The organism is Alistipes sp. D31t1_170403_E11 (genome assembly GCF_015553985.1).
Classification (GTDB): Bacteria; Bacteroidota; Bacteroidia; order Bacteroidales; family Rikenellaceae; genus Alistipes; species Alistipes montrealensis.
On the sequence record NZ_JADNHQ010000006.1, the window covers coordinates 57,672 to 115,342 of the forward strand.

Annotated in this window: 47 protein-coding genes (2 of these 47 cut by a window edge); 15 read left to right on the plus strand and 32 right to left on the minus strand. The window is 58.8% G+C overall.

Features of this window, described 5'->3' with window-relative positions; genetic code table 11:
* From I2E69_RS12275 to I2E69_RS12295, 5 genes are all read right to left on the minus strand, one after another.
* Window positions 1-1,103, minus strand: partial view of a RagB/SusD family nutrient uptake outer membrane protein gene (locus I2E69_RS12275; RefSeq protein ID WP_195461524.1) — the 5' portion only. The gene continues 577 nt to the left of window position 1, outside the view; 1,103 of the gene's 1,680 nt are visible here — the first part of the coding sequence; it begins with the start codon at window positions 1,101-1,103; the stop codon falls past the left edge of the window.
* Window positions 1,104-1,115: 12 nt separating this feature from the next.
* Complete coding sequence (locus tag I2E69_RS12280) at window positions 1,116-4,436, minus strand: SusC/RagA family TonB-linked outer membrane protein (protein ID WP_195461525.1); 3,321 nt, start codon at window positions 4,434-4,436, stop codon at window positions 1,116-1,118.
* Between the two features lie 89 nt (window positions 4,437-4,525).
* A complete protein-coding gene (locus tag I2E69_RS12285; RefSeq protein WP_195461526.1) occupies window positions 4,526-5,602 on the minus strand; it encodes a BACON domain-containing protein in 1,077 nt (358 codons plus the stop codon).
* Window positions 5,603-5,765: 163 nt separating this feature from the next.
* The gene (locus tag I2E69_RS12290; protein ID WP_195461527.1) at window positions 5,766-9,860 is read right to left on the minus strand and encodes a hybrid sensor histidine kinase/response regulator transcription factor; all 4,095 of its coding nucleotides are present in this window, start codon (window positions 9,858-9,860) and stop codon (window positions 5,766-5,768) included.
* A 230-nt stretch (window positions 9,861-10,090) separates the two neighbouring features.
* The gene (locus I2E69_RS12295; RefSeq protein ID WP_195461528.1) at window positions 10,091-10,744 is read right to left on the minus strand and encodes a rubrerythrin family protein; all 654 of its coding nucleotides are present in this window, start codon (window positions 10,742-10,744) and stop codon (window positions 10,091-10,093) included.
* Between the two features lie 171 nt (window positions 10,745-10,915).
* On the opposite strand from I2E69_RS12295, the gene I2E69_RS12300 reads away from it, so the two are divergent.
* Window positions 10,916-11,386, plus strand: a complete 471-nt coding sequence (locus tag I2E69_RS12300; protein WP_195461529.1) for a hypothetical protein — start codon at window positions 10,916-10,918, stop codon at window positions 11,384-11,386.
* Window positions 11,387-11,436: 50 nt separating this feature from the next.
* Here the strand turns inward: I2E69_RS12300 and I2E69_RS12305 are convergent, their stop codons facing one another.
* From I2E69_RS12305 to I2E69_RS12335, 7 genes are all read right to left on the minus strand, one after another.
* Window positions 11,437-12,669, minus strand: a complete 1,233-nt coding sequence (locus I2E69_RS12305) for a phosphatase PAP2 family protein (RefSeq protein WP_195461530.1) — start codon at window positions 12,667-12,669, stop codon at window positions 11,437-11,439.
* 12 nt (window positions 12,670-12,681) lie between these two features.
* Window positions 12,682-15,255 (minus strand): calcium-translocating P-type ATPase, PMCA-type, encoded by a 2,574-nt coding sequence (locus tag I2E69_RS12310; protein WP_195461531.1) that lies wholly within the window; start codon window positions 15,253-15,255, stop codon window positions 12,682-12,684.
* Between the two features lie 9 nt (window positions 15,256-15,264).
* Window positions 15,265-16,707 (minus strand): rod shape-determining protein RodA, encoded by a 1,443-nt coding sequence (gene rodA / locus I2E69_RS12315; protein ID WP_195461532.1) that lies wholly within the window; start codon window positions 16,705-16,707, stop codon window positions 15,265-15,267.
* Window positions 16,697-18,523, minus strand: a complete 1,827-nt coding sequence (locus I2E69_RS12320) for a peptidoglycan D,D-transpeptidase FtsI family protein (protein ID WP_195461533.1) — start codon at window positions 18,521-18,523, stop codon at window positions 16,697-16,699. The genes rodA and I2E69_RS12320 overlap by 11 nt, the downstream gene beginning before the upstream one ends.
* Window positions 18,520-19,038: a rod shape-determining protein MreD gene (locus I2E69_RS12325; protein ID WP_195461534.1), complete on the minus strand. Its 519-nt coding sequence runs from the start codon at window positions 19,036-19,038 to the stop codon at window positions 18,520-18,522. Before I2E69_RS12325 ends, I2E69_RS12320 begins: the two co-directional genes overlap by 4 nt.
* The gene (mreC, locus tag I2E69_RS12330) at window positions 19,039-19,893 is read right to left on the minus strand and encodes a rod shape-determining protein MreC (RefSeq protein ID WP_195461535.1); all 855 of its coding nucleotides are present in this window, start codon (window positions 19,891-19,893) and stop codon (window positions 19,039-19,041) included.
* A gap of 88 nt (window positions 19,894-19,981) precedes the next feature.
* Complete coding sequence (locus I2E69_RS12335; protein WP_195461536.1) at window positions 19,982-21,001, minus strand: rod shape-determining protein; 1,020 nt, start codon at window positions 20,999-21,001, stop codon at window positions 19,982-19,984.
* Between the two features lie 185 nt (window positions 21,002-21,186).
* On the opposite strand from I2E69_RS12335, the gene I2E69_RS12340 reads away from it, so the two are divergent.
* Both I2E69_RS12340 and I2E69_RS12345 read left to right on the plus strand, forming a co-directional pair.
* Entirely contained in the window at window positions 21,187-22,194 is a 1,008-nt protein-coding gene (locus tag I2E69_RS12340) for an NAD(P)H-dependent glycerol-3-phosphate dehydrogenase (RefSeq protein ID WP_195461537.1), read from the plus strand.
* A 7-nt stretch (window positions 22,195-22,201) separates the two neighbouring features.
* Window positions 22,202-23,533 carry a glucose-6-phosphate isomerase gene (locus I2E69_RS12345; RefSeq protein ID WP_195461538.1) on the plus strand — a complete coding sequence of 444 codons (1,332 nt, stop codon included), beginning with the start codon at window positions 22,202-22,204 and terminating at the stop codon, window positions 23,531-23,533.
* A 509-nt stretch (window positions 23,534-24,042) separates the two neighbouring features.
* On the opposite strand, the gene gdhA is transcribed toward I2E69_RS12345, so the two are convergent.
* Both gdhA and I2E69_RS12355 read right to left on the minus strand, forming a co-directional pair.
* Complete coding sequence (gene gdhA / locus I2E69_RS12350; RefSeq protein WP_195461539.1) at window positions 24,043-25,380, minus strand: NADP-specific glutamate dehydrogenase; 1,338 nt, start codon at window positions 25,378-25,380, stop codon at window positions 24,043-24,045.
* A 111-nt stretch (window positions 25,381-25,491) separates the two neighbouring features.
* Window positions 25,492-28,482 (minus strand): PEP/pyruvate-binding domain-containing protein, encoded by a 2,991-nt coding sequence (locus tag I2E69_RS12355; protein WP_195461540.1) that lies wholly within the window; start codon window positions 28,480-28,482, stop codon window positions 25,492-25,494.
* Window positions 28,483-28,569: 87 nt separating this feature from the next.
* Between I2E69_RS12355 and I2E69_RS12360 the strand changes: the two genes are divergently transcribed.
* Genes I2E69_RS12360 through I2E69_RS12370 form a run of 3 tightly spaced genes read left to right on the plus strand, consistent with a single transcriptional unit; the run spans window position 28,570 to window position 31,883 of the window.
* On the plus strand, window positions 28,570-29,781 hold the full coding sequence (locus I2E69_RS12360; protein ID WP_195461541.1) for a hypothetical protein: 1,212 nt from the start codon (window positions 28,570-28,572) through the stop codon (window positions 29,779-29,781).
* A 14-nt stretch (window positions 29,782-29,795) separates the two neighbouring features.
* The gene (gene gcvT, locus I2E69_RS12365) at window positions 29,796-30,896 is read left to right on the plus strand and encodes a glycine cleavage system aminomethyltransferase GcvT (protein WP_195461542.1); all 1,101 of its coding nucleotides are present in this window, start codon (window positions 29,796-29,798) and stop codon (window positions 30,894-30,896) included.
* Between the two features lie 18 nt (window positions 30,897-30,914).
* Entirely contained in the window at window positions 30,915-31,883 is a 969-nt protein-coding gene (locus I2E69_RS12370; RefSeq protein ID WP_195461543.1) for a dihydroorotate dehydrogenase-like protein, read from the plus strand.
* Between the two features lie 133 nt (window positions 31,884-32,016).
* Here I2E69_RS12370 and I2E69_RS12375 read toward each other — a convergent pair whose 3' ends face one another.
* The 6 genes from I2E69_RS12375 to ftsY all read right to left on the minus strand — a co-directional run bounded on the left by I2E69_RS12375 (window position 32,017) and on the right by ftsY (window position 37,890).
* The gene (locus tag I2E69_RS12375; protein ID WP_195461544.1) at window positions 32,017-32,643 is read right to left on the minus strand and encodes an HD domain-containing protein; all 627 of its coding nucleotides are present in this window, start codon (window positions 32,641-32,643) and stop codon (window positions 32,017-32,019) included.
* A gap of 168 nt (window positions 32,644-32,811) precedes the next feature.
* Window positions 32,812-34,359: a ribonuclease Y gene (rny, locus tag I2E69_RS12380; protein ID WP_195461545.1), complete on the minus strand. Its 1,548-nt coding sequence runs from the start codon at window positions 34,357-34,359 to the stop codon at window positions 32,812-32,814.
* Between the two features lie 354 nt (window positions 34,360-34,713).
* Window positions 34,714-35,013: a cell division protein ZapA gene (locus I2E69_RS12385; RefSeq protein ID WP_195461546.1), complete on the minus strand. Its 300-nt coding sequence runs from the start codon at window positions 35,011-35,013 to the stop codon at window positions 34,714-34,716.
* Window positions 35,014-35,080: 67 nt separating this feature from the next.
* A complete protein-coding gene (locus I2E69_RS12390; protein WP_195461547.1) occupies window positions 35,081-35,401 on the minus strand; it encodes a hypothetical protein in 321 nt (106 codons plus the stop codon).
* A 182-nt stretch (window positions 35,402-35,583) separates the two neighbouring features.
* The gene (gene rimO / locus I2E69_RS12395) at window positions 35,584-36,888 is read right to left on the minus strand and encodes a 30S ribosomal protein S12 methylthiotransferase RimO (RefSeq protein WP_195461548.1); all 1,305 of its coding nucleotides are present in this window, start codon (window positions 36,886-36,888) and stop codon (window positions 35,584-35,586) included.
* Between the two features lie 6 nt (window positions 36,889-36,894).
* Window positions 36,895-37,890 (minus strand): signal recognition particle-docking protein FtsY, encoded by a 996-nt coding sequence (gene ftsY / locus I2E69_RS12400; RefSeq protein WP_195461549.1) that lies wholly within the window; start codon window positions 37,888-37,890, stop codon window positions 36,895-36,897.
* Between the two features lie 167 nt (window positions 37,891-38,057).
* On the opposite strand from ftsY, the gene I2E69_RS12405 reads away from it, so the two are divergent.
* A complete protein-coding gene (locus I2E69_RS12405) occupies window positions 38,058-38,957 on the plus strand; it encodes a hypothetical protein (RefSeq protein WP_229095499.1) in 900 nt (299 codons plus the stop codon).
* A gap of 72 nt (window positions 38,958-39,029) precedes the next feature.
* Here I2E69_RS12405 and I2E69_RS12410 read toward each other — a convergent pair whose 3' ends face one another.
* From I2E69_RS12410 to I2E69_RS12455, 10 genes are all read right to left on the minus strand, one after another.
* Window positions 39,030-40,265 carry a glycosyltransferase family 4 protein gene (locus I2E69_RS12410; protein ID WP_195461551.1) on the minus strand — a complete coding sequence of 412 codons (1,236 nt, stop codon included), beginning with the start codon at window positions 40,263-40,265 and terminating at the stop codon, window positions 39,030-39,032.
* Between the two features lie 7 nt (window positions 40,266-40,272).
* Window positions 40,273-41,478 (minus strand): glycosyltransferase, encoded by a 1,206-nt coding sequence (locus tag I2E69_RS12415; protein ID WP_195461552.1) that lies wholly within the window; start codon window positions 41,476-41,478, stop codon window positions 40,273-40,275.
* 186 nt (window positions 41,479-41,664) lie between these two features.
* A complete protein-coding gene (locus I2E69_RS12420) occupies window positions 41,665-41,823 on the minus strand; it encodes a DUF4295 domain-containing protein (protein WP_195461553.1) in 159 nt (52 codons plus the stop codon).
* A gap of 12 nt (window positions 41,824-41,835) precedes the next feature.
* Window positions 41,836-42,018, minus strand: a complete 183-nt coding sequence (gene rpmG, locus I2E69_RS12425; RefSeq protein WP_015547264.1) for a 50S ribosomal protein L33 — start codon at window positions 42,016-42,018, stop codon at window positions 41,836-41,838.
* A 16-nt stretch (window positions 42,019-42,034) separates the two neighbouring features.
* The gene (gene rpmB / locus I2E69_RS12430; protein ID WP_022062508.1) at window positions 42,035-42,268 is read right to left on the minus strand and encodes a 50S ribosomal protein L28; all 234 of its coding nucleotides are present in this window, start codon (window positions 42,266-42,268) and stop codon (window positions 42,035-42,037) included.
* Between the two features lie 122 nt (window positions 42,269-42,390).
* Window positions 42,391-44,319 (minus strand): sensor histidine kinase, encoded by a 1,929-nt coding sequence (locus tag I2E69_RS12435; protein WP_195461554.1) that lies wholly within the window; start codon window positions 44,317-44,319, stop codon window positions 42,391-42,393.
* A gap of 78 nt (window positions 44,320-44,397) precedes the next feature.
* Complete coding sequence (locus tag I2E69_RS12440; RefSeq protein ID WP_195461555.1) at window positions 44,398-44,949, minus strand: CinA family protein; 552 nt, start codon at window positions 44,947-44,949, stop codon at window positions 44,398-44,400.
* Between the two features lie 10 nt (window positions 44,950-44,959).
* Window positions 44,960-46,201 carry a competence/damage-inducible protein A gene (locus I2E69_RS12445; protein WP_195461556.1) on the minus strand — a complete coding sequence of 414 codons (1,242 nt, stop codon included), beginning with the start codon at window positions 46,199-46,201 and terminating at the stop codon, window positions 44,960-44,962.
* Between the two features lie 10 nt (window positions 46,202-46,211).
* Window positions 46,212-47,363 carry a quinone-dependent dihydroorotate dehydrogenase gene (locus I2E69_RS12450; RefSeq protein ID WP_195461557.1) on the minus strand — a complete coding sequence of 384 codons (1,152 nt, stop codon included), beginning with the start codon at window positions 47,361-47,363 and terminating at the stop codon, window positions 46,212-46,214.
* A gap of 281 nt (window positions 47,364-47,644) precedes the next feature.
* Window positions 47,645-48,640, minus strand: coding sequence for a 4-phosphoerythronate dehydrogenase (locus tag I2E69_RS12455; RefSeq protein WP_195461558.1), 996 nt, complete (start codon window positions 48,638-48,640; stop codon window positions 47,645-47,647).
* Between the two features lie 173 nt (window positions 48,641-48,813).
* Here I2E69_RS12455 and I2E69_RS12460 point away from each other — a divergent pair, with 173 nt between their 5' ends.
* The 4 genes from I2E69_RS12460 (at window position 48,814) to I2E69_RS12475 (ending at window position 53,368) form a co-directional block, all read left to right on the plus strand.
* Window positions 48,814-49,866 carry an agmatinase family protein gene (locus I2E69_RS12460; RefSeq protein ID WP_195461576.1) on the plus strand — a complete coding sequence of 351 codons (1,053 nt, stop codon included), beginning with the start codon at window positions 48,814-48,816 and terminating at the stop codon, window positions 49,864-49,866.
* Complete coding sequence (gene nhaA / locus I2E69_RS12465) at window positions 49,867-51,252, plus strand: Na+/H+ antiporter NhaA (RefSeq protein ID WP_229095500.1); 1,386 nt, start codon at window positions 49,867-49,869, stop codon at window positions 51,250-51,252. It begins immediately after the preceding gene.
* A 52-nt stretch (window positions 51,253-51,304) separates the two neighbouring features.
* Complete coding sequence (locus I2E69_RS12470) at window positions 51,305-52,012, plus strand: FKBP-type peptidyl-prolyl cis-trans isomerase N-terminal domain-containing protein (RefSeq protein WP_195461559.1); 708 nt, start codon at window positions 51,305-51,307, stop codon at window positions 52,010-52,012.
* 243 nt (window positions 52,013-52,255) lie between these two features.
* Window positions 52,256-53,368, plus strand: a complete 1,113-nt coding sequence (locus tag I2E69_RS12475) for an FKBP-type peptidyl-prolyl cis-trans isomerase (protein WP_195461560.1) — start codon at window positions 52,256-52,258, stop codon at window positions 53,366-53,368.
* Window positions 53,369-53,547: 179 nt separating this feature from the next.
* On the opposite strand, the gene I2E69_RS12480 is transcribed toward I2E69_RS12475, so the two are convergent.
* Both I2E69_RS12480 and I2E69_RS12485 read right to left on the minus strand, forming a co-directional pair.
* Entirely contained in the window at window positions 53,548-53,913 is a 366-nt protein-coding gene (locus I2E69_RS12480) for a DUF3127 domain-containing protein (protein ID WP_195461561.1), read from the minus strand.
* Window positions 53,914-53,962: 49 nt separating this feature from the next.
* Window positions 53,963-54,184, minus strand: a complete 222-nt coding sequence (locus I2E69_RS12485) for a hypothetical protein (RefSeq protein ID WP_195461562.1) — start codon at window positions 54,182-54,184, stop codon at window positions 53,963-53,965.
* Here I2E69_RS12485 and I2E69_RS12490 point away from each other — a divergent pair.
* The 4 genes from I2E69_RS12490 to I2E69_RS12505 form a co-directional block, all read left to right on the plus strand.
* Complete coding sequence (locus tag I2E69_RS12490; protein WP_229095501.1) at window positions 54,183-55,058, plus strand: endonuclease/exonuclease/phosphatase family protein; 876 nt, start codon at window positions 54,183-54,185, stop codon at window positions 55,056-55,058. The two genes, I2E69_RS12485 and I2E69_RS12490, sit on opposite strands and share 2 nt — an antisense overlap.
* Before the next feature lie 45 nt (window positions 55,059-55,103).
* Window positions 55,104-56,198, plus strand: coding sequence for an SGNH/GDSL hydrolase family protein (locus tag I2E69_RS12495; protein ID WP_195461563.1), 1,095 nt, complete (start codon window positions 55,104-55,106; stop codon window positions 56,196-56,198).
* Window positions 56,199-56,330: 132 nt separating this feature from the next.
* A complete protein-coding gene (locus I2E69_RS12500) occupies window positions 56,331-56,921 on the plus strand; it encodes an RNA polymerase sigma factor (protein WP_195461564.1) in 591 nt (196 codons plus the stop codon).
* Window positions 56,918-57,671: the 5' portion of a FecR family protein gene (locus I2E69_RS12505; protein WP_195461565.1), read on the plus strand. Its footprint extends 230 nt past the window's final position; 754 of the gene's 984 nt are visible here — the first part of the coding sequence; its start codon is at window positions 56,918-56,920; the stop codon falls past the right edge of the window. Before I2E69_RS12500 ends, I2E69_RS12505 begins: the two co-directional genes overlap by 4 nt.

Sequence of the window (57,671 nt, forward strand, 5' to 3'; positions counted from 1 at the left end):
ACCGGGTCGGTTACCTCCCACTGGTTCGGCCATTTGGGCATGTAGATCTTGTTGTGGTCGTTGCCCTGCCAGATGAAAGGCGGGTGCTGGTAGACCTTTTCGATGCAGTTGTCCTTCCATTGGTCCCACGGACCGCCCATCGGCCGCTTCGCGCGATAGGTCTCCTTCTTGGCGATGCGGTAGTTGTGGGTGAAGCGTGCGCCGGAACTGCTCCAGGCGTTGAAAAGCGATCCGTTGCCGGTCACCATGGGAATCATCAGCAGGTTGAACGAATGTCCGACGCTGATGTAGTCGAGCGTGCGGACCGAGCCGTCCCAGGCCAGTTGCTTGACTGCCGACCAGTCGCGCATCACGGTCGAGGGATCGCTGCCGAGGACCTCGGAAGCATATTTGACCACCTTCCCCCACTTCAGGTAGTAGAGGTTGAACCTGGTGGCGAAAGCATAGGCGGCGCTGCGGTTGAAGTGGTATTTCGGAACCGAGTAGTTGGCATCGTTGATCAGGGGCAGCGCCTCTTCGATGTCGCGGTCGATCTTCTCGTATACTTTTTTGAGATCATCCCGGTGGTAAACCGGGTTAAGCGTCGTTTCGGGAGCCTCCATGTAGGGGATTCCCAGGTATTCGCCGCTCTTCTCGGGATGGTAGGGGAGGCAGTAGAGCATCGTGAGGCAGAAGTGCGAATAGGCCCGGCAGAGCAGGGCTTCGGCTTTGGCCGGAAGCAGTTCTTTGGGCGTACCCTGTTTCTCGATCGCTTCCAAGGCGGTGTTGGCCGCGGCGATCGCGGAGTAATAGGCCTGCCAGGTGTTCTTGTTGCTGTCATTTTCGGCCTCGTTCATGTCCATCCAGTAGCTGTTGTGTTCCAGCAGCCGGCTGGTGTTGGGGTTGCCTGCCCCCATGTCGTCGCAGTTGTCCGATGCGATTTCGCACATGCGGGTGAAACTGCGCGAGGGGTAGGCCGACACGAGCAGCCGGTTGATTTTGTCCGGCGTGTCGAGTTCGGTTCGGTTGTCGGGCAGTTCGTCGAGGAAATCGTTGCAGGCAACGAGTGTGAGCGAACCGATGCCGAGAAACATTATGCGTGATATCAGTTGTTTAATTTTCATGGCGGAGCGGATTTAGAAGCTGACGCGGAGCGTCAGGGTGAACTGTTTGGGCATCGGCACTGCAACGCCGCCTGTGTTGAAGAATTCGGGGTCCTGGCCTTGCAGTTTCTTGTCCGAATAGATCAGGAACGGGTTGGTTGCCTGGAACTTGAGCGACAGACCGCTCATGCGCAGCTTCGAAGTGATCGACTGCGGGAAGTCGTACGAGAGCGAAATCTCCTTCATGCGGATGAAATCGCCCTTGGCGACCCGGACATCGGAATAGTTGTAGGCGCTGTACGCGACGTAGAGGTTGGGGATGTCGTTGTTTTGCCGCGTGCTGGCGATGACCGGAACATTGGTCCGCCGTTCGTCGCCGGGGTTGAGGTAGCGGTTGGCGAATTCCCGGGGCATAGCCGTCAGGTCGGAATAGCTGTTCGAGAAGATCGGATCGAGACGGACGACGTTCCCGAAGGAGTAGGTCATGAAAACATTGAGCGTGAATCCCTTGTACTTGAAGATGTTGCCCAGACTGCCCGTGATGGTGGGATCGACCGGACCTTCGTAGACGAGGTTGCTCATGTTCATCGTTTCCTGGAACTGGATGTTCGTCGAGGTGATGCTGCCGTCGGCAGCGAGGAACGTCGGGATGCCCATCTCGTTAAGACCCTTGAATTTCAGCGAGAAGAGCGAGCCGCGCGGTGTCCCCTCCATCGAGTAGCCCGTGCCGGTGATGTAGTCGATCATGCGCGTCGAGGTTTTGAGTTTGGTAACCTCGTTGTCCATCCAGGCGAAGATGAAGTTGGTCTGCCACTTGAAGTCCTTGCGTTCGATGTTGCGCGTGAAGAGCGAAAGTTCCACGCCCTGCGATTTCATCTCCGCAACGTTGCCCTGCTTGTCCACGGCGCCGCCCAGGCCCATCGTTACGACGTTGCCGATCAGGTCGAAGTTGTTGCGCCGGTAGGCGTCCATCGAAAGGGTGATGCGATCGTCGAGGAATCCCATGTCGAGGCCTACGTTCATCTCGTGTTTCTTTTCATAGGTCAGTTCCGAGTTCTCGGGAGCCGAGATGCTCAGCGCCGGTTCCCGGATTTCGGTCGCTCCGCGCCACGGGTTCAGCGGGTAGATCGTGGCCGTGGAGTTGTTGACCCATGCGGGTCCCCGGTCGGCCGTGAGACTGTAGGAGAGGCGCAAAGCGAGGCTGGAAAAGGCCGGACGAAGCGGTTCGAAGAACGACTCCTGATCGACGCTCCATTTGCCGGCTATGTTCCAGGTCGGCAGCCAGCGCGCCTTGCGCGAGCGGCCCAGCCGGTTGGAACCCTCGTAACGGAGCGTACCGTTGATCGTGTAGCGGTAGTCGTAGGAGTAGGAGAACGTGCCGGCGAAGGCGGCGTTGCGCTCCCGCGTGTTGGACAGGCTGTAATACTGGGTGTTCTCCTCCAACTGCTTCTTGAACAGGTCGAGGATATAGAACGGGGTTTCACCCATGTCGTATTGCAGGCCCCAGCCCTGGAACGAGGTGGCGCGGCGGTCGATGGCGTTGATCTCCACGATGCCGAACAAGTTCAGGATGTGCTTGTCGTCGAACGTGTCGTTGTAGCTGATCGAAGCGCGGAAGTCGCGGCTCTTGGCGCGGAAGTCGCTCCGTTTGTAGATGCCGCCCTGGGGCAGGATCGAGTATTTATCGCGGTTCGGGGCGTCGGGGTTGTCGTAGAGATAAGGGTTGTTGTTCTGGATGATCGAGGTGGCCATCGAGCGGTAGGCCTGCGCCTGGTTCGAACCGTCCTCGATGTGGTGTTCGGTGCTCGAAGCCTGGTACTTGATCGCCCCGAGAGCCGAAACTTCGACTTTCGGCGTGATTTTCCATTTGAGCTCGGCCTGGAATTTCACGTCGCTCACGTTCAGGTCCATGTAGTTCTTCGACAACTCGTCCTTGATGTTGAACGGCGTGTAGTTGCGGGTGTAGAACTCGTCGGGGTCGAGTGTGCGCGACGAACGCAGTGCGTAGGAGTAGGGGTTGATGTCGAAGTCGCGCTTGACGGTCCCGAACACGGCGTCTACCTCCGACGAGAGCGATCCAGGCGCACGCTGTTCGCGGTACGAGGCGTTGCCGATGAGGTTCAGCGTCAGTTTGTCTTTGAGGATGTGCTGCGTGGTGTTGACCAGAAGCGTGTAGCGGTTCACTTTGCTCTGGATGCTCCATCCCGGATCGACCATCGCGCCGACAGAGGCGTAATACGAACCCTTTTCACCGCCCGAGGAGATACTGGCCGAATGGCTGTGCTGGATGCTGTTGCGGAAAAGTTCCTTAAACCAGTCGGTGTTGCGGAATTCGGCCTGCCGCAGGTAGGCGTTGCGCCCTTCGGGGGTGTTCAGCACGGCGAACTGCCCCGTGGCGGGATCGTAGGTGTTGATCAGTTGCGACAACTTGCCGTAGACGCCGCTCTCGGAGCGGTACACGGTGTTGGCGTAGTTGAGCCAGCCTTTGTCGTACATCTCCTGGTAAACGGCCATCTGCTCCTGCGAGTTCATGATGTTGAAGTTCGAGTAGCTGGGCGTCATGCGCATCGTGAATTCGCCGGTGTAGCTGACCTTCGTAACGCCGGGCGTGCCTTTCTTCGTGGTGATGACGATGACGCCGGCCATGGCGCGGGCGCCGTAGATCGAGGTCGCCGAGCCGTCCTTGAGAATCTGGAAACTCTCGATGTCGTCGGCGTTGAGTCCGGCGATGGCCGAGCTGATGAGCGTCGTAGCGTCGCCCGACGACAGGGAGTTGGCGTCGACGTTGATCACGTCCTCCATGATCACGCCGTCGACCACCCACAGCGGCTTGGAGTCGCCGAAGATCGACGTGGCGCCGCGGATGCGGATTTTGGGTGCGGCGCCGAAGGTTCCGGAGACATTCTGCACCGACACGCCGGCCGAGCGGCCTTCAAGACCGCGGCTGATTTCGCTGATGCCGTCCAGTTTGACATCCGAGGCCAGGAGCTGGTCGGTGGCTCCGGTAAAGATACGCTTGTCCATCTTCTGCATACCGGTTACTACGACCGATGCGATCTCCTGCGCGCTCGCTTTGAGCACGAAGTCCATGCGGTCGGCGTCGACCTTCTTCTCGACCGGGTCGTATCCCAGGAAGGATACCCGCAGCACGGCCCCGGCGGGAACATTTTTGAGCGTATAGAGTCCGTCGATCGCTGCCGTGGCGGCATTGTTCGTGCCGACGACCTGGACGACGGCGCCTGTCAGCGGTGTGCCGTCCTCTTCGGATACTTTGCCTGTTACCACGCGGTTCTGCGCCGAGGCCCGGCACATTACCGCTATGGCGAGCAGGATGAGTATGGTCAGTTTTTTCATAGGTCAGTCATTGAGGTTCTTGGTTCCGGTGCACAGGCGGGACCGCGGCCGGCGAAGGTCGCGGCCCGCCCGTTGCATCGGGTGATAGGTTAGTAGTTTTTGGAAAGTTCCAGCGCGTTGGTCAGGCAGAGTTGTCCGGTGAAGCTCCAATATCTGTCGTTGTTCTCCCAGAAGCAGAGCGTTTTGGCCACCTTGCCGTTGCCCTGGCCGTTGTCGCCGAACACGAGTTGGATCGTGCCCGCGCTTTCGTCGAAGACGGGCTCCGCCGCCCAGGCGACCACGCCCGCCTGCGACCAGATGTAGTTGCCCTGGCCGTTCTGCGGCCCGTTGAAATGGAGGGTGTAAAACTTCGTTCCCGAGGAGCCCAGTTCCTGGCCGGTCTGAATGACCACCTTGCCGTCGGCAAACTCCGCCGTGAACGGATAATCCTTGAGTGCGGGATCGTTGATGGTAACCTTGAACGAATATTGATTTTCCCTGACGGCGAACGTGATCGACGAGAGATTCTGGATGCTTCCGGCCAGAATGTCGGTTTTGGTTACGTTCCACGTGCCGAGCAGGAAGTCGTAGGTGCTCTTTTTGGGCTGTATGAGCGTGATGATTACCGGCTCACCCTCCTCGGGCGTGAGCTCCGCGCGGCCCTTCACCTCGACGCGGCTCGACGCTTTGTTCGACGTGAAGCTGATGCTCGTGCCGTCCTCGCTCTTCGAGAACGAGAAGGCCTCGTTCGGGTTCTCGGTAAGTTTTACTTCATAGGTTCCGGAGCAGGTTACCGCTGCGGAAAGCGTGCGGTCCGTGTCGGAGAAGATGAGCGTCGTGGGCGTAACGACGAGTCCCCTGAATTTATCCTGAACGACGCTGATCAGCAGCGGGGCGAGTCCTTCGGCCTTTACGGTGACGGTGGCCGTGCGCTCCCGATCGCCCGTATACGCCAGAACGTTGAGGTTGACGGTCGAACCGATGACTGCGGTGCGGCACCACGTTTCGCTCGATTCCGCGGTTATATTCCTTCCGCCGGCATCCACGACGGCACTGGCGAGGCCGCCCTTGTAGTCGAATTTTTCACGCGTGATACTTCGGAGCGAAACGGACGTGGGATCGTCGTCTTTTTCGCATCCCGTCAGCATGGCCAGGGAAGCCAGCAATAAAAGTAGGTAATGCTTCATAATGGGTAATTTTGGGTTGGTTGGTTGATTCCGCATTGTCGACCCGGCCAGGCGGCCGGACCGGATTCAATGTAAAATTACCGAATCGGGGCTTCTGCGTTGAAAAATATCGTTCACTTTTACGACAAAATCGGCCCGGAGGCTCCGGATGCCGGAAAAGGGCTTATTCTTCCTCCGGCGCCTGTGTTTCAGCTCCCTGTTTTTCGAGGAATTCGGTCGGCAGGATTCCGAACTGCTTGGCGAAGCATTTGGCGAAATAGGACGACGAACTGAAACCGGTGAGGAACCCGATTTCGGTGATGCGGTATCGGCCTTCGATGATCATGTGTTTCGCCTCTTTCAGGCGGATGAGTTTCATGAAGTCGTTCGGCGTCATGCCCGTGACGGCTTTCAGCTTCCGGAAGATCAGCGTGCGGCCCATCGCCAGTTCGCGGGCGAGGAGTCCCACCGACAGGTCCGGGTCCCGCATGTGGGCGATGATCACGTCGCGGCATTTGAGGATGAACTCCTCGTCGAGCCGGTTGTGCTGTGAAACCGGCTCGAACTCGGTCATGAATTTGCCCGCATAGAGACGCCGTATCTCGTCGCGCGTATGGAGCAAACTGGAAATCTGCGCTTTGAGCTGGTCGGGTGAGAAGGGCTTTTCGATATAGGCGTCGGCACCGCATTCGAGTCCCTCGATCTTGGAACTTACACCGGTCCGTGCCGTGAGCAGGATCACGGGAATGTGGCTCGTGGAGATGTCGTTCTTGATCCGCCGGCAGAGTTCGATTCCGTCGATGTCGGCCATCATGATGTCGCTTACGATCAGGTCGGGATCGTTGCTCCGGAGCAGGTTGAGCGCCTGGCTGCCGCTGTTCGTCGAGATGACGAAATAGTCGCTTCCGAGCATTTTGACCAGGAAATCGAGGATGTTGCTGTCGTCATCCACGACCATTACCGTATGGGTCCTGACCGTCGCGTCGGCAGTCTGTTGTACAGCCGCTTCCGGACGGGTCTCTTTTTGCAGCAGCGGTTGCTCGACGGCTTCTGCATTAAGCGGCGTTTTTGCGGGAATCTTCGCCCTTTCGCCCGCAGGTTCGGGGATGAATGCCGTCAGCAGGGCCCCGGGTTTTCCGTCCGGACGTTCCGCCGCGGCGATCGTTCCTCCCATCAGGCGGATAAAGAACCGGCACAGGTGCAGGCCGATTCCGACGCCGGATGCGAATCCGTTGTTCCGGGCCTGGTAGAAGGCGTCGAAAACCTTTTCGCGCTCCTCGGGCGGGATGCCGGGACCGTCGTCCCATACCTCTACCGTGAGACCGTTGTCCCTGCGGCCGATGCGGATGTGGATTTCCCCGTCGGCGAAACGCAGGGCGTTGGACAACAGGTTGCTCACGATCTTGGTCAGCGCCTCCCGGTCGGTGATCTGCATCAAGCGGTCGGGGATCTCCTCGATCAGACGGATGCGCCGTTGCTGTGCTGTGGGTCCGAACATGGCCAACTGCTCCCGGACGAGTTGCCCGACATCGCAGATGTCGTAGCGGAGCTTGTATCTGTTCGAGTCGATCTTCCGGAAATCGAGCAGTTGGTTGACCAGCGAATGGAGCCGGTGGTAATTCTGCTTGATGACGGCCAGATACTCCCCGTCCTCGTCGGAAATCCGTCGCGACTTCATCACCTGCTCCAGCGGACCGATGATCAGGCTTAGCGGGGTGCGGATTTCGTGGGTGATATTGGTGAAAAAACTGATCCGCTGCTCGTAGAGATTCCGTTCGTTTTCGCGTTTGATCTGATCGATCTTCTCCCGCTGCTGCTGTTCGGTGCGCCGCATCAGGTAGCGCAGGCCGGCGGCCGCTGCGAGGAGCGCAAGTACGGCATAGCCTGCCAAAGCGCCTTTCGACCGGAAAAATGACGGCCGGATGCGGATCCTGAGTTTGGTCTCGTCGGGGTTCCATTGCATGTCGCCGTTACCGACCTGTACCCGGAAGCAATACTCCCCGGGGTGCAGGTTGTTGTAGTTGACCGAAGCGTTCCGGCTGTCGGTCATGGACCAGTGGTCGTCGAGTCCGTCGAGCCTGTAACGGTAACGGCAATCTCCCGGGAAGAGGTAGGTCGGTGACACGAAGCGGAACCCTACCGATGTCTGGCGGTGCGACAACGTGATCTTCCGGGTATGTTCGATGGGAACTGAAAGCGGCGATTCATAGTCCTCCGTATGGGTTACGGGTTGGCCGTCTAACGAAAACCGGGTGATTATGGCCGGATAGAGGCTCCAGTCGCCCACGATGTCATGGGGCGGGGTGAACGAACAGATGCCGTCGGTCGTGCCCAGCACGATGCGTCCGTCGGAAGAGAGGATTCCCGAATTGGACATGAATTGTTCGGTGTGGAGCCCGTCGGCGCGCGAATAGCGTTTCAGTTGTCCGGTCTCGGGATAAAAGACGACCAGTCCCCGGTCCGTCGTGATCCAGAGACGGTCGTTTTCGGGGATGATCCGCTGGATGATCTTACTGGGCAGGGGCAGGGTCTCGTAGCGGACGAAGCCGCCGTCTTTTTCGTCGTAACTGCATAGCCCGTAACCGTTGGTTCCGATCCACAGCCGGTTTGTGCGGTCGACGGCGAGCGTGTTGACCGCATTGCGGCTGATGGTCGAGGTATCGTCGGGATCGTACCGGTAGTGCCGCAAGCGATCGGTGCGGGTGTCGTAGGCGTAGAGTCCGTCTTCGTTCGTCGCGATCCAGAGGCGTCCGGCATGGTCCTCCGTGATGTCCGAAATCCGCACGCCGGGCTCGCGCGCCACGAAACGGTCGCCGAGCCGGTCGTAATAATAGAGACCTACCGAGGTCCCGGCCCAGATACGGCCGCTGCTGCTCTGGCAGAGGACGAAGACGCGCGAACTGGGATCCGAGGGGTCGGAAAGATAGGATTTCACTGCTCGGCTTTTCATATCTATGGCTTCGATGCCCCGTTGGAAGGCGGCGATCCAGAGCGTTTGTTCGTCGACGAGCAGTGAAAAGACGTTGTAGATGGCGGTCCCGACGTTTTGGGCCGTGCGGTACGGAACGATCGTGCCGTCGTGCTTGTCGAAGAGCAGGATGCCGTTGTTTTCGGTTCCCAGCAGGTAATGTCCTTCTTTTATTTCGCAGACCGCGCTGACGACCTTGCTCCGGTCGGAGTTGTCGTTCTCGCGCGTAGCGTAGCAGGTAAAGTTGCTACGGGCGGGATGAAACTCTACGCCTTCGTAACACGACCCGAACCAGAAATTTCCTTCGCGGTCGTACAGGAAGGAGAAGACGTTCCAGCATTTGGTGCGCGTGAAGGGCGCTTCGGCCTCTTCCACGGGACGCAACCCCGATTCGGAGACGCGATAGAGCGTGGCCCCGCTGTTTGCGCAGACGAGCAGTTCGCCCGGCGCCCGTTCCTTCAGGTAGTGGATGCGCTGCAGGCGGCGTTCCCCGCTGCGGTCGTCGTAATTGGTGAAACGACCCGTGCTCCGCTCGAAGCGGTCGAGACCGGAACTCACCGTCCCGAGCCACAGCGTGCCGTACGAGTCTTCCGTGATGGCGTCGATCGAGTTGTCCGAGATGCCGTTCCGCCCGTCGGTCTCTTTCCGGTAACGGGTGAAGCGTTCCGTTTGTTTGGAGAATGCGCAAAGCCCTTCGCTGTAGGTTCCGATCCAGATAGTCCCGTCTTTGCTCTCGTAAATGGTCGAAATATAGTCTTGCGCGATGGAAGTGTCGTCATCGGGAAGATGGCGGTAGACTGTGAGCCGGTTCGTTTCGGGGTTCCAGCGGAAAAGCCCCGAATTGACGGTCGCGATCCAGATCTCCCCCCCCCGGTCCTCGATGACTTCGGTCGTCTGTCCCGTAACGGATGTCCCGTCAGCGGTCCTGGCGTCGAAATGCCGGAACCGGTCGGTTGCGGGCGTATAGATGTCCACGCCGTTGTCGAGTGCAAGCCAGATCTGCCCGCGGCTGTCGAGCGTCATCCGGCGGATGTTGTTGCTCGAAATGCTCGACCGGTCGCCGTCGGCATGGGTGTAGCTGCGGAACTCGTGTCCGTCGAAACGGCACAGTCCGTTGTCGGTCCCGAACCAGATGAACCCCACCGAGTCCTGCACGATGCCGTAGACGTGATTGGACGACAGGCCGTCGTCCACCGTATAGTTGCGCAGGTTGTGGTAGACGGTGGCGTTCGCCGATTCGGTACGGCCCGGCAGGAATGAGACGAAGAGCGGAAACAGGAATAAAGCAATGCGACGAAAAGTTCGGTTCATGGCTGATTTGGGTTATTGCAAAAATAACCAATGCCGCGCTTTCTGCAAGATAATATGGTGCGAAATAGGGATAATTCCGTACACGCGGGCGCGTAAGGCCGCTTTTCGCAGCGCTGCGACGCGCAGATCGGGGGCGTGAGCGGCCCGGACGAACCGTTTTGCGGCGCACCCCGAAAGGCCGACGGTGTCTTTCGGGCCGTGCGCTGTTTACGGGGTCAGGGGCGGGCGGGTTATTCGAACCAAACGAACTTTCCGCCGTCCGTCAGGCAGTGGGGACAGTAATAGTCGACGTACTCCGACGAATAGAGGTTGCCGCAGAGCGGGCAGACGGCGAACCGGCATGTGTCCGAATGGTTGGCGGCATGTTGGCGGCAGCGTTCCAGCAGGACGATGTTGTGCCGGTCGCCGGCCGATGCCCAGGCCAGCACCCGCGCCACGTAACGGTTGCCGCGCTCCATCGCACGGCGGATGTCCGCCCCGCGGCGCTCGCCGTAGCTTTTGAACTCGTAATCGATACTCCGGTCGAGGTTGCCGTCGGTCGTACCCCCGAAGATGACGATTTTGCCCGGAGGTGCATAGTGCCCTCCGAGATGTACGATCGCTGTCGCACAGTTGTTTTCCTGCAGGCGCTGGGAGAAGGCCATGGCCCGGAACAGCCGTTCGGCTTCGCGGCGCTCCTCGGCGGCGGCAATGTTTGCAAAATGGTCGTACTGCGCCGATTTGACGTGTTTGCGGCGGCAGCAGGCGTCGAGGTCTGCGAGCGTTTCGGTCCACGGCGAACTTTTCGGTGTCCGGGGTTCGCGCGTTGCCGCGTAGTACAGCCAGACGAGGATGACTGCCGATGCTACGAAGAGCGAAAGTATCAGGCCGAGACGCAGTTTCATAATTTTAATCCGGGGGAAAGCCGTAGTTCGGAACGTGCATTTTTTATGCCAACGGATCGCCGGTTCTATGCCGCCGGGGAATTTTTGCGGCCCGGCTTTGGTTTTCGGATTCCAATTCCTATATTTGTAAATCCGTCCCTGCGGAAAACCAGGAACAGGGCGGCCGTATCTATGAAAATCGGACTGAAAATTTTAACTGTCGTCGTTGTGGCCCTGCTGGCCGGCGGTTGCGGCAGTAGCGATAAAGGCGGTGAGGACGAGTCGAACTACGACGGCTGGGTGCTGACAGAGTGGAAAGGCGGCGATGCCTTGGCCGGCACGGTCTACCTGCAGCTCGGCGAGGACGGGACGTTCACCCTCTACCAGAGCATCAAGACGTTCGGCTACGCTAAATATACCGGGACCTACACCATCAGCGCCGTGCCGGAGGCCGGACAGGTGCTTTCGGGAACGTATACCGACGGAACACCGTTGGACAACACTTATGTGGTCGAAAAAATGACGAAGAAGGAGCTGAGGCTCCGTGCGCAGAAGGACGGTATCGTCTCGGTCTATTCCGGGGTGACGATTCCCGCTTTGGTGAAGGACGGCATTACGGGCAAAAGCCTGCGTATGACCGTGGAGACGAAAGCGTTCCTGTAAACGAACCGGGATAAATAGGAAGGGCGGACCACAGGTCCGCCCTTTTTCGGTTAAAAGACGGCGCAGACCTCCATACTGAAGGTGAGCTTGTGGAGCCGTTGGCGCGACGATGTCACCACGGGCGGCGCCACGTCGTAATCGGTCGTAAACCGCACGCCGAGGTTCTGCGTGGCGAGGTAGGTCGTCGATACTCCTGTTCCGAACGAGAATCCGGCCCGGCCTTCCAACCTTCGGAGGTCCGTGCGGGCCGGTTTGTAAATCTCGCATCCGCCGAGCAGTTTACCGCCCACGAGCCACCGCATCGAGAAGGGGTAGGAGAAATAAGGTCCGGCGTACATCGACGCACACTCCAGGTTGTCGTTCTGGGCTATGCCGTTGACCTTCATGCGCAGGTTGGTGCACGACATGCGCCCGCCGACACCCCAGTAGGGAGATCCGAACCAGGCTCCCTGTACCGAGACGGCCGGACCCGAAAGAAACTGCATGTGCATGTCGGGATAGGGCGTGTAGCTTCCCGGAACGGTCGAGAACCCGAGGCTGAACCCGAGGAACGACGGGCGGCGGTAACGGTCGTAAATGGAATAGGTTTCCGTGACGTTGAGGCCTTTTTCCTTGAAAATCAGGTCTGCAAGGTAATACCCCAACTCCGTGGCAAGGATGCCGATGCCCGCGCCGACCATGATGTCGCTCATCCAGTGGCGGTTGTTGAGCTGGCGGGTGACGCCCGTGACGGTTGCCACGGTGTAGCCGCCGATGCTGTACCACGGGCTGCGGTGGCCGTACTCCTTGTGGAGCATCGTGGCGGTCATGAAGGCTGTGGCTGTATGTCCCGAGGGAAAAGAGTTGCGCGACGACCCGTCGGGGCGCATCACGCGGCAGGAGTATTTGAGCGAGTTGACCCCGATGGTCATCAGTCCTGCCGAAAAGGCATCGGAGACCAGCATGCGGCCCCACGAACTGCGGCTCTTGACCCCGCAGGCCTTCAGGGCGACCATCGCCCCTGCCGGGGCGTACTGGAGCCAGTCGTCGTAGTTCTGGCGGAACGAACGGCTGTAACCGTTGCGCAGGCGCCGGAAATCGGCGTCGTAAGCCTGCATCACCACGCCGCCCACGATCAGCGGCGTGCCGATGAAGAGCATGCGGTAGGCTTTGGTCGAAGTGTGACGGTCGATGCGCTGGCGGAATGCACCGCCGGCGCTCATGTCCGTGCTGTCGGGCAGCTGCGCCCACGCTCCCAGACCCACGAACGAGAGCAGACAGACGGCGGTAAGACGTTTGAGCATGTATGTAATGAACTACCTTTTTCTACGGATTGCACGGATGATTTCGCCACCGATGGCCAGCAGCGAGGTGAAACCGATTACTTCGGCCCATTGCGTCCACGAGAGCGGTTCGGTGCGGAATACCTCGCCTCCGAACTCCACGATCAGCACCTGCCCCACGCCGATGGCCGCAAGGATGAGGAAAAATTCGCGGCAGCCGCCGAGGCATGTGAAGACCGAATGGCGTGTCTCGAATCCTTTGGCGTTGAACATGTTCCAGAATTGCAGGAAGACGAATGTCGAGAAGAATACGGTCAACTGGCCGATCGTGAGTCCGCCCTGTGTGATCGTCCACCGGAAGAGCATGCCCAGCAGTACGACCACCATCACGATGCCGCATGTGAAGAGCGTGCGGGCCATGCCCGGGGTGATGATGAATTCGTCGCGCCGGCGGGGTTTGTCGCGCATTACCTCGGGATTGGGCGGCAGCGAAGCCATTGCCATCGCCGCAAAGGTGTCCATGATGATGTTTACCCAGAGAATCTGCACCACGGTCAGCGGCATTTCGGTTCCGAACACCGCGCCGATGAAGCAGATGGTGATGGCCGCGAAATTGATCGTCAGCTGGAACAGCACGAACCGCTGGATGTTGCGGTAGAGCGAACGTCCCCACATGACGGCCGTTGCAATCGAGGCGAACGAGTCGTCGAGCAGCGTGATGTCCGAAGCGTCCTTCGCTACGGAGGTTCCCGAACCCATCGAGAGCCCCACGTTGGCGAAATTGAGCGCCGGGGCGTCGTTCGTGCCGTCGCCCGTCACGGCCACCACCTCGCCCCGCTGCTGCAACAATTGTACGAGGCGTTGTTTGTCCAGCGGGCGGGCCCGGGACATGATTTTGATCTCCTGCACCCGTTCGAGCAACTCTTCGTCGCTCATTGCGGCGAACTCCGTACCGGTGATGTGGTTGCGGTCGCCGTCCACGGCGTCGTCCCACAGCCCGATCTGGCGGGCGATCTCACGCGCTGTCGCCGGGGTGTCGCCCGTGACGATCTTTACGCCGATTCCTGCTTGCAGGCAACGTCCCACGGCGGCCGGAACGTCTTCGCGGACCGGGTCCGAAATGGCCGCCACGGCAGCAAAATGCAATCCGCCCGCCTTGACCGCTTCGAGGCAGTCGTCTGACGAGGTTTCAGCCCATGCTACGGCCAGCGTACGCATGGCGCGGCTTTGGAAGCCGAGGAGTTGCTCGGCAACCTGGGTGTCCTTTCCGTCCGGGGCGCACATCGTGCGTACGATCTCCGGGGCGCCCTTTACACAGAGGATGCGGCGGCCCGAAATACCGCTTTCGACGATCGTCGCCATGTATTTGCGTTCGGTCGAGAAGGTCAGCCGGTCGACGATCTTCGCTTCGGCGCGCAGCGGTTCGTAATCTTCGCCCTGGGTACGGAGCCATTCGAGCAGGGCCCCTTCCGTGGGGTTGCCGATAATGTGTCCCTCGGCGTCGAGGAACGCCGTGGTGTTCAGCGCCACGACTTCGGCGAATTCCCGTTCGGGAAGCGCGTCGTAGCGGATGAGCTCCTGTACGTGCATGCGGTTCTGGGTGAGCGTTCCGGTCTTGTCGGTGCAGATGACCGTCACGGCGCCCATCGTTTCGCAGGCGTGCATCTTTCGTACGAGGTTATTGGTCTTGAGCATCCGCCTCATGGACATTGCCAGCGACAGCGTGATCGACATCGGCAGTCCTTCGGGCACGGCCATGACGATGATGGCTACCGAGACCATGAAGATGTTGAGCACCTGCTGCGAAATGGTCAGCCAGTCGCTGTCGAGCAGCCCGCCCACGAAGACCGCCTTGCCCAGCATCACGCAGAAAATCAGCGCTGAAAGGATGATGCCCAGCCGGCCGATCAGGCGCGAAAGGCGCGTCAGCTGCCGGTCGAGGGGCGTCTGTTCGTCGCTCTGTACGGTCGACTGCTCCGTGACGCGTCCGGCTTCGGTCGAGTCGCCCACGGCCGTTATGACCGCTACGCCGTAGCCGTCGGCCACGGTCGTGCCCCGCAGTACGGTGTTCGACGGATAGGTCGCCTCAGCGTCGAAATGGGCTTCGTCGACGGTTTTGTCCACTTCGGGTTCGCCCGTGAGCGTCGATTCGTTGATCTTCAGCGACACCGCCTCGACCAGTTCGCCGTCGGCCGGAATCGTCTCGCCGCTTTCGATATAGACCACATCGCCCGTAACCACTTCGTGGCGCGGGATTTCGCGGATCGAACCTTCGCGCATCACCTTTACGGGAATATCGTCGTTGACCTGGTTGAGCCGCCGGAAACGCCGCTGGGCATCCCATTCGAACCAGAATCCGACGCATGTGGCGAGGATGATGGCGCAGATGATGCCTACGGACTCGGTAAAATCTTTGTGGATGAATCCGATGGCCAGCGACAGCACGGCGGCCAGCAGCAGGATGCGGATGATCGGGTCGCGGAACTTTTCAAGCAGCAGACGCCAGACCGAATCGTCCTTCGGCGGGGTGATGACGTTGTCGCCGTGACGCTGGCGGCTTTCGTCGACTTCCTGAGAGGTCAGGCCCTTGGGATTGTAGTGTATCATGTGTGAGGGTTAGATTTTCTGCACGGAAAACTGTCGTGTCGAGGCGTCGAGCCTTACGGCGATGAACAGCAGGATGGTAAAGGCGATCAGCGACGAACCGCCGTAGCTCATGAACGGGAGCGGAATGCCCATCACGGGCATCAGGCCGATGGTCATGCCCACGTTGACCAGCACGTGGAACAGCAGGATTGCCGCCACGCAGTAACAGTAGATGCGCCCGAAGGGCTCCTGCTGCCGCTCGCCCATGCGCATCAGGCGCAGGATCAGCAGGCACAGCAGCGTCAGCACCACGACCGAACCCGCGAAACCCCACTCTTCGCCCACGGTGCAGAAGATGAAGTCGGTGTGTTTTTCGGGGACGAATCCGTATTTGATCTGGGTTCCTTCGAGGAAGCCTTTGCCCCAGAAGTTGCCCGATCCGATGGCGATTTTGGCCTGGTTGACGTTGTAGTCGGTTCCGAGCGGATCGCTGATGATGCCCAAGAAACTCAGGATACGGTCGCGCTGGTGCTGTTTGAGGATCGAGTTGAAGATGTAGTCGGTGGTGGGCAGGAAGATCAGCGAGCCGACGAACAGCCCCAGCGTGATGAAGATATTCGCAAGGTTCGAACGATAGGCGTAGGCCGCGACGAAAACCACCCCCAGCAGGGTCATCGTGAGCAGGCTGTGGTAGAGGTCGAGTGTCCCCGGGGCGATGAATGCCATCGCCAGGCACAGCAGGATGCTCGACAGCATCAGCGCGGCCAGGAATACGAGGCGCGAGCGCCATTGTCCGTTCATCATCGCCTCCGAGAGCGTACAGACCAGGATCAACGTCACGAGCAGCGTCATCGGCGAGAGCAGGAACGAAACGATGAACAGTCCGGCGATCAGCAGCACCGGGATGCAGAGCCATTTGTTCAGTCCTTCGCGGTAGAGCACGAAGAGGAACGACCCCAGCACGATGCCCGAACCGGTGTCGTTTTGCAGGACGATGATAAAGAGCGGGATGCAGATCACGACGGCGACCTTGAAAAGGTCGTTGGCGCGGTTGATCGAGAAGGAGTATTCACTCATCACGCGGGCCAGGGCCAGCGCCGTAGCGATCTTGGCGAATTCGACGGGCTGCACGCGGAACGAACCGAACTCGAACCACGCCTTTGCGCCGTTGACCTCGCGGCCGAACAGCAGCGCAGCGGCGAGCAGTGCGATGCCGCCCAGGTAGGCCGGGTAGGCGAACATGTGGTAGAAGCGTTCGTCGAGCAGCAGCACGATGAGGGCCGTGACCCACGCCACGCCGATCCACATCAACTGCTTCATGTAGAAGTGCGAGAAGGAGAACAGGTCGGCCGTGCTGTCGTCGTATGATGCCGAGGTGATTGAGATCCATCCCGCCACGACGATCAGCACGTAGAGCAGGACGGTCCAGAGGTCCACCCCGTAAAAGATGCCGCTATGTCGGTTACTTGTCATAGGCGGGGTAATAAATGGGTACGTTCTTGATGTATTCCACCAGTTCGGGCCGGCGGATCGTGTCGGTCAGGTAGTACTCTTCCAGCAGGCTGGCGATCGGCAGGGCCGACGAAGCGCCGAACCCGCCGTTCTCGACGTAGACCGAGATGGCGATCTTCGGGTTGTCCTTCGGAGCGAACGAGAGGAATGTCGAATGGTCGCGTCCGCGCGGGTTCTCGGCCGTTCCGGTCTTGCCGCAGACATCCCATCCGTCGAGCCGGGCGCGGGTCGAGGTTCCCCCGACGTTCACGCCGCGCCACATGCCTTCGACGATCGGTTCGAAGTGTTTGGCGTCGACCTTCGTGTAGTGGCGTTCGTAGAAACGGGCGTCGAGCGAATCCCGGCCTTCGATCTTCTTCACGATGTGCGGGATGTAGTAATAGCCCCTGTTGGCGACGATACACGCGAGGTTGGCCAGCTGCAGCGGAGTGCATCCCAGCGCATCCTGCCCGATCGAGAGCGACAGCACCGTCAGCGAATTCCACGAACCCCGGTACTGGCGGTCGTAGTAGGCCCGGTCGGGCACGTAGCCGTTGCCTTCGTCGAGGAAGTCCGAACCCAGCTTGCGGCCGAATCCGAAACTCTCGACATATTCTTTCCAGACATCGTAACCCTCTTTCACGCTTCCGTATTTGGGGTTGTCGAGGATGTCGCGGAAAACGTAGCAGAAGTAGGCGTTGCACGAGGTCGCCACGGCAAAACGCAGGTCGAGCGGCGAGGCGTGGGCGTGACAGGCCATCTTCAGGCGGCCTGCCTGGTAGCCCATGTGGCAGGAGTGCATGTCCGAAGGCCGGAGCACCCCTTCCTGCAGGCCGATCAGTCCCTGCACGAGCTTGAACGTCGATCCCGGGGGATATTTGGCTTTCACGGCGCGGTTGAACAGCGGCTTGCGCTTGTTGTAGAGCATCTTCATGTAGTTGTTGCCCCGCTCGCGGCCCACCAGTTCGTCGGGGTCGTACGTCGGCGAGGAGACCATCATCAGGATTTCGCCCGTCGCCGGTTCGATGGCCACCGCGGCGCCGACTTTGCCGCGCATGAGTTCCTCGCCCAGCAACTGGAGCCGGGCATCGATGGTGCTTATCAGGTAACGTCCCGGTTCGGGGACCGAGTCGTAACGTCCGTTCATGTAGGAGCCTTTGATCGCTCCGTGGGTGTCGATCTCCTGTATCTTGACCCCTTTGCGCCCCCTGAGCTGCGGCTCGTAGGCCGATTCCACGCCGCTCATGCCCACGTAGTCGCCCGTTTTGTACTCCGGATTGCGTTTCAGGTAGTCGGGGTTCACTTCGCTCACGTAGCCCAGCAGGTTGCCGCCCACTTCGCGCGGGTATTGGCGCACGGTGCGGTAGACGGTGTAGAAGCCCCGGAAGTTGCATTCGTCGAAGCGCAGCTTGTCCTCTTTGGAGATGTAGCTTGTCACCAGACGCGCCGCTCGCGGCCGCATCCGGGCGTTGGCCAGTTCGCGTTCGAGTTTGGCGCGCGAAAGTCCCAGCACTTCGCACATGCGGGTCGTGTCGAATCCCTGTTTGCCGATTTCGCTCGATATGACCATCAGGTCGTAGCACTCGCGGCTCTGTACCAGGTATTCCCCGTTGCGGTCGAAGACCTCGCCGCGCGGCGGGTATTGCACCACGTGGCGCAGTACGTTTGCGCGGGCCAGTTCGTTGTAGCGCGAATCGAAGAGCTGGATGTAGGCCAGCCGGCCGACGATCAGCGCGAAGATCAGCAGGACGACGACCTGGAGGGTCCGCATCCGCATGAAACTCTCGGAACTGCTCATATGCGCACGGGAATTTTCGCGGTGAAGATGCGGGCGATGATCCAGATGAAAGCCGCCGATACCGCCGTGCTGACGACGATGCGCAGCAGCATGTGGAGTACGTGGGCCAGCGAGAGGGTCTCCAGCCAGAAGAAGACGATGTGGTGCACGAGCGTCAGCACCACGAGGTAGGTGATGAATTTGCGCTGGCCCAGGCGTGCCGGGGAGGGAATGCCTCCTTCGCGGACGTTGTCACGGCCGCAGATCATCCCGGCGAGGGTCGGGCGCAGGAAGGCGATCAGCAGCGTTGCGATCGTGTTGATTCCGGCGGCCCCCATGGCGAAGTCCATCGTGACGCCCAGCGCCAGCCCGGCGCCCAGCACCGCTACGGGCGGCGTGTCGAGCGGCAGCAGGGCGATGAAGACGATGTATATGAGCGGGTTGAGGTAAATGCTGATCGTCAGGTTGTCGAACAGGAAAACCTGAAGCAGCACTGCCGCCGCAAAAAGTCCGAGGTATGGTAGTGTGCGATGCATTTATTCGGGCCGGGTGTGTTGTTCGATTTGTTCGCTTTGTTGCAGGTTGCGGATTTCATAGAGGTCGCGGTTGCCGACCAGTACGACTTCGCCCAGCCGCGACATTTCTGCCGCGAGCCGTACGCGCACCGTGTAGGCCGTGCGGGTTTCGTTGAGCGAGGCGCTCTCGACCCAGCCGATCAACACGTCGGCGGGGAAATACTGCGAGAATCCGGTGGTCACGACCTCCTGTCCGGGCTGCGGATCGGCATATTTCGACAGTTCGCCGAGAATAACGATATCCTGGTCGAGCCCGTCCCAGTAGATCGAGCCGTAATACTCGGTGTCGGCGATTTTGCCGCTGGCGCGGAACGAAGTGTTCAGCACCGACATGGCCACCGAATAACGCTCCGTGCAGTCGACGATATAGCCGGCCATCGCGCCGTCGGACGAGAGAACGGCCATCTCTTCCATGACGCCGTCCTTGCGGCCGCGGTTGAGCGTGATGAGGTTCTGCGTCCGGTTGATCGTGTTGGCCACGACCGACGCCGTCGCAAAATGGTATTTCGATTCGCCGATGTCCTGCATGTAGCTGTCCAGCCGCGCTTTAGTCCCGGCTTCTTCGTATTGGGCGAGGCGCTCTTCGAGCTGCGCCACGCGCCCCAGCAGCAGGCGGTTTTCGCGTCCCAGGGTGAAATAACGGCGCACGCCTGCAAAGAGTCCGTGCATGCCGCCGGCCACCTGGTTCGACCGGGCCAGCAGCCGCGCCTGGGTATAGTACGTGGAGTGGGCGTAGTAGCTGATGGCCGCGACCTCCAGCGCCACGAACAGCACTACGACGTAGACGCTTCGTATGAACTCGAACAGCTTGCGCAAAGTCCCTTGTTAATTTAAGATTGCGGACCGGGGCCCGCAATCGTTCTATTCAAAATATTCGTCAATCGGTCTTCCCTGAATCCGAAAACTATTTCATCAGGAAGGAGAAGCGGTTGATGTTCTTCAGCGCGATGCCCGTTCCGCGTGCAATGGCCCGCAGCGGGTCCTCGGCGATGTGGAACGGAATGCCGGTCTTCTCGTTCAGCCTCCGGTCGAGGCCCTTGATCAGCGCACCGCCGCCGGCGAGGTAGATGCCGTTCTTCACGATGTCGGCGTAAAGCTCGGGCGGCATGGATTCCAGCACCTTCATCAGCGCTGCGTCGATCTTCGTGAGCGATTTCTCCAGTGCGTAGGCGATTTCGCTGTACGAGAGCGATACGGTCTGCGGCAGTGCCGTGAGCATGTTGGGGCCCGTCACGACGAAATCTTCGGGTTCCTGCTCCAAATCCGAAACGGCGGCGCCGATCGAACATTTGATCGCCTCGGCCGTGCGTTCGCCGATACGGATGTTGTGCTGCTGGCGGACGTAGCTCTGGATGTCGTTGGTGAAGACATCGCCTGCGGTGTTGATCGACTCCGAGCAGACGATGCCGCCCAGCGAGATGCAGGCGATCTCCGTCGTGCCGCCGCCGATGTCGATGACCATGTTGCCTTCGGGGGCCTCGACATCGAGGCCTGCGCCGAGCGCTGCGGCCATCGGTTCGTAAATCATGTAGACCTCGCGGCCTCCGGCGTGCTCGGCCGAGTCGCGTACGGCACGTATTTCGACGTTCGTCGAGCCCGAAGGAATGCAGATCACCATGCGCAGCGAGGGGGCGAAGAGGCTGCCCGAGGTCTTGACTTTTTTGATCATGCCGCGCAGCATCAGCTCCGTGGCGTTGAAATCGGCGATCACGCCGTCCTTCAGCGGACGGATCGTTTTGATGTTCGGATTGGTTTTCTCGTGCATCTGGCGGGCCTGCTGGCCGATGGCCACGAGTTTGCCTGTGTGCACGTCCAAAGCCACGATCGAAGGTTCGTCGACGACAACCTTGCCGTTGTAAATTATCAGCGTATTGGCCGTTCCGAGGTCGATGGCCAGCTCCTGTGTCAGCGAAAAAATTCCCATACTCCTACACCCAACTGTTCTATTTTGTGAAATGCTTTATTTTCAATCGAATACCTATCCGCAGCGCCGCTTCGGGTTCCGGCGGATGACATATCCGGACAAAGGTACTAAAAAGCCCCGGAAATTTTTGTATTTTATTCTAATTTTTTTTAATTACATTTGTGCTGGAAAAACTGAATCTCCGCATGGAATATAAAATCGGAACCGAAGCCCGCTGTGCGGTCATCGGCTATGGAAGCTGGGCGACGGCTATCGTCGGACTGCTTGCGGCTGCCGGGCAGCGCGTAGGGTGGTATGTCCGCAATCCCGAGGTCCTCGAATCATTGCTCGCAGAAGGGCGCAATCCGCGCTACCTGAGCGATTTGGAATTCGACCGCGACTGCATCGCACCCTCCTCCGACCTCGATGCCGTGGTGCGCGGCGCCGACATCGTAATCCTGGCGACCCCTTCGGCTTATCTCAAGGATTTCCTCTCCCCGCTGAGCGTTCCGTTGCGCGATAAATTCATCGTCTCGGCCATCAAGGGCATCGTCCCGGGCGACTACCAGACCGTCGTGGAATATATCCACGACCGTTACGAGTTGTCGTACAAACAGATCGGGCTGGTGACCGGACCTTCGCACGCCGAGGAGGTTTCGCGCGGCAAGCTTTCCTACCTCACGGTCGTCTGTACGGACCCCGAAAACGCACGGCGCATCGGCGAAAAGTTCGCCGGCGACAACGTCCGCCTCAGCTATTCGACCGACCTCTACGGCATCGAATACGGCGCTATTCTCAAGAATATCTACGCTCTTTCGGTCGGCATCGCCGTCGGCCTAGGCTACGGCGACAATTTCCTCGCTGTGCTGATCGCCAATTCGGCGGGCGAGATGACGCGTTTCCTCGAAGAGAGCTATCCCGACGAGCGTAACACGCAGGTTTCGGCCTACCTGGGCGACCTGCTGGTGACCTGCTATTCGGTTTACAGCCGCAACCGCCGGCTGGGGCTGCTGATCGGCCACGGGTGCACGGTCAAGAGCGCCCTGAACGAGATGACGATGGTCGCCGAAGGCTATTTCGCCGCCGACTGCATCCGCCATATCAACTCCCGCCACCGGGTCGATATGCCCATCGCCGACATGGTCTACCGGGTGCTTTATGAGGGAGCCTCGCCGCGCAAGTGCATGAAAGAACTGACTACCAAATTAATTTAGCAATATGATGAAAAATGTGAAATTGGACATTGCCAAAACGGGCATTGAGATTTCTTCCGATGTCGAGGCCAAGGCGCAGGCAGCCAACGCCCTGCTGCATTCGGGCAAAGGCGCCGGCAACGATTTTCTGGGCTGGGTGAAACTCCCCTCGTCGATTTCCGACGCCGAGATCGCCGCCATCGAAAAGGAGGCAGCGAAACTGCGCTCGAAGGCCGACGTGATCATTTGCATCGGCATCGGCGGCTCGTACCTCGGCGCCAAGGCCGTACTCGAAGCTATGAGCGACCCCTTCAAACTGCTGCACAAGGAACAGAAGGACCCCACGGTCATCTTCGCCGGGCAGAACATCTCGGAGGACTACACCGCTGAAATGCTCGAAGCCGTGAAGGAACATTCGATCGCAGCTATCGTGATTTCGAAATCGGGCACGACGACCGAACCCGCCATCGCGTTCCGCCTGATCAAGGCCGAGATCGAGAAGCGTTACGGCAAGAAGGAGGCTTCCGAGCGTATCGTGGCCATCACCGACAAGGCGCGCGGCGCACTCAAGACGCTTGCCACGCAGGAGGGCTATCCGACGTTCGTCATTCCCGACGACGTGGGCGGACGCTTCTCGGTGCTGACCCCCGTGGGGCTGCTGCCGCTGGCCGCCGCTGGCGTGGACATCGCCGCTTTGGTGCACGGCGCGCAGGAGATGGAGAAAGCTACGGCCGAAGGCGTGCCTTTCAAGGAGAATCCGGCCGCTGTTTATGCCGCCGTGCGCAACATGCTCTATGCCGATGGCAAGAAGATCGAAATTCTGGGTTCCTATGAACCCAAATTGCAGTATATCAACGAGTGGTGGAAGCAGCTTTACGGCGAGAGCGAGGGTAAGCAGGGCAAGGGCATCTTCCCGGCGAGCGTCACGCTGACGGCTGACCTGCACTCGATGGGACAGTATATCCAGGACGGCGAGCGTACGCTTTTCGAGACAATCATCTCGGTGGCGAAACCCGCTGCGAAGGTGCTGATCGAGGCCGACAAGGAGAACCTCGACGGGCTGAACTTCCTGGCCGGCAAGCGCATTTCCGAGGTCAACCGCATGGCCGAACTGGGCGTGCAACTGGCCCACGTGGACGGCGGCGTTCCCAATATCCGCATCGAGATTCCCGAGATTTCGGCGGGTGTGATCGGCGGCCTGCTCTATTTCTTCGAGAAGGCGTGCGGCATCAGCGGCTACATGCTCGGCGTGAACCCCTTCGACCAGCCGGGCGTCGAGGCGTACAAGAAAAATATGTTCGCCCTGCTGGACAAACCCGGCTACGAAGAGGCTTCGAAAGCCATCAAGGCCCGTTTATAACCCGCCTAAGAGGCGGGATTTAGAGGCGACAGGAGTGTTTTTGATCTGTTTCTGCGCTTCCATCCGGCTGGTTTCTAAAGCCGATACCGAAAAAGCCAATCCTCCGTGGATTGGCTTTTTTTATTGGCCGCGGTGCTTATTCACCGTGTACCCGTTTCCCGTTCGGGGTGAAGACTTCCGTCCGGCCGTCTTTCTGCATGTAAATCAACTTCTCCCGGAACCCGCCGTCCGGCGCAGAGGCAGCCTGTCCTGCTTCGGACGTGTCGGCAAGCGTGTCGATGACGAGATGTCCTGCCTTGTAATAGACCGCGTCGTAGACGCATGGAATTATCGGTCGGCCCTTGTCGCCGAGCACGCCCCACTTGCCGTCGCGCCGTACGACAACAGTGCGATGCAGGCGATCAGTAGGTAGTGACGCATGACGCTAAGAGTTAGGTAGGAGAAATATACGAAAAAAAGCGGAACTTCGTGCTGAAGCTCCGCTTTTTTCGTATGAACAGGGTTTCGGTTTACAGAACCCCCTGCTCGACCATCGACTTGGCGACCTTCATGAAGCCCGCGATGTTTGCGCCCTTCATGTAGTTGAGGTAGCCGTCCTTTTCCGTGCCGTACTCCACGCAGGCGTGGTGGATCGACGACATGATCTGGTGCAGTTTGGCGTCGACCTCCTCGGCCGTCCAGTTGAGTTTTTGCGAGTTCTGCGTCATTTCGAGGCCCGACGTAGCCACGCCGCCGGCGTTCACGGCCTTGCCCGGTCCATAGGGAATCTTCGCCGCGATGAAGGCGTCGATGGCCTCCGGGCGGCAGCCCATATTCGACACTTCGGCCACGAGTTTCACGCCGTTGGCCAGCAGCCGCTTGGCGTCCTCGCCGTCCAGTTCGTTCTGCGTGGCGCACGGCATGGCGATGTCGACTTTGACCTCCCACGGCTTTTTGCCCGCGAAGAACTTCGAGTTGGGGAATTTTTTGGCATACGGCTCCACCACGTCGTTGTTCGACGCCCGGAGTTCGAGCATGTAGGCGATCTTTTCGGTGTCGAGGCCGTCGGGATCGTAGATGTAACCGTCGGGTCCCGAGATGGTCACCACCTTGGCGCCCAGTTCGGTAGCTTTCGTCGCTGCGCCCCAGGCCACATTGCCGAAGCCCGAGATGGCGATCGTCTTGCCCTTGATGTCCATGCCGGCTTTTTCGAGCATCTGGCGCAGGAAGTAGACGGCTCCGAAGCCCGTCGCCTCGGGACGGATCAGCGAACCGCCGTAGGTCATGCCTTTGCCCGTCAGCACGCCGGTGTTCTCCTGGGCCAGCTTGCGGTACATGCCGTAGAGATAGCCGATTTCGCGTCCGCCGACGCCGATGTCACCGGCCGGAACGTCGGTCTCGGGACCGATGTGGCGCCAGAGTTCGAGCATGAAGGCCTGGCAGAAGCGCATCACTTCGCGGTCCGACTTGCCCTTGGGGTTGAAATCCGAACCGCCCTTCGCGCCGCCCATCGGAAGGGTCGTCAGCGCGTTTTTGAAAATCTGCTCGAAGCCGAGGAATTTGAGGATCGAGGGGTTTACCGAGGGGTGGAAGCGAAGCCCGCCCTTATAGGGGCCGATCGCGTTGTTGAACTGCACGCGGTAGCCCGTGTTAACCTGTACGTCGCCTTTGTCGTCTACCCATACCACCTTGAACGTGAAGGTGCGGTCGGGTTCCACGATGCGCTCCGCGATGCGGTTGGCTTCGAATTCCGGGTGCTGGTTGTAAGCATCCTCCACAGTCATGAGAACTTCGCGCACGGCCTGCAAATATTCGCTTTCGCCGGGGTGCTTGCGCTCGAGTTCCGCCATAATTTTGTTAACGTTCATAGCTCTATCGTTTTTGGTTGGTTGGCTTGCCTGATTGGAGTTTTATCTCTTTACAAATATAAAAATATTTCTTATAGATTGTAACTGTTTTCGTGAAATTTATTTTAATTCCTAATCTTTTTCCTCCTTTTCTCCTTCACGTACCATGCCTTTGTTCGATCGCCCGTCCATGCAGACCCACAGCGGGCGGTCGAAACGCACCTGCCGCAGGTAGGTTCCGTCGAACAGGGCCTTCCGCGCGTCGAGTTCCTGTTCGCGGAAGATGCCGTCGCCGCGGAAGGGATTGATCGTCAGGTAGCCCACGCCCAATGAGGTGACGTTCTGGAAGAAGTGTGTGCCCTGCGAGGGCTCCACGTCGAATTTCTCGATGCCGCATTCGACGATCACCTTGGCCTCGGAGATGTGGTTCCACTTGACCGGTACGCCGAGGAACGGGTCCGAGGAGCCCCAGCGGCCGGGTCCCACGAGGATGTACGACCGTCCTTCGTCGTGCATGCGGTTGTTGAGCATCAGCAGTTCGTCGGCGATCTTCTCGGTCGAGAGCGAATCGAAGGCGTCGGACTTGATGTAGATGATATCGGCGATGTCGGTCATCTGTCCGATGCCGAGGGCCTGCTCGCCGTAGACCAGCGCCCGGGAGGTGTCGACCTTGTCCCAGTCGATGGCCCGGTTGTCCTGGTTGTCGATGATCGGGCGTATTTGCAGCAGGTTGAAAATCTGCTGTTGTCCGGGCGGCACGTCCATGTTGACGGCGAATTCGACCTCAACGGGGCAGCGCATCTCCTCGGCGCCCATCTGGAGGATGTCGGAGATGATTTCGGCCAGCGGGAAGGTGTTGTATTTTAGGATGTTGTTGAACGTTATTACCTTGCGGCCCCGGTCGAAGGGGCTGTCCGAGATACGTTCGTTCTCGCGGTCCCAGATCGAGCAGACGAATTTCGAGTTGCGGAAATCGGCGATTTCCGTAAGGCTCAGCCGGCGCAGGTTCACCGCGTCGTCGATCGACGTGCGGAACTCCTCGGGTTTGAGGCTCAGGGCCAGCACCTCGTTCTGCGTATCGCGCAATGCCAGTTCGGGCGTCGAGGTCTGCAATACCTTCTGCGGGTAACGGGGCGAAAAACGCAGTGTCCGCCCGCCGTCCACGACCAGCTTGCCCAGTCCCATCGCCACGTTGCAGACCCCGTCGCCGGGTTGTTCGTCGCCGATGGGGTAGTAGTTGATCGAGCGGGCCACGCCCGAGCAGGTGGGGAAGTAGAGCCCGTCCTGTTCCGTGCCGCACACCTCCTGGACGATCACGGCCATCTTCTCCTCTGAGATGAGGTTCTGCGACGACTGGATGTAGGCCCTCGACGCTGCGAAGTAAACCGAGGCGTAGACGCTTTTGACCGCCTTGAGCAGCAGGCGCAGCATCTGGTCCTCGTTGTCGACGTAGGGAATCATGTAGGTCGAGTAGATGCCCGCAAAAGGTTGGTAATGTGAGTCTTCGAGTTTCGATGAGGAGCGGATCGCCAGCGGCGTGCGCACCGTGCGGATGTAGCTTTTCAGGGCTTCGCGCAACCGGAACGGGAGCACCGAACTGACGAATTCCGACAGGATTTCCTCGTCGGAAAAGTCCTGCGAGATGATGTATTTCAGTCCGTTGTGGCGGATGAAATCGTCGAAGAACTCCGTGGCGATCACCACCGACCGCGGAATCATGATGCGCACGTTCTCGTGTTTGTCGTACTGGCGGTGCTTCATGAGCATCGAGTTCATGAACGCCAGGCCGCGGGCCTTACCGCCGAGCGAGCCGTCGCCGATGCGGGCGAAGGCCACGGCGTCGGAGTAGGTCTCCGTGTCGAAGCGCGCCACGACGCCCTGTCCGAGCAGCGTACGGTAGTCGCGGATCAGGCCCACCAGCACGCGGCGGTGCTCCTCGACCGAGGTGAAGTGGCTTTTGTTGTATTGGCGGATCGACGCCGCCAGCGGGAACAGTCCCCGCGAATAGAGCCACTTGGAGAGGTGGTTCTGCGAGGTGTGGTACTCGAACGCCTTGTCGGGGATCGTGGCGATCATCTGCTGCATCTGCGTCAGGTCTTTTGCGCGGCCGATCTCGGCGCCCGTGTCGGGGTCTTTGAAGACGAAGTCCCCGAAGGCGAATTCGATGGCGATGTAGTCGTGCAGTTGCGAAAGCAGCGTTTTGGAGTTCTTGGCGATGAATCCCGCGCCCAGTTCCGCGGCCTGCTTGCCGAAGGCCACCTGCGACGATTGCAGCAGCACGGGCATCAAGGGGTTGTCCTGCTTGATACGGCGGCAAAGGTCGATGCCGGCGTCGAGTTTCTCGCTCTCGGGCGGGTCGTTGCGGTGGAGCACGAATCCTACGTCGGAGATCACGCCCAGCAGGTTTTTCTTATACCGTTCGTAGAGTTCCACGGCCTCTTCGTAACAGCGTGCCAGCAGGATTTTCGGACGGGCGCGTTTGCGCAGCACCTGCTGCTGTTCGTTGAAGGCGTCCTTGAGGAACTCGGTATTTTGCAGCAGGATCAGTTTATATAACTCCGGTAAATAGGTGGAATAGAAGCGGATCGAGTCCTCGACCAGCAGGATGGCCTGCACGCCCCCTTCGCGGATGTCCTCGTCGGCGTTCATCTTGTCCTCGATCAGTTTGATGATGGCGATGATCAGTTCCGTGTTGCCGTGCCACGAGAAGATGTAGTCCAGCCCCGAACGGTCCTGCTCCTCGATGCGGCGGTAGATGTCCTTCGAAAAGGAGGTCAGCAGCGCTACCGGGGTATTGGGATGCCGCTCCTTGACGATTTTGGCGAATGAAAAAACGTCGGGTTCGCCGACGTTGTACATCGTGAGGATGAAATCGAACGAATCGTCCCTGGCCAGCGCCTCCAGTGCTTCGGCGGTCGAACTGACGCGCGTCAGCGACGGCGGATTCGACATGTTGAGGTCGGTGTATTCCTGGTTGATCTGCGACTCGATATGCCCGTCCTCTTCGAGTATGTATCCGTCGTAGCTGCAGCATACGAGCAGGATTTTGTGGATACGGTATTTCATGAAGCGGTAGGGGAGTTTGTTCCCGTCGGGCATGTATTGCTCAAGGCTTTTATTCATTCGGATGCGATTTTTGATCTTCCAACAAAAATAAGGAAAAATTTGTTACCTTTGAAATCGGAAACGCTGAAAATAACCTCAGATAAGATGAGTAAGGATAAATATACCCTGCAAGAGGTCACCACTCCCGCCCTGGAGCGCGAGTGGCTCGACTTTCCCGAAAAGATTTACAAAGGAAACCGCAACTGGGTCCGTCCGCTGGACCCCGATATCCGCAAGATTTTCGACCCTTCGAAGAACGAACTCTTCGCCGACGGCGAGGCTGTCCGCTGGATGGTACGCGACGGCCGGGGCGAGGTCGTGGGTCGCATCGCTGCGTTCTACAACCGCGAAAAAGCCCTAATCGAGGAGCAGCCCACGGGCGGCTGCGGCTTCTTCGAGTCAATCGACGACCAGCAGGTCGCCGACATGATGTTCGAAGCTTCGCGCATGTGGCTGGCAAGCCGCGGCATGGAGGCGATGGACGGCCCGGTCAACTTCGGCCAGCGCGACGCGTGGTGGGGCCTCCTGGTCCAGGGCTACGAGTTCCAGCCGCTGTACGAGAATCCCTACAACCCGCCCTATTACAAGGAGCTGTTCGAAAACTACGGTTTCAAGAACTATTTCAACCAGAACACCTACATCTGGAAGATTTACGACGATGACGTGAATGCCATGGTACACGACCGCGCCAAGCGCCTGTTCGCCACGCCGGGCTACCGTTTCGAACACCTCAATATCAAGAATTTGGACGATGCCGCCGAGAGCTTCCGCGTCATCTACAACAAGGCCTGGTCGCTCTTCTCGGGCGTGAAGCCCATGTCGCAGGAGGAGGCGCTGAAGATCATGCAGACGATGAAACCGATCATCGACCCCAACATCATCTTCTTCGCCTATTTCAACGACGAGCCTATCGGGTTCTTCATCATGGTCCCCGACCTGAACCGCATCATCGGCAAGTTCAAGGGCAAGTTCGGGCTGTGGCAGAAACTGCGCCTGATGTGGGACCTCAAGGTGCGCAAGGCCAGCGACCGCATCTTCGGCATCATCTTCGGCATCACGCCGGAATTTCACGGCAAGGGCGTCGAGTCGGGCATGATGTGCTACATTCTCGAAGATTACATCCGCACCGACCGCAACCGCTACAAGACGATCGAGTTCGCATGGATCGGCGACTTCAACCCCGTGATGAACCGCATGATCGAGAGCTATGTCTGCGCTACGCGTCACAAGATGCACACCACTTACCGCTACCTGTTCGACCGGACGAAGGAGTTCCACCGCTGTCCGCGTCTGGGAGTCAAACGTCGTTCCGAATAAAAACCGCCTGAAATATGAAAACTACCGCATTTACCAAGTATCACATAGCCGCGGGGGCCAAAATGGCCGAGTTTGCGGGTTATAACATGCCTATCGAGTTCACGGGCATCACCGACGAACATATGGCCGTGCGCAACGGCGCAGGGGTCTTCGACGTGAGCCACATGGGTGAAATCTGGGTCAAGGGTCCCAAAGCCCTCGGCCTGCTGCAACGTATCACGACCAACGACGTTTCGAAACTCTTCGACGGCAAGGTGCAGTATACCTGCATGCCCAACGGCCGCGGAGGTATCGTCGACGACATCCTGGTCTACCGGGTCGATGCCGAAACTTACCTGCTCTGCGTCAATGCCGCCAATATCGACAAGGACTGGAACCATATTTGCGCGGAGGGTAAAGCCTTCGGTATGGAGGCGGGCCGCGGCAAGGAGTTGTACAACGCTTCGGACGAGATTTGCCAGTTGGCCGTGCAGGGTCCGCTGGCCATGAAGATCGTGCAGAAGATGTGCGCCGAGCCGGTCGAAGACATGGAGTATTACACCTTTAAGAAGATGTCCGTCGCCGGGTGCGACGCCATTCTTTCGATTACGGGTTATACCGGTTCGGGGGGCTGTGAAATTTACGTGGCCAACGAAGACGGCGACAAACTCTGGAAGGCGCTGTGGGAGGCCGGCGGAGAGTTCGGTCTGAAAAATATCGGCCTCGGGGCGCGCGATACGCTGCGCCTGGAGAAGGGCTTCTGCCTCTACGGCAACGACATCGACGACACGACCTCGCCGCTCGAAGCCGGGCTGGGATGGATCACGAAGTTTGCCGAAGGGAAGGATTTCATCGACCGCGCCGCGATGGAGAAACTCAAGGCCGACGGCGTGGCACGCAGGTTGGTGGGCCTGAAGATGATCGAGCGCGGCATTCCGCGCCACGGCTATCCGATCGCCGCGCCCGACGGGACCGAAATCGGCTGCGTCACCTCGGGAACCATGTCGCCCTGCCTGAAGGTCGGCGTCGCGCTGGGTTATGTCGAGTCGGCCTTTGCCAAACCCGGGACCGAAATCGCCGTGGTGATCCGCGAAAAGCCCGTAAAAGCCGAAGTAGTGAAGATTCCGTTCGTATAAACCGTAAACCGATTTACTATGAAAACGAAATATCTCGGGCTGGACCTTTCGAGCCCCGTCGTAGTCAGCAGTTCGCCCTACACGGCGACGATCCGCAATGTCGAACAGTGCGTCCGCAACGGTGCGGGCGCCGTAGTCCTGAAGTCGATCTTCGAAGAGCAGATTTACCGCCAGGCCGCCTCGCTCGACCGTATGGAAGGGTATGGCGATGCCGGGGAATACCTCGAACGCTATCTGGGCGAAGCCTATAAGGCCGAGTTGCTGGAACTGGTCTCCGACGCCGCCAAGACGGGTATTCCCGTTATCGGCAGCATTAACTGCGCCGGTGCGGGCGACGTGTGGATCGAATATGCTACGGCCATGCAGCAGGCCGGGGCTTCGGCGCTGGAACTGAACATTTTCCTGCTGCCGACCGACCGGCTGGCCGGGGCGCAGCAGATCGAACAGCATTATGCAGACATCGTGCGCAAGGTCGCCGCAGCGGTGACGATCCCCGTGTCGGTGAAGTTGCCGATGCGCCTGACCAACGTGCTGTCGGTCGGTGATGCGCTGCTGGGCCGCGGGGCCAGCGGACTGGTGCTTTACAATCGTTTCTTCGAACCGGACATCGACATCGAGAAGATGTGCTTCGAGAACAGCGATCCTTTCAGCCAGCCGAGCGAACTGCGCAATGTGCTGCGCAGTACGGCGTTGTGCGCCCATGCGCTTCCGCAGTTGGACATCGCCGTTTCGACGGGTGTCCACGACGGGGCCGCTGTGGTCAAGTCGCTGCTTTGCGGCGCGGCTGCCGTGCAGGTCTGCACGGCGATCCATAAATACGGTTACGAGGTGATCGGGGAGATGAACCGTTTCGTCGACGCATGGGCTGCCCGCCAGGGCTTCGAATCGCTCGACGAGTTTCGCGGACGCATGGACTACGGCTCCTCGGAGGGCGAGTTCTACCAGCGTGTGCAGTATATGAAATATTTCCCGCACGATACGGAGTAAATTCGCATGCCTGAAACCAGAAATCCCGGATGCCGTTTGTCGGTTTCCGGGATTTTTTTGCGGGGTTTCGGGTTGCGGTAGGCTGTTTGGCGTCCGGCTTTTGGTGGCTGTCATTCCGGCTTGTGCAGCGGGCCTATTTCGCAGTGGTTTCCGCGTCGAATGCCGTGTCGAAGATCGCCCGCAGCCGCTGCGGATCGCGAATCATGCTGCGCAGTTCTTCGAGCCGCCGGGCGTTTTCCGATTCTGCGATCCAGAGCTTCAGGTAACCGCCTTCGGCGTATTTCTCGTGCAGATGTGCGAGGCAGCGGTCGTACTGGGCTTCGCGGTCCAGCTCCGGATAGTGTGCCAGTCCGTACTGCACGGTGCGGCGGATGATCGTCACGGGGTCGATTACCCGGTCGGCCTCGGCCACGATGCGTCCGTAGATCGTGCGGGGCTCGTGGTCCGACGAGGCCCGGTGGTCCTCCACGGCGTCGCGCATCACGGCGATCTGCTCCTCCGTGAACCAGCGCCGTAACTCCGCATCCGCCGCGAGGATGCGCCCTGCGTCGATGTGGTGCTGTTCGCGCCCGTTCACGAGGCCCGTGTCGTGGTAGGCGGCTATGGCATAAACCATGTCGGCGTCCACGTCGTAATGCGCGGCCAGGCCGAGGCTTTGTGCGATGACTGTCCGTACGTGGTCCGTGCGGTGTGCTGCGTCGAAATGTGCATAGCGGGGGATGATCTCCCGTTCGATGTATTGTTCGAGTTCCCGGTTCATGGTGTAAAGGTATAAAAAAGTCCCGAATTAACGGATCGTGTTATGGGCGTATTCGCTCTCGCTGTTCCGGGCTGAGGGGCGTATGGCAATGTATAAAAGAATCCCTCCTGCAAAGGAGGGATTCAACTGGATGCCGATGTTCCGGATGGCGTATCCGGGCTGGATCGGTTATTTCGCGTAGGATACGGCGCGGGTTTCGCGGATGACGGTGATCTTCACCTGACCCGGGTACGTCATTTCGTCCTGGATCTTCTTGGCGATATCGTGCGACAGTCCTTCCGACTCCTGGTCGGTGAGTTTGTCCGCTCCGACGATCACACGCAGTTCGCGGCCGGCCTGGATGGCATAGGTCTTCATCACGCCGGGATACGAAAGGGCGATGTCTTCCATCTCCTTCAGGCGCTTGATGTAGCTCTCGACCACCTCGCGGCGTGCACCGGGACGTGCGCCCGAAATGGCGTCGCAGACCTGGATGATCGGGGAGATGATCGAGGTCATCTCCACTTCGTCGTGGTGGGCGCCGATGGCATTGCAGATCTCGGGTTTCTCCTTGTATTTCTCGGCGAGTTTCATGCCGATAATTGCGTGCGGCAGTTCCGGTTCGTCGTCGGGTACTTTGCCGATGTCGTGCAGAAGGCCTGCGCGGCGGGCGGTTTTGGGGTTGAGGCCCAGTTCCGACGCCATGATACCTGCGAGGTTCGCCGTTTCACGGGCGTGCTGCAACAGGTTCTGGCCGTAGGACGAACGGTATTTCATCTTGCCGATCATGCGGATCAACTCGGGATGCAGTCCGTGGATTCCGAGGTCGATCGTCGTACGTTTGCCGACTTCGACGATCTCTTCTTCGATCTGTTTCTGGACTTTGGCGACTACCTCCTCGATACGTGCGGGGTGGATACGGCCGTCGGTTACCAGTTGGTGCAGGGCCAGACGCGCGATCTCGCGGCGTACGGGGTCGAATCCCGAGAGGATGATGGCCTCGGGCGTATCGTCGACGATGATCTCGATGCCCGTCGCAGCCTCCAGGGCGCGGATGTTGCGGCCCTCGCGGCCGATGATGCGGCCCTTGACCTCGTCGCTTTCGATGTTGAACACCGTCACGGCGTTTTCGATGGCCGTCTCGGTCGCTACACGCTGGATTGACGCTACGATGATGCGCTTGGCCTCTTTCGTAGCCGTCAGCTTGGCCTCTTCGACGGTTTCGTTGATATAGGAAGCGGCTTCGGTCTTGGCCTCGGCCTTCATGTTTTCGATGAGAATATTTTTGGCGTCTTCCGAACTCATGCCCGAAATCTGCTCCAGGCGCGTGTTCTGTTCGCGCTGCATCTGGTCGACCTCCTCCTTTTTGTGCTCGAGGATCTGCAACTGATTCTGCATCTGCTCTTTCAGCCGGTCGTTTTCGCGGAGTTTATTCTCCAGTTCGCGCTGCTGGTTTTGCAGGTTCTGCTCGATCTGCTTGGCGCGCTGCTCGCTCTGTGCGATCTTCTGGTTCCGCTCGTTGACCTGGCGGTCGTATTCGCTCTTGAGCTGTATGAATTTCTCTTTTGCCTGAAGGATACGCTCCTTCTTGATCATCTCTCCCTCGGCCTCGGCCTCCTTGAGGGCGGCTTCGCGGCGCTTGCGGATCGAGGTCTTGGCCACGAGGTTTGTTACGACCGCGTAGACTGCGACGGCGACCACGGCAGAGATTGAGGCAGCCAAAATGATACTATACATTGGTCTTTACTTGTTTTTAATTATTATTAGGGTTTCTTATTGTGTAGCCATAAAAAAACCGCATAGGATTCCTTAGTCTCGTTTGACGAATCTGCCGATCAGTCATGTGTGGGGGCTCCGGCAATCGCAATCTTCCAACGGTACGCCGTAACGTACTCCCCGTGAGGGTAGTAAGGCCTGATTTTGAAGCGCCTTGAGTTGCCCCAATTTAAAAAGTGTTCAGTTTCGCAAAGCTTTAAGGAATCTATGCGGGTAGATTCTTATATGTAAAAGAACGTTTTTCGTAACATGCATATTGTCCGCCGCCGGGCTTCGCTTCGTTGCGCCGCCCCTTTTTGCAGACTTCCCCGGAGGTTACTTCTTCGGGTCGTTCAGATACGCATCTATTTCCGTGCCGATTTTTTCAAGCTGCCGGAGATCTTCGTTGTCCACCTCCCGGCTCTGCCGCATTCCGACGTTCGCGATAGCGAATTTCAGTGCGGCCATCGACAGATAGTCCTGGTCGGTCCAGTTCTTGATATTCTGTTGTTTTATCAGTGCGAGGTAGCTGTTCACCTCCCGTTCGGCAAGCCGGTATACCTCCTCTTTCCCGCTCTCGATATTGAACGGATAGCTCTTGCCTGCTATTTTGAGGGTTATCGCCTGTTTTGCCATTTTTCGGTTCGTTTATTATGCTTTCCTCTTCGTTGGGGCCTCCCGGCCGTTTTCCTCGTCTTGGCCTCTATTCGGCCTGTTGTTCCGCCGGGGCCGCCAGCGGCTGGCCCAGCAGTGCGATGCATTTGTCCACCTCCCGCATAAGACGGTTGACGCGTGCCCGCGCTTTTTCCCGGTTGCGGCTTTCGCCTGCAAGTCCCTCGGTCAACTGCATGCGCGCTACTTCGGCATCCAGTTCCCTGACGCGTTCTTCGAGCGTGCGCTTCTCGGAGCGGAGCGTGTCGCGCTGCGCAGTCAGTTCGGCGCAAAGATCCGACAGCCGTTTATGGTCGTCGATCAACTGCCGCACGCGGGCTTCGATGTTCGTTATTACGCTTTTGTCGGCCATGGCCTTCGGGTATAATTCCGGTTTACCTTTCAAAGGTACGAAAAAGAACGGTAAATTACAAATAATATTTCAAGAGGAGCGACTCCTCCGCTTTACAATCCGCGCAGACACACTCGCAGCCTCCGGCTGCGTTTGCAGATTTGACCCACCCCTAAATCCCCGCCTTGGCGGGGACTTTCTGGTTACGGCCTCGCATTTACCGCTTCTCCGTAAAGGTCGTAGTCGGCGGCCGAGGTGATCGTTACGTCGTAGAAATGCCCGCGCAGCAACCGTCGTCCCGATGCCGGAATCAGGATTTCCTGGTCCACTTCGGGTGAGTCGTACTGCGTGCGCCCTACGTAGAAATCGCCCTGGCGCGAATCGACGATCACCCGTTCGGTGCGTCCTACGCGGCTGCGGTTGTTTTCGAGCGAAATTTCATTTTGCAGGGCCATGATGCGCTCTACACGCTCCTGCTTGACCGCTTCGGGCACGTTGTCCCGGAGCTTTTCGGCCGACCACGTTCCCTCTTCCTCCGAGTAGGGGAAGACGCCCAGCCGTTCGAAGCGCACCTCGCGCACGAATGCCAGCAACTCCTCGAAATCGGCCTCCGTTTCGCCCGGATAACCCACCAGCAGTGTCGTGCGCAGCGCCAGGTCGGGAATCGCCCCGCGCAGGCGGCGGATCAGCTCCATCGCTTCGGCCTTGGTATGGCGGCGGTGCATGGACGCGAGTTGTGCGTCGGAGATATGCTGGAACGGAATGTCGAGGTATTTGCAGATTTTCGGTTCCGAAGCCATGACTTCGATCACCTCGCCGGGAAAAGCCGCCGGGTAGGCGTAGTGGAGCCGTATCCATTCGATGCAGTCGATGCGGCAGAGGCGGCGCAGCAACTCGGCGAGCATCCGCTTGCCGTAGAGGTCGATGCCGTAGTAGGTCGTATCCTGCGCAATGACCATCAACTCCCGGACGCCCCGTCCGGCCAGCTTGCGGGCCTCCTCCTCCAGCTCCTCCATCGGAACTGAAATGTGCTGGCCGCGGATGAGCGGAATGGCGCAGTAACCGCATTTCCAGTTGCAGCCCTCCGAAATCTTCAGGTAGGCGTAGTGCTTCGGGGTCGTCAGGCAGCGTTCGGTAGCCAGCGCCGGGTCCTCGGCGGCCCCCAGGGCGCGGACGATGCCGTCCCAGGTGCGGGCTCCGAAATAGTCGTCCACCTCGGGGATTTCGGTCCGCAGGCAGTCTGCATAACGTTCCGAAAGACAGCCCACGACGAAGAGCTTTTCGATCTTTCCGGCGCTTTTTGCCGCAGCGGCCCGAAGGATCATGTCGATCGATTCCTGTTTTGCGTCGCCGATAAATCCGCAGGTGTTGATCACCACGACCTTGGCGTCGGTGCGGTCGCTGTCGTACAGCACTTCGTATCCGGCCGCCGAAAGCCGTGCCATCAGGTGCTCGCTGTCGACCGTGTTCTTCGAGCAGCCGAGCGTTATGACGTTAATTTTTTTCATCGAGGGTTACTTGCTTTCGCCGAACAGTGCGTTGACGAACTCCTTGCGGTCGAAGATCCGCAGTTGGTCGATGCCTTCGCCGATGCCGATGTAGCGTACCGGGATGTGGAACTGGTCGCTGATGCCGATCACGACACCGCCCTTGGCCGTGCCGTCGAGTTTGGTGATCGTGAGCGAGGTGACCTGTGTGGCCTGCGTGAACTGCTTTGCCTGCTCGAAGGCGTTCTGTCCCGTCGAGCCGTCGAGTACGAGCATCACTTCGTGCGGTGCGCCGGGGATTACCTTTGCCATGACGTTGCGGATTTTCGTCAGCTCGTTCATCAGGTTGACCTTGTTGTGCAGACGCCCGGCGGTGTCGATCAGCACCACGTCGGCGCCGTTGGCCTTGGCCGATGTGAGCGTATCGAAAGCCACCGATGCAGGGTCCGATCCCATCTGCTGGCGGATCATCGTAGCTCCCGCGCGGTCGGCCCACACCTGCAACTGGTCGATAGCAGCTGCGCGGAACGTGTCCGCCGCGCCGATCCAGACCTTGCGCCCCGCTTTGTTGAGTTGCGCCGCCAGCTTGCCGATGGTCGTGGTCTTGCCGGCGCCGTTGACGCCTACGACCATCACCACATAGGGCTGGCCCTCGGTGGCGTCCAGTCCGAAATGCTCCGACGAACCGTGTGCGTCCTCCATCAGCGTCATAATCTCCTCGCGCAGGATCGACTGCAATTCCGAGGCGTTCATGTATTTGTCCCGGGCGACGCGCTCTTCGATGCGGCGGATGATCTTCACGGTCGTCTCCACGCCCACGTCCGACGAAATGAGCACCTCTTCGAGGTCGTCCAGCACGTCGGCGTCGATCGTCGAGCGGCCCGCCACGGCGCGCGCCAGTTTCGAGAAAAGCCCCGTTTTCGTTTTTTCCAGTCCGGCGCTGAGTTCTTCCTGTTGTTTCTGCGCCTGCTCCCCGGTGGGCGGCGTATCCTGTTTCTTTTTGAAAATATCGAAAAATGCCATGTCGTTATGAATTTCTTTGGAAAGGCTGCGTAAGCCGGCTGCAAACCAGGTTTGCCTGGGTTTGCCGGGGCGCCGCCTGCCTGTGTGAAAGTTTTTCTTTTGGCAAAGATAACAAGAAAGTTTGGAAAAAAACGTTATATTTGTCGTATATACCTTTATCTATAATGATGAAAAGAACCATTCTGCTGTTGTTCGCAGCGCTTTGCGGGGTACTGACGGCCGCCGCCCAGGACTTGATCGTCAAGACCGACGCCACGAAGATCGAAGCCAAAGTGATTGAAATTACGCCCGATGCGGTGCGTTACAAACGTTTCTCGAATCCCGACGGTCCGACTTACGTGCTTCCCGTTGCGGAGATTCATTACATCCAGTATGCCAACGGCGAAAAGGAGTATTATACCAAGAGTATCCCCGCAACGCCGCTGACCCCGGCTGTCCCTGCAACTCCTGCGGTTCCCGAGACTCCTGCAACCCCGGCTGTCCCTGCGCAGCCTGTTCCCGGCGGACAGTATGTGCTCAAACAATACGAGATCGGCGAACTCTATGATCAGAACGGCATCAAGGGTGTGATTTGCCAGCTTTCGGACGACCGCCTGCATGGCCTGGTGGTGTCGCTCGACGAAATTTACCTCCATTGGAGCGAGTTCCGCAAACCCAATCTGCGCGTGGCCGGCGCCGACAACCGTACCGACGGAGTGGAGAATATGGAAAAGGTGGCGCAGTACATTGCGGCCAACAACCTCTCGTGGGATGATTTCCCGGCTTTCAAATGGTGTCGCGACAAGGGCGAGGGCTGGTATCTGCCTGCCATCGACGAACTGCTGACTATCGGGCACAACTATAACGGCGGAACCCGTGTGACGAACAACCGCCAGGCGCGCAATAAGTTCAACGATGCGCTCAAGGATGCCGGAGGTAAGCGTATGGACCGCCTCGTATACTACTTCTCCTCGACCGAAATGGACGAGAAGAACGCCTACACGACCCATATGGGTATCGAACCTCCCTACGTGATCGAAATCCCGAAGTACAATAAATTCCTCGTGCGCGCCGTACACAAATTCTGATACGATGCGGAGTTGACCGTAAAAAACGGAGCACCTGAAAAGGGCGCTCCGTTTTTTGATGCTGACTGGCTGTCAAATGTTCTCGATCAGCTTCCGGAGTTTGGAAATGATCACGTCCCAGTCGTAGTGTTCATGGATGTAGGCGGGCCCTTTCTCGCTCATTGCCCGGCGCAGCGCGGAATCGGAGAGTAGTCGGTGGAGTTTGCGGCCGAAATCCCTGCCGTTGTCGTACCACAACGCTGCACCGCTCAAGCGGCAGTGGTCCTTCATTACCTCGCTGCGTCCGTTGACCAACAGCGGTATGCGGTTCTGCATCCCTTCGAGCATCAGCAGCGAAAGGCTCTCCATGGGTGACGGGTTGACCATCGCCGCGGAGTGGCGGATAATTGCACTTTTCTCTTCGTCGCTGACATAGCCCGTAAAGTGGATGTCCGGGGCTTCGAACCGTTTGATCGACGCTTCGAAGCCGCCGGCCAGTACCAGTTTCACATCGTTGTCGAAGTGTTTTTTGTAACGAAGGAAATAGGGCAGCAACTTATCGACCTTGGCCTCCGAAACGCGTCCCAAATAGAGTACATAGTGTTCTGGAAGCCCATATTTGACCTTCACGCGGTCCCAATCAGCCGCCGGGGCTTCTTCAATACCGCATCCGACGATGCTCGCCGGGGCCAACGCCTTTCCAAAAATACTGCGGCACAGCCGTTCTTCGGCGGCCGTATTGAATGCGATATGTTTTACACGGGTGAAGGCCGGGGCATTTATGCTGTAATAAAGCGGTTTGTTCGGATGCGCCAGTGGAATGAGTATGCTTTTTTCCGGCGCGATGACCGATCCCAGGACCGTTTCGGCGAAATAGAGATTTATAAAGATCAATGCGTTGTATCCGGCCTTGTGCGTTTTGATGTGGTGCAGCAGAGCCGGGGTGTACGACACTTGTGATTTGAGAAAGCGACTTTCTTTCGCGACGCCCCATTTCCACACGGGATGCAACGAAGAAACGACCCGGAGTATTCCGAGCCTTTGCAGATAGAATCGGATGCGACGAGCCAATTTGCATTGTTTGCGGTACTGCCGGTTGTGGTTGGCTTCAATGGGCTGCGGTTTGAACCGCCGCACCACGACGCCGTTTTCGCAGGTCGTTCCTTCCGGATAATCCTTGGCGGAGTCTCCAAAAATCCGAATAGTTGAGGTTAGCACTTCTACATCGTAGCTGGGAAGTAAGCGTTCCGCAAGCATTCGGCAATGGACTTCGGCCCCTCCGTTGATTCCTGTTCCGTATCGAGCGATGACGAATGCGATCTTTTTCATACTGCGATTACAGTTCTGAAAATAGGTCGAGCCACTGTTGTCCGATAACCTGAATGTCGTATTTGGAGGGAGCGTCGTAGCAGTGTTTACGCATCTGTTCCTGCTGGTCGTTGTCCAGCAGGACTGCTTTTAGTCTCGCGGCGTATTTGCGTTTGTTGAAGGCCGGAACCATAATACCGGCCTTGCCGTTTTCCGTGATTCCGCGAATGGCTGCGAATGAGTCAAACGCCACGGGGATGACTCCGTATTGCTGTGCTTCGATCAGGCACATCGGAAGCCCTTCGAAATTTGAGGTCAGGCAGATGAACGAAGCACGGCGATAGTAGGGCACTACGTCTGTCTGATGCCCCATAAATTCGATCCGTTTCAGCCCCAGCCGAGCGGCTTGTTTTCGGAGTGTCTCCATTTCTTCGCCTCGACCGAGTATCTGGAGCCTCCATTCGGGAATCGAGCGTTCTATCTTTTGCCAGATCGTCAGCAATCGGTCGACCCGTTTGTCTTCACGCTTGAGCCTTCCGACGTAAAGCACAGTTTTCTCCTTCGGGGTTTCTCGGTCAACCGGAAATAAGGGTGGAAGCAGCGGGTTGGAGATCGACATGAATTTTTCATCCGGGGCTTTGCTGCCAGGATACCCCGATTTGCGAATCTGCAACTGCATTTCTTCTTTGTATTCCGGACAAAGCATTACCAATCGATCTAAGTGAGGAAGTACTTCGGTATATGACTTCAAAACTCGATGTTTCAGTTTGTTGGTCAGGAGGTTTGTGGGTTGGCGAAACAATAGGAATTCCAGTTTTTTTAGCAAGGTCGGTTTCGGAAGATCCGAACAACGCTTGCTGCGGGCCGCACGGACTTCCCAGAGCGGGATGCTGTGTATGCAGAAGATGATCTTGCATCCGACATCACGGCGGATTCGTGCGAAATCCGTGTGTACCATTCCTTGTACGATCAGGCAGTCGACTTGTTCGCTGTTCAGCGATTGGCAGAATGCGTCATAGTCGATTTGTTTGTTTCCCTGTGCTTTGAGCGGTACGGTAATTCGTGTAAAATCGCGACGGTCCTCCTCTGTGAGAATGTCTTCGAATAACGTTCCCGCATAGATGACGATTCGAAAGCCTTTACTGCGGAAGAAATGCCCGAGGTTGCGAGTTACGGTCTCGCCCCCTCCTCCTGGATATACCCAGTTATAAAATGCGATGGTTTTCAACTCCATGTTCTCCGGAATTTTTTCCAAAGTTACCTTTTCTGTGCTGGAATAGCAAATCTCGGCAGGAATTTATCGGAATATGGGCTGCGGATGCTTATAAACGGATGAAGGTTGGGGGGGGGCGGGCAATGGAAAACACAAAGGGCATCCCGAAAGATGCCCTTTGTATTTAAGAGTGATCTCTTAAAATACTTATTTCTTCTCGTCGAAGAAATCCTTTACCTGGTCGTTGGGAATGACGCCTTCCTTGAACATGTAGGAACCGGTTTTTTCCGACTTGACCATCTTGATGCACTTGGTGAATTGCTTACCCGTGCCGGTTTTCAGTGTTGCGACTACTTTCTTTGCCATAGAGCTTCTTTACTATTTGATTTCACGGTGAACGGTAACCCGCTTGAGGAAAGGATTGTACTTCTTACGCTCCAGACGATCGGGGGTGTTTTTCTTGTTCTTGGTGGTGATGTAACGGGACATTCCCGCAACGCCGCTCTCTTTTTGTTCGGTGCACTCGAGGATGACCTGAACTCTGTTGCCTTTCTTTGCCATTTGTTACTCGTTGTTTTTAGTACACGCTTTTGGGTGCGGCAGCTTCGCGAAGAGCGGCTGCGAGCCCTTTCTTGTTAATTGTTTTCATTCCGGCAGCGGATACCTTCAGGGTAATCCAGCGGCCCTCCTGCTCGGACCAGAAGCGCTTGGTTTTCAGATTGGGACTGAATTTGCGCTTGGTCTTGTGGTGCGAGTGCGAGACGTTGTTGCCCACAATCGCCACCTTGCCTGTGATTTCGCAAACTTTCATTGTTTGATTTTTTTTTGGTTAAAACCCGGTTAAGGGAGTGCAAATATACAACCTTTTCGGCAAATAGCAAAGGCGGCCACCTTTTTTTTCGGCCGGAAGCCCGATTCGGAGGCTGATAGGGGCTATTTGACGGGGATTGTCAGCAGGAACCGTGCCCCGGAGGCATGTCCCGTGTCGAGGCGTACATCGCCGCCCAACGCGCGTGCGATCAGCCGGCTGACGGACAGTCCGAGCCCGAGGCCCTGGGTGAAGGTGTCGAGCTTGACGAACCGTTCGAAAATATGCTCGTGCTCTCCTTCGGGCACACCGGGACCGAAGTCCGTAACTGCGAAGGTGATGCTGCGGCTGTCTTCGGACAGGTCGTAGGAGAGCGTAACGCCCTTCGCCGGGTCGGTGAAACGGACGGCGTTGCGCAGCAATTCGGTGAGCGCTTTGGAGAGCAGAAGCTCCGATGTCCTGAGCCGGAACGCTTCCCGTCCTGGCAGGAACTGGATTTCAGCCTGCTGCCGTTCGCTTTTCGCCAGGTTGTGAATACACTCCCGGCAGCAGGCATTGATTTCGACCGGAGCGGCCGCCGGGGGATTGTCGGACGATTCGAGGTCGGCGATATAGAGTACGTCGCTCACCAGTTTTTGCAGATTGCCGCTGTTTTCCCAGATGATGTCGATATAGACGCTGCGTTCGGGATCGTCGTCCGCAGTCGTTGCGGCCAATTCGGCGAATCCGACAATCGAGTTCAGCGGCGTGTTGATCTCGTGGGTGATGTTGCGGATGAAATGGCTTTTCATCCGGTTGGCCTCTTCGGCGGCGCGCTTGGCGTGGGCCAGGCGTCGGTTGAGGCGCGTCAGGATGACGATGAATGCCGTGGCCAGCAGCAGGATGACGCCCAGTCCGATTTCGAATATGCGGGCACGGCGCAGCCGTTCGGCCTGGGCCTGCTGCTGCGCTTCGATCTTTTCGCGGTCGAGGCGTTCGACATCGAAAAGCGTGGCGAATTCGTTGAGCGTCTCCCGGTTATTGTGCTCGTACCTCTCCTGTGCCAACGCTGTCTGCTGCGAAAGGTCTTCGGCTGCGGCCCTGTAATTCCCCAGTTCGTAATTGATCGCAGCCCGGGTCCCGAGCATCGGGATATAGAAATAATGCATACTGGACGTGCTGTCCTGCTGCGTTTCGTAGGCGGCCAACTGCTTGTTGACGATTGCCAGCGCTTTGTTCAGTTCGCCGCTGCCCCGGTAAATGGCGATCTCGATCTCCTCGATCTTGTTTTCCGAGACGTAGCCGTTGTTCCCCTCGCGGATTTCGCGCAGGAGCTGCCGGGCGTGCGAAAAATCCCCTTCGTTCGCATAGCGGTTGGCCCGGGCGATGCGGACACGCCAGATATGCTCGGGGAGCAGAATGGTTTTTTCGGCCATCCGGAGCGCCTCGTCGGCCTGGTCGTATTTTTTCTGCAGGGTATACATCTCGCCCAGTTGCAGGTAGAGGTAGGAGATATCGACCTCTTTCAGCCCGTTCGGACCGGCGATCCCGATGGCTTTGCGGTAGGAGTCGATCGCTGTGTCGTAAAGCGATTTGGTTCGGTATATATGCCCCAACTGCTTGTATGCCTCGGCGATGGCCGGTTTGTAGTCGTCCCGGATCGCCTGGTCGCGAAAGCGTTCCAGTTCGTATTGTGCGAGGGTGTATTTGCTGTATTTGGTGTAATAGGTGATCAGCCGTGTCCAGACGAAATAATAGTGCGTCAATTGGTTGTGCTCCCGGGTGAATTGCTGGGTGCGTGCGACCCACACTTTGACCGAGTCGAAGTTGCCGGTATAGTAGTAATAGTCGGTTTTCAGGCACATCGCCACGGATTGCATGCGGCGGTTCTGTTTCTCGCCCGCCAGCCGGAACATGGTGTCGGCTTTGAGCGGCATTTCCGGATCTTGTTTGTGGCGGTTGCACCAGCGGTAATAGGCTACAAGCGTAGTGTCGAGCCCGTCGGCTGCGGTTTGGGCGGTAGCAGACGATACGGACGCTACCAATATGGCTAAAAGCAGCAGGGCGTTTTTCATTACTTTTTGGGCTAAAAACGCTCAAAAGTAACCGTAAAAACCGTAAAAACCAAATAAAAAGGCTATAAATTCGCTTATTTAGGGATTATATCGGGCCGTTTTCTCTGTCAACAGTTCTTCTTCGAGCAGGGCGACGGCAGCCGTACCGGCTTTGCGGATGACTTTGTTGCGGCTGCCGTTTACGTGAATCAGCCGCGATACGGTGCGTTCGGGTGAGCTGACGGCGATCCAGATCGAGCCTACCGGGAGTTCGGGCGTGCCGCCCGAAGGGCCTGCGATGCCGGTAGTGGCGATTCCGTAGTGGGCGTCGGCCGCATGGCGGACGCCCTCGGCCATTTTGCGTACGATCTGCTCGCTCACCACGCCGTAGCGGGCGATGGTGTCGCGCGAGATACCCAGCAACAGTTCTTTCGTCTGGTTCCAGTAGGCTACCACGCCGCCTTTGAAATAGGCCGATGCGCCGGGCATGGCCGTAAACCGGGCCGCGATGGAACCTCCCGTACAACTTTCGGCGACAGCGAGGGTCTGTGTACGGTCGATCAGCAGCCGGTGTACGTTTTTTTCCGGCTTGAAACTGTTGCAGGAGGCTGTCAGCGCGATTACAGCCAGTAGGGCGAGTAATTTATTCATGGCTGAAGTTTTAATTTCCATTGAGGCAGTCGCGCAGCAGGCCGAGGGCGAAGGCGCTGGCGCGGTCGATGATTTGTCCCCGGTCGGTTCCGCACTGTTTGAGGATGGCGACCGTCTGTCGGGGCGTTGCCACGGCTATCCAGACCGTGCCGACGGGTTTCTCCGCCGAGCCGCCCGTGGGGCCTGCGATGCCGGTGGTGGCGACGGCGTAGTCGGCGCCGGCCGCACGGCGGGCCCCTTCGGCCATCTGGCGGGCCACCTGTTCGCTCACGGCGCCGTAACGTGCGATGTCCGCGGCATCGACGCCCAGGAGCCTGGTTTTCGAATCGTTGCTGTACGACACTACGCCGCAGAGGAAGTAAGCCGATGCGCCGGGCATGGCCGTAAACCGCGCGGCGATCGAACCGCCCGTGCAACTTTCAGCCACGGCGAGCGTCAGTCCCCGCCGGGTGAGTATTTCGTGCACTACCTCCTGCATGGTCGCGGTCTCGAACCCGAGGATGTTGTGGGGAATGATCTTGCGCAGCGCCTCGAACTGGCTCTCTATTTCGCGGGCGACGCTCTCTCCTTCCACCTCATAGGCCGACAGGCGCAGGCGTACCGCACCCGGATTGGGCAGGTAAGCCAGTTTCAGGTACGGGGGCAGGGCGTTTTCCCATGCTTCGATCCGCTCGGCGAGCATCGACTCGGCGAGTCCGGCGGTGATCATCGTGCGGTGGACGATCTGCCGCAGTGCGAAATGGGCCTTCAGGCGGGGCATCACCTCGTCTTCGATCAGGTGTTCCATTTCGAAGGGTACGCCCGGCAGCGAGACGATCACGTGCCCGTCGCGTTCGAACCACATGCCCGGGGCTGTGCCGTGGGCGTTGAACAGGACCGTGCAGCATGCGGGAACCATTGCCTGCGAGCGGTTGAGCTCGTTGAACCCGATGCCGCGCTCGGCGAGCATTTTCTCGACGTGCTCCGCTACTCGCTCGTCATAGCGCATTTCGCAGTGGAACATCTCTGCGAGGGTCTTCTTGGTGATGTCGTCCTTCGTGGGGCCGAGGCCTCCCGTGACGACGGTCACCTCCGAGCCCGCGAGGGCGTTTTCCACGGTCTGGATAATCTGTGCCCGGTCGTCGCCGATCGAGATTTTCTCGCGGACCACGATGCCGGCCGCATTGAGGTGTTTGGCAATGGAAACCGAATTGGTATCCACGATCTGTCCGATGAGTATTTCATCGCCGATGGTGATGATTGTCGCTTTCATGGCCGGATGGTTACTGATTTTCCGCAGGTTCCTGCGGCGTTTGCGGAGTGTTGGCGGCTTCGGGGAGTTCCGAGTCGCCGGTTTTCGGAGCTGCTGCTGTTCCTGCGGTCGCCTTGGCCTGCCGGGCTTCCGCGTCGGCGATCAGCGCGCGGCACACCTCTTTGACGATTCCGGGGCCGTTGTAAACGTAGCCGGTGTAGAGTTGTACGAGGTCGGCCCCGGCGTCGAGCATTGCCCGCACGTCGTCGGCCGACATCACTCCGCCGACGCCGATGATGGGGTAGTTTCCGCCCGAACGCGTGTGCACCCGGCGTACGACCTCTACAGCGCGGCGGGTAAGCGGAGCGCCGCTGAGGCGTCCGCTGCCGATCTTTTCGAGCGACGCCCGGCTCGTGTGCAGCCCCTCGCGACTGTGGGTTCCGTTGGTTGCCACGATGCCGTCGAGCGGTGTTTCGAGCAGCACGTCGGTGATCTGGTCGATCACCTCGTCGGACATGTCGGGCGAGATTTTGAGCATGATCGGCCGGAACTGGTTCTGGCCGCGCCGGAAGTCGAACAGCGGGTTGAGTATCTGGAGAATATGTTCGCGCGTATGTGTCAGCCCTTCCCGGCAGGCGTTGTCGCAGCTGATGTTCACGGTGAAATAGTCCGCGTACTGATAAAGGCTGCGGAAGAGTTTCAGGTAATCGGCCGGGGCGTTCTCGGCGGGTGTTGCGGTGTTTTTGCCGATGTTGCAGCCTACGATTACCCCGTTGTGCGGACGCCGGAGGTGGCGGATGGTGGCTTCGAGACCGCGGTTCGAAAGTCCGATGCGGTTGATGATGGCGTTGTCCTTGGGCAGGCGGAAGACCCGCGGCCGCGGATTGCCCGCCTGAGGACGGGGCGTCACGGTCCCCACTTCGATGAATCCGAATCCCAGTGCGGCCAGTTCGCGGAACGCTTCGCCGTTGCGGTCGAATCCGGCCGCCAGCCCGACGGGGTTGGCGAAGCGGATGCCGAAGACCTCGCGTTCGAGCGCCGGGTGCTTCACGGCGTAGCACTTGCGCAGCAGCCAGCGGCCGCCGGGAATCAGCCCGATGATGCGCAGCAACAGCAGCACCGCATGATGGGCCCGCTCGATGGTGAGCGAGAAAAGCACGGGCTTTATAAATCTCCGGTACATTTTTTTTCGAAGTAATTGCCGCAAAGATAGTGCAAGGCGAGTGCAGAAGCAAATTTATTTGCTTTTGCCGAGCCGCCGCCTGTCTAAGGCGAAGCCAAAGATAGTGCAATCCGGCGGCGGAGCCAAATTTATTTGCTTTTGCCGAGCCGCCGCCTGTCTGAGGCGAAGCCAAAGATCGTGCAAGCCGGGCGCGGAGCCGAATTTATTTCACGGGGCCGGAATGCTGCCTGTCTGAGCCGCTATTTATCGCGGGCAAAGGTAATTAAAAAAGAGTGAATCCGCTAAAAATATTCGCGGCGGTAGGCATAATGGTCGCGCATGGACTCGAAATCGCCCGGCCGCTCCTTCAGGCGGCGGCTTTCGGCTCCGATGTCGTAAGCCTTTCCGATGGTTGCACATAACTCCTGCCAACCGATCGGCCGCGGGGTCGCCGGGGCGGCTTCGGGCGGATACCATCCTTCGAGCGGGAACCCGAAACGGCGGGCCAGCGAGGCGACCGACATAGCCGTGGCGTTGGCTTTGCCCTGTTCGGAATAGCCTGCAATGTGGGGCGTGGCCAGCAACGCATGGGCCAGCAGGGCCGGGTCGAGGTGCGGTTCGTGCTCCCAGACATCGAGCGCGCAGTCGAGTCCGCTCGCCAGCAGGGCGTCGCCGTCGACCACCTCCCCGCGCGAAGAGTTGATCACGACGGCGCCGGGTTTCATCCGGGCGAACAGTTGCCGGCCGGCCATATGCCGCGTCGTGTCGTCGAGCGGTGTGTGGAAGGTGAGGATGTCGGCTTCGCCGGCTACCTCTTCCAGGGGCCTGAACCCGCAGTGTTCCCGCTCTTCACGCGGCGGGTCGCAGCAAATGACGCGGAATCCCCACGCTGCGGCATACTCCCTGACGAGCGATCCGACGTGTCCCACGCCCACGATGCCCAACGTCCGTTCGGCAGGCTCCCAGCCCTGTGTGCGTGCGAGGTGAGCGAGTGCCGCGCCGACCCATTGCAGGACGCCCCGGGCGTTGCAGCCGGCGGCCGTGGTGACCTCGATTCCGTGCTCCGCGCACCAGGCCCGGTCGATGTGGTCGAACCCGATGGTCGCCGTGGCGATCATTCGTACGCGCGAACCCGCCAGGAGCGCTTCGTCGCACCGGGTGCGGGTGCGTATCACCAGCGCGTCGGCGTCGTGTGCGTCGGCGGCCGAAATTGCCGTCCCGGGGAGGTATTCCACCTCGGCGAACGGCTCTAGGACACCCCGCAGAAAGGGTATGGCGCTGTCGGCAATGATTTTCATAATTTGGTGTATTTATCTCCGTTTCTCGTCATTCGGGTGAACAAAGATAGGTAAAAATTAAAATTTTCGTACCTTTGCCGTTCAAAACGGAACGTTTTCACCGGGTGAATGCAAAGTCCGGGCCTGCATGGTCCCGGGCCGACGGCGGAAACGGCAAAAGAATGATGAACGTTATGGAACAGAAACCCTTCGATCCGGATGGTGTCGGTGTGGACAACGGGACCTATTTCGGGCTTCCGTTCGATCCCGAAACGGCGGAACTGGTGCTGATTTCGGCGCCGTGGGACGTAACGGTCTCTTACGGAGCGGGAGCGGCCTATGCGCCCGATGCCATTATCGAAGCTTCGACACAGTTGGATTTCCACGATCCGCTGGCTCCCGGCGCCTGGCGCCGCGGTATCGCCACGGCCGACGTGGACTATTCGCTGCAGGAATCTTCGCAGCGCCTGCGGGCCGACGCTACGCGGGTAATCGACCACCTCGAAGGGGGCGGTTGCCTCGAGGACGACTATGTCGTGCGCAAGGTCCGCCGCGTCAACGAGGGATGTATGGCGATGAACGCCAACATCGAGGCGCAGGCTTCACGCTGGCTCGACGCCGGCAAGACGGTGGGGCTCGTCGGTGGCGACCATTCGACCCCCTACGGGTTGATCCGGGCGCTGGGCGCGCGGCACGCGGAGTTCGGCATCCTGCATGTCGATGCCCACTGCGATTTGCGCGACGCGTACGAGGGATTCGAGTTTTCCCATGCTTCGATCATGTTCAACGTCCTGCGCGATGTGCCGCAGGTCGTGAAGATCGCCCAGGTCGCCGTGCGCGACTTCAGTGAGACGGAGGCTGCGCTGGCGGCCTCGTCGGAACGCATCGCCTCCTTCGACGACCTTTCGCTCGCTGCCGCCGCTTTTCGCGGCGAGACGTGGGACGCGCAGTGCCGCCGCATCGTCGACGTGCTGCCGCAGGAGGTTTACGTGAGTTTCGACATCGACGGACTCACCTTCGAAAACTGCCCCCATACCGGTACGCCGGTTTCGGGCGGACTTACATTCAACCAGGCCGTCTACCTGCTCGACACGCTGGTTCGCTCGGGACGCCGCATCATCGGCTTCGACGTGGTGGAGGTGTGTCCCGTAGCCGACGAACGAATCGACGCCATTACGGGCGCCCGCATGCTGTGGAAGCTCTGCGGGCAGACGCTCAGGTCGGCCGCCAAAAACAACGAACGATAAATGCGACTGTTTTCAATGTACCGCTGGGTTCGCCAGCGACACATGATGGGGCTTCGCGGCCGTAGTTTCCTGGAAGCTCCCTGGGCCGGAGGCGTCGTGCTGCTGGTGTGCGTCATCGCCGCCATGCTGCTGGCCAACCTGCCGGCGACCAAACTCTACTACCACCACCTGCTCGAAACCGACCTTTCGCTGATGGTCCGCTCGCCCGACGGAGTGATCGACTGGATCTTCCCGCGGGGAATGACCGTCGAGAAGTTCATCAACGACGGCCTGATGGTGATTTTCTTTTTCGCCGTGGGGCTCGAAATCAAACGCGAAATTGTCTGCGGGCAGCTTTCGTCCACCCGGCGGGCCATTCTCCCGGTGCTGGCCGCTGCGGGCGGCATGCTCGTCCCGGCGATCTTCTTCACGGCTTTCAACCACGGAACGATGGCCGCCAACGGTTGGGGTATTCCCACCGCTACGGACATTGCCTTTGCTATCGGCATCCTTTCGATGCTGGGCGACCGTGTTCCCGTATCGCTTAAAATCTTCCTTACGGCGTTGGCTATTGCCGACGATCTCGGGGCTATCCTGGTCATCGCGCTGTTCTATGGCGGCAAGGTGCAGATCGGCTGTCTGCTGGTGGCGCTGGTCATCATGCTCGGGGTTTACTTCATGAAGCAGATGGGCGAGAAACGCATGTTCTCCTACCTGGTCCCGGCCTTTGTGGTCTGGGGGCTGTTCTACTACTCGGGCGTTCACTCGACCATTTCGGGTGTGGCGATGGCCCTGCTGATCCCGATGGAGCCGCGTTACAGCAAGGAGTATTTCGCCCATAAGATGCGCTGGCTCAATGCGCTGATGCTCCGGGCCGCCTCCCATGAGGATTTCCCCAACGAAGAGCAGCGCTTCTACCTGCGCCGCATGCACGACCTTTCGTCCAATTCGGTCGGCATGAGCTACCGCCTGGAGCACGGCCTTGCGCCCTACGTCACGTTCCTGATCATGCCCGTCTTCGCACTGGCAAATGCCGGCGTCGAGATTTCGTCGCTCGAATACCTCAATATTTTCCATTATTCGCCCGAGATCGGTTCGGTCGGTATGGGCGTGTTCTTCGGACTGGTCATCGGTAAGCCGCTGGGCATCTTCCTCGCCAGTTGGGGCGCCGTGAAGACCGGACTCGCGGAGCTGCCCGAGGGGGCGACGTGGCGCATGCTGCTGGCCGTGGCCTGCCTGGGCGGTATCGGTTTCACGATGTCGCTGTTCGTCGATTCGCTGGCCTATACCGATCCCGACCTGGTCGACCGCGGCAAGATCGCGATCCTGATGGGTTCGACGGCGGCCGCCGTCCTGGGCTGCATGCTGATCCTGGCCTTCTCCGGACGCAAACGCCGGATTAAATAGGATAAATTGCCGCTGATTGCACTATTTTTGTAAAAAAAGGAGTTTGATAACTATGAAAAAGACCTTCCCGATCCTTCCGGCCCTCGTGTTGCTGCTGGCCGGAGCCTGCTCGAAAAATTCGGGCGGAGGCGGTGTGAAACTCAAGAGCGATACCGATTCGGTGGCTTACGTCCTCGGCATGAATGTGGGCATGAACCTGCTGAAAATGGATTCGACGATCAATGTGAACGCTGTCTGCGAAGGTATCCGCGACGTTTTTCGCGAAAATCCCAAACTCACGGCGGCTGATGCCGAGACGTTCTACCTGAGCTATGTGAATTACGCCCTTCCCGAGAAGGCGCGCAATTACGAAGAGCAGTTCCTGGCGGACATCGCCAAGTCGAACCGCTCTTATGCCCGCACTTCGTCGGGCGTGACTTATACGGTAACAGCGGTGGGCGACCAGGACCAGATTCCCGTCTCCGAGCGCGACAGCGTGGCTCTGCGGTGGGTGATCCGCACGGCGGCGGGCGACGAGATCGCCTCTTCCTACGAACGGGGCGATACGGTGCGTTCGCTGGTCCGCGACCTGCGGCGCGGCGTGCAGGAGAGCGTCAAGCTCATCGGCAAGGGCGGCAAGATCAACGCCTGGATGCCTTCATCGGCAGCCTACGGCGCTGAAGGCGACAAGGAGTTGGGCATTGCTCCCAATGCGACGCTCTATTACGAGATCGAACTCGTCGACCTCGACAAATATGCGACCCGGTCGCGGCGGCGCTAATCCGGAAAAACCGCCGGGCCGTGGCGGCATTCGTGTTTGTCGCCGCTTGGGGCTCTTTAAAATATAGTTGCTAAGAATCATTTCGTTAACAAAAAATTTATATCTTTGCGTGGAATAAACCCCCGCTTAGATAGGCGGCGCCTCGGCAGAGTCGAATAAATTCACCTCTGCGCCCGGCTTGCACTATCTTTGCGCATACGAATTGCGATAAAAGCCAAACATCAAAACATAGTAAAAACAACAATGAAAAAAATCTTTTTTGCGGCGGCGCTTGCGGGTGCTGCAATGCTCGCCTCCTGCGGAGGAAACAAAGGCGGGGTACAGATGGGCAGCCTGTCCGAATTCGACTCGTTGTCGTATTCGCTCGGAGCTAACATCGGCTACGGCTTGAGCTACGAAATGAAGGACATTCCGTTCGACTTCAAGGCCGTTGACAAGGGTGTTCAGGAAGGAGCCCTGGGCAAGGCTACCCAGGAACACGACAAATCGCTCGATATGCTGCGCGAGTATTTCATGTCGAAGCGCGGCGAGCGTGCCCAGGCTATCGCGCAGAAGCGTGCCCAGGCTGACAGCGTACGCCTGGCCGGCGGCGACTCGACCAAGGTGGAGTATCCCGCAGCCGATCCCGAAATGTTCGAGAGCGAAGAGGAGCGTGCCGAAATTTCCTATGCTTTCGGTAACGACATCGGTTACAACATCGCACAGAGCGGCATGCCTATCCAACTGGTTTGGATCGGCGAGGCCATGCAGAACGTGCGCGACAACAATGCCAAGATGAACGAGGACGAGGTAAACCAGTACCTGCAGTACTACTTCATGGTAAAGCGTCCGGCCGAGAATGCCGAGGCTTCGAAGGCGTGGATGGAGAAAATGGAGAAGAAATCGGGCGTGAAGAAGACCGAGTCGGGCCTGCTTTATAAGGTTACCAAGGCCGGCGACGCTTCGGTGATGCCGAAGGATCCGCGCGACGTGGTGAAGGTTCACTATACGGGCCGCACCCGCGACGGTAAGGTATTCGATACCTCGAAGTTCGCCAACCGCTCGAAGGAGCAGCAGGAGATGCTCAAGAAGCAGCGTCCCGACGATTTCGACAAGGACGAACCCGTCGAGTTCCCGCTCAACCGTGTGATTCCGGGATGGACCGAGGGTCTGCAACTGGTAGGCAAGGGCGGTACGATCACGCTCTGGATTCCCGCCGACCTGGCTTACGGTGCACGCGGCGCAGGCCGTGACATCGGTCCCAACGAGGCTTTGGAGTTCGAAGTCGAACTGGTCGACGTTACTCCTTACGAAGAGCCCGCTCCGGCAGATTCGACCGCAACGGCCGAGACTCCCGAAGTTGCTCCCGCAAAATAATTCCCGGGAATAAATCGAATCCGGATGCGCACACGGCGCATCCGGATTTTTTTATAATAAGGTATATGAAAAACTCCGGTCCTTAGGGACCGGAGTTTTTGAATTTCAGGCGGGCGGATTCTTGCCGAACCCGGATTCCGTGTTTTGGGCAGCCTTCTTTCAGCCCCTCCCCTCCGTATTTAGAACGGCAGGTCGTCGACCTGCGCCGGCGACGACGCATAGGACGGTTCCTCGGCGATGGGCGGCATGTCGGGCATCGGGGCGGCCCCTGCGGTCTCCTGCTTGGGTTGCAGACGCCATGCGCGGATGTCGGTGTACCAGCGGCCGTTGTATTCGCGCGACTCGACGTTCACCGAGACGTTGTAGGTCGAACCTTCCTGCAGGCGGGCCACGTCTTCGGGTTTGTTGAAGAATGTAACGCAGATTTTACGCGCGAACGAACCTTCGTTCATTTCGAAAACCACGTCCTGACGCTGCCACTCACCACGTGCCGACGTTCCTTTCGTCACGGGCAGTATTTTGAAAACTGTTCCTTCGAATTCCATAGTATAAATCGGGTTTATTTTTCACAAAGGTAGCAATTTTTCGGGACAATCAGAGTCTTTTCTGCGGAAAAAAACGTTTGCGTCTCCGGTTGCCGCCCGCAAGTTCCGGTGCTGCTGCCGACAGCTTTTCTCGAAGACAGGCCCGGGTGCAGGGCCGTGTACCGGCCTGGTTTACGATGCGTTGCAACAAACGGCGGTTCGTTGGCTGTGTAAAAAAAGCAGAAAGGAGTTTGCACATTTTCGCTTTTTTTCGATTATCTTTGCTCATCATGAAACAGTTACTGCTTTTTATCGCGCTGCTGGGGCTGGCGATGCCCCTGCGGGCGCAGGACGACAAGGCGCTGGCCGCCGCTGCGGCGAAAGCCGACCTGAAACTGATGTCGTTCAATATCCGTTACTACAAGCCCGGCGCCGACGGCGATAACGGCTGGGTTGCGCGCCGCGCCGCCTGCCTGGAGATGATCCGTGCGGAGTCGCCCGATGTCGTCGGGTTTCAGGAGCCGCACCGGCCCCAGATCGACTACCTGAAGGTCAACCTCCCCGAATACGCCGAGGTCGACATGGGGCGTGACGCCGCGACCGACATCGAAAAGAAACCCGACGGCGGCGAGCATCTGATGATCATGTACCGCCGTTCGAAATACGTTCTCGTCGACAGCGGATTTTTCTGGATCAGCCCCACGCCCGAATGCCCGTCGCGGGGCTGGGACGCCATGTGCCGCCGCGTCACGGTATGGGTGCGGCTCAAAGACCGGAAAACCGGGAAGGAGTTTTTCTATTTCGACACCCATTTCGACCACGTCGGCAAGCAGGCCCGCGTCGAATCGGCGCGGATGGTGGTTGCCCGGATGAAGGAGATTGCCGGGGAAAAGGCCGCCGTTTTCCTTTCGGGCGACCTGAATACGACCTACGACAATGCCTTGCTCGACCCGCTGAAGGCGTGGATGCAGTCGGCGCGCCATGCGGCTCCGGTGACCGACGAACTGCCGACGTTCAACGACTTCGGCAAACGTTCGCTGTGGATCGATTTCATCTTCGGCCGTAACGCCCGTGTGCTGGCTTACCGTACCCTTACCGACTCCGAACGCTACGGCGTGCCGTTCCTTTCGGACCACAATCCCGTCTATGCACTCTACAAACTGTAAATCCGGCCGTCGGCTGATAATTCCGATACAACCAAACTCGCATAAATGATGAACTTTCCGAAGATTTTCCGCAGCCTCGCGCTGCTGTCGCTGTTGCTGGCGTCGAATATCGCCGGCGCGCAGGCGAAGGCTCCGATCCGTTATGTCGACGCTTCGACGCTGACCGTTATCGGCAAGACCATGCCTACGCCCAAACTCTACCAGCGGGTCGATACCGCACGCTACGAGTTGTGGCAGCCCGTAAAGAATTATTCGGCCTTCTCTACGGGGCTGGCCGTCGTCTTTAAAACCGACAGCAAAAACATCCGGGCCCGATGGAAAACCGGCGGCTACGGACTGGGCCACAACATGACCGCCATTGCCCGCAAGGGCCTCGACCTCTACATCGAGCGCGGCGGGGAGTGGGTCTACGCCGGTTTCGGATGGCCCAAGGGCGACAACCACGACAGTGCGCTGGTCGAATATATGGACGAGGGCGAGAAAACCTGCCTGCTGTACCTGCCCCTGTGGGACGAGGTGCTGTCGCTGGAGGTGGGAGTCGACGAAGGCAGCCGCATCGAGGCTGTTCCCAACCCGTTCCGCCACCGGATCGTGGTGCTCGGGTCGAGCATTACCCACGGAGCTTCGGCCGGCCGCCCCGGCATGACCTGGACAGCGCGGCTGGCCCGCGAAATGGGGCTCGATTTCCTGAACCTCGGTTACAGCGGGCAGTGTAAGCTGCAACCCGAGTTTGCGCGGATGCTGGCCGAAATGGAGGCCGATGCCTTCGTTTTCGACGCTTTCTCCAACCCGAGCGCCAAGGAGATCGACGAACGGCTCGACTCGTTCGTAGCGACCGTCCGCAAGGCGCATCCCGCCACGCCGCTGATCTTTATCCAGACCGAGGTCCGCGAGACCGGGAATTTCAATCTCCGGGCCCGGAAGTTCGAAGAGGACAAGCGTGCTGCGGCTGAAGCCGGCATCCGGCGGCTGATGAAGACCGACAAGAACATCTACTTCATCGACTCCGAGGGGATGATCGGCTCCGATCATCTCGGAACGGTCGACGGTTCGCACCCTTCCGACCAGGGTTTCATGTACATGACGCGCCACCTCGAACCGCAGCTCCGTAAAATTTTCCAGAAATACGGAATCCGCTGACCATAGGCTGAAAGTTGTAAAATTGAAATTAATGTTATCTTTGCCGAAAAGATAACCTTTTGCCTGGACCGGCGGCTCTCCGCGTTCCGATACCTGCCGCTGCACTTGGCCTGCGCTGTCTATGCCATAATTATGACTGAAAATTTCATCCCGGAAAACCAAGATCAGGAGCTGTTCCGACAGATCAAACAGGGAAGCGAAGAGGCTTTCCGGGAGGTCTACGTGAAGTACCACCGGATACTCTATGCCGTGGCCCTGAAGATGCTGAAGGATAACTCCGCCGCGGAGAATGCCGTACAGCACGTTTTCGTGAAACTGTGGACCGGGCGGCAGGACATGACCGTGATGCTCAGCCTGAGGAACTACCTCTACACGATGACCCGCAACTACATTCTCAATTACCTGCGCAGCCGCAATACCGAACTGGTGCACAGCTACCGCCTGGCGCAGCTTATACCCGTAGCTTCCGATCCGCTCGATGCGCAGATCGAACGCGAAAATCTTTCGGAGGTGCTCGATACGGTGATCGCCGGACTCCCGACCCAGAAGCGGCAGGTTATGTACCTGCGCAAGGCGGGCTATTCGAATCCCGAAATTGCCGAGATGCTCAACCTTTCGGTCAACACCGTCCGTTCGCACTACCAGGAGGGTGTCAAACTCCTGAAAAGCCGGCTCGGCCATATTATCCTGTTAATCGTTACTTTGCAAACCCTATTTTTATGAACAGACCTTCGGAAGAACTATTGCATAAGACGCTCGAAAATAGCGCTACCCCTGCGGAGGCTGCTTTGGTTGCCGAATGGCTCGCCACCGATTCGGGCCAGGCGTGGGCCAGCCGCTACATCGGCCGCGACTTCGACCGGCAGGAGGAGTGCGGTGATTATGAACAGGCCGAGGTCGCTTCGGACCGCATCTTCGCACGGATCAAATTGGCCCTCACGCGCGGCCGCCGCCGGCGCATCCTTTTCCGGGTTGCCGCTGTTGTGATTCCCGTCGCGCTGATCCTGGCCGTTGCCTTGCGCCTCGACCGGCAGGTAGGGGGCATCTTCTCGGGCGCAGAGTACAGCGAATTCGTCGTCGACCGGGGCCGGCGTACACAGTGCCTGTTCCAGGACGGCACGGTCGCCTACCTTAATTCCGAGTCGAAAATCCACTATCCCGTGAAGTTCGGGTTGTTCGAACGCCGCATCCGCCTCGAAGGCGAAGCCTATTTCGAGGTGAAGCACAACTCCCGGCGGCCGTTCGTCGTGGAGTTCGAAGGCGGGGAAATACAGGTCCTCGGCACGTCGTTCAATGTCAAGGCCTACCACGGCGACGACATCGTCGCCGTAACGCTCGACGAGGGCCGTGTGGTGCTCGACAACCGTCACGGCGGGCGTTTCGAACTGGCGCCTTCGGAACAGTTGCTTTACGACCGTCGCTCGGGCGAGGGGCGGATCGTCCGCGGCGCCGACGCCATGCGTTATTCGATTT

Excerpts from the sequence above, each read along its gene's own strand:
- I2E69_RS12280 (WP_195461525.1), bottom strand. The coding sequence starts at position 4,436 with ATGAAAAAACTGACCATACTCATCCTGCTCGCCATAGCGGTAATGTGC.
- I2E69_RS12285 (WP_195461526.1), bottom strand. The coding sequence starts at position 5,602 with ATGAAGCATTACCTACTTTTATTGCTGGCTTCCCTGGCCATGCTGACG.
- I2E69_RS12290 (WP_195461527.1), bottom strand. The coding sequence starts at position 9,860 with ATGAACCGAACTTTTCGTCGCATTGCTTTATTCCTGTTTCCGCTCTTC.
- I2E69_RS12295 (WP_195461528.1), bottom strand. The coding sequence starts at position 10,744 with ATGAAACTGCGTCTCGGCCTGATACTTTCGCTCTTCGTAGCATCGGCA.
- I2E69_RS12300 (WP_195461529.1), top strand. The coding sequence starts at position 10,916 with ATGAAAATCGGACTGAAAATTTTAACTGTCGTCGTTGTGGCCCTGCTG.
- I2E69_RS12305 (WP_195461530.1), bottom strand. The coding sequence starts at position 12,669 with ATGCTCAAACGTCTTACCGCCGTCTGTCTGCTCTCGTTCGTGGGTCTG.
- I2E69_RS12310 (WP_195461531.1), bottom strand. The coding sequence starts at position 15,255 with ATGATACACTACAATCCCAAGGGCCTGACCTCTCAGGAAGTCGACGAA.
- rodA (WP_195461532.1), bottom strand. The coding sequence starts at position 16,707 with ATGACAAGTAACCGACATAGCGGCATCTTTTACGGGGTGGACCTCTGG.
- I2E69_RS12320 (WP_195461533.1), bottom strand. The coding sequence starts at position 18,523 with ATGAGCAGTTCCGAGAGTTTCATGCGGATGCGGACCCTCCAGGTCGTC.
- I2E69_RS12325 (WP_195461534.1), bottom strand. The coding sequence starts at position 19,038 with ATGCATCGCACACTACCATACCTCGGACTTTTTGCGGCGGCAGTGCTG.
- I2E69_RS12335 (WP_195461536.1), bottom strand. The coding sequence starts at position 21,001 with ATGGGAATTTTTTCGCTGACACAGGAGCTGGCCATCGACCTCGGAACG.
- I2E69_RS12340 (WP_195461537.1), top strand. The coding sequence starts at position 21,187 with ATGGAATATAAAATCGGAACCGAAGCCCGCTGTGCGGTCATCGGCTAT.
- I2E69_RS12345 (WP_195461538.1), top strand. The coding sequence starts at position 22,202 with ATGAAAAATGTGAAATTGGACATTGCCAAAACGGGCATTGAGATTTCT.
- gdhA (WP_195461539.1), bottom strand. The coding sequence starts at position 25,380 with ATGAACGTTAACAAAATTATGGCGGAACTCGAGCGCAAGCACCCCGGC.
- I2E69_RS12355 (WP_195461540.1), bottom strand. The coding sequence starts at position 28,482 with ATGAATAAAAGCCTTGAGCAATACATGCCCGACGGGAACAAACTCCCC.
- I2E69_RS12360 (WP_195461541.1), top strand. The coding sequence starts at position 28,570 with ATGAGTAAGGATAAATATACCCTGCAAGAGGTCACCACTCCCGCCCTG.
- gcvT (WP_195461542.1), top strand. The coding sequence starts at position 29,796 with ATGAAAACTACCGCATTTACCAAGTATCACATAGCCGCGGGGGCCAAA.
- I2E69_RS12370 (WP_195461543.1), top strand. The coding sequence starts at position 30,915 with ATGAAAACGAAATATCTCGGGCTGGACCTTTCGAGCCCCGTCGTAGTC.
- I2E69_RS12375 (WP_195461544.1), bottom strand. The coding sequence starts at position 32,643 with ATGAACCGGGAACTCGAACAATACATCGAACGGGAGATCATCCCCCGC.
- rny (WP_195461545.1), bottom strand. The coding sequence starts at position 34,359 with ATGTATAGTATCATTTTGGCTGCCTCAATCTCTGCCGTGGTCGCCGTC.
- I2E69_RS12385 (WP_195461546.1), bottom strand. The coding sequence starts at position 35,013 with ATGGCAAAACAGGCGATAACCCTCAAAATAGCAGGCAAGAGCTATCCG.
- I2E69_RS12390 (WP_195461547.1), bottom strand. The coding sequence starts at position 35,401 with ATGGCCGACAAAAGCGTAATAACGAACATCGAAGCCCGCGTGCGGCAG.
- rimO (WP_195461548.1), bottom strand. The coding sequence starts at position 36,888 with ATGAAAAAAATTAACGTCATAACGCTCGGCTGCTCGAAGAACACGGTC.
- ftsY (WP_195461549.1), bottom strand. The coding sequence starts at position 37,890 with ATGGCATTTTTCGATATTTTCAAAAAGAAACAGGATACGCCGCCCACC.
- I2E69_RS12405 (WP_229095499.1), top strand. The coding sequence starts at position 38,058 with ATGAAAAGAACCATTCTGCTGTTGTTCGCAGCGCTTTGCGGGGTACTG.
- I2E69_RS12410 (WP_195461551.1), bottom strand. The coding sequence starts at position 40,265 with ATGAAAAAGATCGCATTCGTCATCGCTCGATACGGAACAGGAATCAAC.
- I2E69_RS12415 (WP_195461552.1), bottom strand. The coding sequence starts at position 41,478 with ATGGAGTTGAAAACCATCGCATTTTATAACTGGGTATATCCAGGAGGA.
- I2E69_RS12420 (WP_195461553.1), bottom strand. The coding sequence starts at position 41,823 with ATGGCAAAGAAAGTAGTCGCAACACTGAAAACCGGCACGGGTAAGCAA.
- rpmG (WP_015547264.1), bottom strand. The coding sequence starts at position 42,018 with ATGGCAAAGAAAGGCAACAGAGTTCAGGTCATCCTCGAGTGCACCGAA.
- rpmB (WP_022062508.1), bottom strand. The coding sequence starts at position 42,268 with ATGAAAGTTTGCGAAATCACAGGCAAGGTGGCGATTGTGGGCAACAAC.
- I2E69_RS12435 (WP_195461554.1), bottom strand. The coding sequence starts at position 44,319 with ATGAAAAACGCCCTGCTGCTTTTAGCCATATTGGTAGCGTCCGTATCG.
- I2E69_RS12440 (WP_195461555.1), bottom strand. The coding sequence starts at position 44,949 with ATGAATAAATTACTCGCCCTACTGGCTGTAATCGCGCTGACAGCCTCC.
- I2E69_RS12445 (WP_195461556.1), bottom strand. The coding sequence starts at position 46,201 with ATGAAAGCGACAATCATCACCATCGGCGATGAAATACTCATCGGACAG.
- I2E69_RS12450 (WP_195461557.1), bottom strand. The coding sequence starts at position 47,363 with ATGTACCGGAGATTTATAAAGCCCGTGCTTTTCTCGCTCACCATCGAG.
- I2E69_RS12455 (WP_195461558.1), bottom strand. The coding sequence starts at position 48,640 with ATGAAAATCATTGCCGACAGCGCCATACCCTTTCTGCGGGGTGTCCTA.
- I2E69_RS12460 (WP_195461576.1), top strand. The coding sequence starts at position 48,814 with ATGGAACAGAAACCCTTCGATCCGGATGGTGTCGGTGTGGACAACGGG.
- nhaA (WP_229095500.1), top strand. The coding sequence starts at position 49,867 with ATGCGACTGTTTTCAATGTACCGCTGGGTTCGCCAGCGACACATGATG.
- I2E69_RS12470 (WP_195461559.1), top strand. The coding sequence starts at position 51,305 with ATGAAAAAGACCTTCCCGATCCTTCCGGCCCTCGTGTTGCTGCTGGCC.
- I2E69_RS12475 (WP_195461560.1), top strand. The coding sequence starts at position 52,256 with ATGAAAAAAATCTTTTTTGCGGCGGCGCTTGCGGGTGCTGCAATGCTC.
- I2E69_RS12480 (WP_195461561.1), bottom strand. The coding sequence starts at position 53,913 with ATGGAATTCGAAGGAACAGTTTTCAAAATACTGCCCGTGACGAAAGGA.
- I2E69_RS12490 (WP_229095501.1), top strand. The coding sequence starts at position 54,183 with ATGAAACAGTTACTGCTTTTTATCGCGCTGCTGGGGCTGGCGATGCCC.
- I2E69_RS12485 (WP_195461562.1), bottom strand. The coding sequence starts at position 54,184 with ATGATGAGCAAAGATAATCGAAAAAAAGCGAAAATGTGCAAACTCCTT.
- I2E69_RS12495 (WP_195461563.1), top strand. The coding sequence starts at position 55,104 with ATGATGAACTTTCCGAAGATTTTCCGCAGCCTCGCGCTGCTGTCGCTG.
- I2E69_RS12500 (WP_195461564.1), top strand. The coding sequence starts at position 56,331 with ATGACTGAAAATTTCATCCCGGAAAACCAAGATCAGGAGCTGTTCCGA.